Raw genomic sequence first — 53729 nt, 5'->3', positions numbered from 1 at the left:
CCGTGCTGGTAGCGGCCTTGGCGGCGCTGCAGCGGAAGGCGCGCGGGTTCGCAGAATCCTGGGCGCCGATGGGCCGGAACTCGTACGGAAGTCTTCCATCTCTTGAGCCCGGAAGCTGAGTTCGTCGGAGTAGGTCCGAGTTCGACGATCGCCTCGGTCACTACGCTGAGGCCGTACCGGATCAGTTCAGGCGGAAAGTGGTGGAGCAGTGGCCAAGCGCGATGTGTGGGTGCGCGTCGGGGACGAGTTGGTGCGCGGCGACACCATCGTGGGCATCACTGTGGACGGCGGCCAGGTCTACTACCAGTCATACAAGCTCCTGCTGAAGGTCACGGGCCACCGCGACCTCTTGGTAATCGACTCTGGGATCTACGCCCGCGTGGATGAGGCGGACAAGGACGAAGCCCACGAGCAGGCCACCGCTCTCGCTGACGACTTCGTGAACACGATCGCGCGGGGAGCTTCACTGCCCACCGGAGCGCTGATCCGGCTCGCCTCGGATGATGAGGTTGACGACGGCGGTGCGAAGTGGGAGTTGACCACTCTGGGATAGCACCCAGCGCTCGCTATGCGGCCAGCGCCACCAGGTCCGCCGGCGCGCACCGCCGGTGCTGCTGCGGCACCTCGACCAGCACCAGGGCCTCGGGCCCGCCGTATACCTGGCCGAGGTAATCCTGGACCGGCCCCTGCCACGCCCGGCCTGTCAGCGCCCCCATGACGACCGCGCCGACCGGCGGGCACACCACGTCGCCGATCCGCTGGAACGCGCTGGTGCGGGTGCCCTGCCAGGGGTAGGACGGCAGGAAGCCGACCAGCTGCCCGGCCTCGGCCTCGGCCAGCCTGTAGCCGTCCGACTCCCGGTACCAGGTCCGGGCCTTGCCGGTGAGGCACCAGCCGGCCTTGTCCGCGGAGAAGGTGTTCCCGCCCTTGGGCCGTCCGTTCGCGTCCAGTCCGCGCACTCCCCGGGTGTTGACCCGTTCCCCTGCGGCCCACCCGAGGGCGGCGGCCAGGGTCTGCTCGGCGAACGGCATGCCGGGCCGCACGGATCCGGGGATGCGGCCGTAGCGCACCGCCATGAAGAACACCCGGCGCCGGTGGGTGGCCACCCCGTAGTCGGCCGCGTCCAGCTCGACCCACTGCTGCTGGGACCAGCCGGCCAGGGCCAGCTCGAACGAGACCGCCTCCCGCACCTCTTCGGGCAGGTTCGCGGATTGCTCCATGGCGACCCACCGCAGCGTCTTGCCGTGAAGCTGGAGGCCGAGCGCCCAGATCAGCACCTCGGCGACGAGTCCGGCTTCCGGGTCCGGCATGGCGGCCGCCATGGCGCGCACCTCGGCCCACGTCGCCCCGGAGCGCTCGCGGTGCCCGCCGTGCCCGGCCGCCTCCCCGGCGGCGCGCAGCATGGCGGTGAGGACCTGGAGGGACTGCGCGGTGAGTCCGGCTCGCTTGCCCGCGGTCGACCAGGCCGGGCAGGGCGGGGAGATGATGACGCCGACGGTCCAGCGCAGGGCGGGGTGTTCGGGGTCGAGCAGGGTGATGTCGATGACGATGCGGCGGTGCCCGGCACGCTCGGCGGTGGCGCAGGCGTCGCCGGAGAGGTCGAGGCCGACGGCGTCGTACTGGGCGCCGAGGGCGGCGAGTCCTTCGTCCCAGCCGCCGGGGCCGGCGCAGACGCCGACGACGCGCTCGCGGTCGCCTTCGCGGGGGCGCAGGAGCCAGCGGCCCGGCCAGGGCGCGGCGATCTCGTCCAGCTCGGCGAGGACGTCCGCGGGGATGTCGGCGCCGAGGTCGAGCGCGAGGTCGGCGAGGCATGCGGGGCAGGTTCGCTCCTCGAACCAGTCGACGCAGGTGACGTAGCTGTGCCAGTCGGTGAAGCCGCAGCGGGCGGTGGTGTCGCTGTGGTCGGGCAGGAGGTGCACCAGGCCCTGGGCGTCGGTGCCGAACCCGGTGACGCGGATGGGTTCGGCGTTGCGCTCGGCGGTCTGAGCGTCCGTCATGGGCTGCTCCCCTCGGGTCGGCCGGTTCGGCGGCCGCGTGCTGTGCCTTCGGTCGCCGGTCGGGTGCCACTCCCGACCGGCGAGATAACTATACCCACAGCACATCACGATTACTAGTGGGGGGCGCCCGCCTCCTCTCGCGTGTCGCTTCGGCGTCAGGCCGCCAGGGCCAGGGCCAGCCGGCGGAGGTAGTCGGCCGCGGCCTCCTCGCCGACGTGGCGCCGCAGCGCGTCCCCGCGCGCCCAGACCAAAGGGCCCTCCTCCGCCTCGACGCGGGCCGCCTCGGCGACGATTTCGGCGACGCTGAGCTTCTCCCTGAAGCGGTGGCCGATGTGCTCTTCCAGGGCGACGTACCGGGTCGGCAAGTCCAGGCCCAGGGCCCAGCACAGCCGTACGGCGCGCACCAGGACGTCCCGTCCGGCGAGGACGCAGAAGACGCAGGACAGCCGGGGGATGGTCGCGTCGTAGACGGGGTGGTACTCCAGGGCGGCGTCGGCGATCTGCTGCCAAATGTCAGCCTCGGTGAGCTTCAGGATCGGGTGCCAGGTCAGGACCATGCGCTGGCCGTTGCTCGCGCGCATGTCGATGGCGAGCGGCAGCTTCCGGGCCCGGGCGGGGGATTCGGCGGCCCGGATGCCGAGGGCGGAGAGGATCAGGGCTTGCTCGTCCAGGCCGAGGGCGTCGGTGATCTGTTTGAACAGTGGGGCGATCTTGTCGCGCTTCAGGGTCGAGGTGCACAGTCGGCGGGCCGCGTCCGGCCACATGCCGCGCTTCTCGACGAGGCCGAGGAGGCCGCGGTCGGCCTGGACCACGATGAACTCGACGCCCCAGCGCTCGGCCTGGCGCTGGGCGAGCTCGCGGACGCCCGGCCATTCGGACTCCTCCCCCAGGTCCGCGTGGACCATGACCACCTTGTCCAGGCAGCCGGCCTCGGCGGCCAGGGTGACCACGCGCTGCCCGCAGACGAGCGAGTCCTTTCCGGCGCTCGTGGAGACAAGGATTTTGTCGGCGGCCAGGATGAGTTCGCGGGGCGTTTCGGCGAGCTCGCCGAGGAGGCCGGCCGCGACGTCGGACCGGCGCCGGCCGCCGGTTCCGCGGCCGGGGGCGTGCGGGGTGTAGAGCGCCCCTAGGGCGCGGTTGGCCGCTCGGGCCGCGGTGAAGGTCCGGCGGACCTTGGCGCGGGCCTCCTGCTCGCGGCGGACGAGGCCGGCGTGCGCGGCCTGCGCGGCCTCCAGCTCGTCGGCGTCGGCCTGCAGATGCGGGTCGTGGGTGATGCGGGCGTGTGCGGCAGCGGCGGCCTTGGCCGCCCGGGCGCGGGCGCGGTCGGCGGCGGTGTACGCGGCGTCGGCCTGGTGGGCGCGCCGGATTGCCTCCAGCAGCCGACGGCGGGTGCTCATGTCCATGGGGCTCCTCGCGGTTCGGGGTGGTGAGTTCGGCGCCGGGCGGCTGCCACTGCCGCCCGGCCGGGGGTGGATCAGAAGGTGCAGAACCGGCGTGCGACCGGCGGGATGTTGCTGCTGCGGCGCCGGCTGAGCCGTTCGGTCACCTCGCGGGCGCACCGGGCGGCGTCGGCGGCCGCGTCGAGCGGCGTGGGGGAACCGTCGACGAGGGTGGTGAGGTAGGTGCCGTCGGCGGCGTGCAGGTGCGCGGACCAGGGGTCGCGGTGGTCGGCCGCGGGCCGGTCGGCGCGCTCGCCGGCGTACATCAGGACGTGCGGGACGCCGTAGGCGGCGTCCTCGCCGTCCGGGGCGCCCGGGTCGGCGGCCATGATCAGGAAGGTCATGCCGCCCTCCTCCCCGGGGAAGGCGCGGCGGCCCAGGGCCGCCAGTTCGGCGAGCAGCAGGTCGCCTTCTGTGGGTTCATTCCGGATGGTCATCGCGTTCCTTTGCGTCGAGCGGGTGGGGGTGTCTTGCCGTGCGGGCCGTTGTCGTGCGCAGGAGGTGCCTGGCCCCGGGTGCCCGGCCCGAGGTGGGGCCGGGCGCCGGGGCGCGGGGGGCTGTGCGCCCCGCGATGTACTACTGAGCGACGGTCGGCCGGTTGCAGGGGCGGGCGTTGTCCACGGCGACGGCGGCAGCGAGGCGAACCCAGTTCAGGTGGAGCTTGAATGCGGCTTCCAGGTAGAGCGCCGTCGCCTCCGGCCGCTCACCGGCTCCCGTCAGGTGGCGCTCGTGCAGCAGCTGGAGGGCAACGCGCAGGCGGGTCTCCTGTGCAGCGAGCTGGGCGCTGACGGGGTGCAGGAGCCGGGGCAGTTCGAGGGTGCCGAAAACGGCGCTGGTGACCTACTGGCCGAGGCAGTCGGGGAGCCCGGTCGCCCTGTTCTGGACGATGACGTCTTCGGCGATGGAGAGGAGCAGGGAGGCGTCGAAGGGGATCGTGTTGGTGATCACGACACCGTCCAGGACCTGGGGGAGGTCGGTCTCGAAGGCCAGCGCGACGTCGTCGAGGAGTTCGGCGACCGTGGTCAGCGCTTCCTCGGCCGGGTGGTTGAGTACGGTCCTGCGTCGGGCGATACCGGCGATGGCGCGGGCGCGGGCAGCTGCGTGCAGGGCGTTGGGGAGCGGCGTGCGGATGATCATGTCTCTCCGAAGGGTCCGAGGATGTGTGTCCGGTGCGACCGACTGCCACCGTCGACCACAAGACAACTATACTCGCCATTCATCACTCCGCAAGGGTTCGCCGTTGCTTCCCGGCAGAAATCCGCAGACGACACCGGGGGTGCTGTGGGCGGCCCCCCGCCAGCGCGCCGCCTGGGCGCGGCTCCCCGGACGCGCGATGGCGGCGGAGGGGAAGGAGGGCCGCCCGGCTCCGTGGGGCCGGGCGGGGGCCGTCAGCAGGCAACCTCGGGGTCCTCGGCCGCCGGCAGGGGCTCCCACTCCAGGGAGCGCGCGGTCTTGCGGGACCGGCCGTCAACGGCGACGGTCACGCCGTCCCGGTACGCCCGGGCGCCGGCCATCCGTACGTCCGCCGCCTCGACGGTGCCGGTCTGACCGCTGGCCACATGCCGGACCCGCTCGCCGACGGTGCGGACCAGGTCCGCTTCCCGCAGGCGCCGCGCGCCGAGCCGGTGTCCCGCCTGCTGGACCAGGCGGCCGCCGCGGGTGGCCAGGGCGGCCGCGAAGGCGGCGGCGGAGTCGGGAGCCTCGACCCTCAGGAAGGAGCGGCCCTCGGGCAGGCCGGTGTGGGTGATGGTCCAGGTGTCGGTGATCGCGCCCCGGTCCTGCTCGATGGCGGCGCCCTGCGTGGCTGCGGCCTCCAGGGTCGGCACGTGCCAGACGAGCAGGGACGGGTGGTCACCGGGCTCGACGAGCCAGCCTTCGGTGCGCTCGAACAGCTCCTTCGCGACGCACAGCGCGGCCAGGGGCGGCCGCCCGTCGGCGCCGGTGGTCAGCTTGCCGTCCTCGACCCAGCCGACGGTCAGGCGGCCGCTGGTGCCGTCCGGCCGGACCCAGTAGCCGGCCACCTCGCCGAGGTCGTCGGGGCCGGTGACGTCGGCGAGCGGCTGTCCGGACAGGGCGGTCACCGCGGCGGCGGCGGCCGGGTGTTCGGCGTCCTCGGGCAGTACGCCCGTACCGGCGGCCGGGGCGGCCTCGGCCGGGCCGGCGGCGGGCGGCGGGACGTGGACGGCGTTCCAGGAGCCGGGGCCGTACTCGGTGAGCTTGACGAGGCCTGCCGCGTGCAGGCTCCGGACGGCGGTGAGGTTGTGCCCGTATCCGGCGCCGATCGCGCCGTCGCGCTTGACGACGGCGTACACCCGCCGCTGCGGTTGGGTCAGGGCATCCTCGGCGCGCTTGCGGTTCTCCTGGGCGTTCAGGAACTCGGCGCGCTCCTGGGCGCCGGCCTCGGTCTGCCAGTCGCCCGAGACGACCAGGCCGGAGCTGTTGACGACGTCGAAGCCCCCGCCCGCGGCCGGGCGTACGGAGTACAGGGCGAGCGGCGCGCGCTCCTCGGCCGGGGCCGGCCGCGCCTCGGCGGGCGTCCGGGCGGGGGTCGTCTTGCGGGTGCGGACCGGCTTGGCCTGGACGGCGACTTCCTCGACCGCGATGTTCTTCCAGCCCGCGCGCTCGGCGGTCCGGGCCGCCTTGGCGACGTTGGCCGCGGACATCGACCAGGTGTGCACGATGCGGCCCTCGCCCTCGCGGCGGTCGACGGTGACCGCGTGGGTGTAGTGGCGGGTTTCGCTGGTGCGGGTGCAGCCGGTGGAGGCGACGAAGGTGGTTCGGGCCATGACGGGGCTCCTTGGGTGTGGGGTGTGTTGCCGGTGCTGGTCGGCTGCCACGGCCGACCAGGTGGGGGGAGGGCCGGGGGCGGTGGGGCCGCCCCCGGCATCGGGCCTACTGGCCCAGGCGGATCGCGCGCTTGCGAAGGCCCGCCTTCTGGATCCGGTACCGCGCCTTGGAGAACTGGTCGAGGTCCCGCAGCCACCGGTGGAGGCGGATCAGCGTGCGCTCGGACATGTCGTCGACCGTGCCCACCACGGTGGGCTCGCCAACGAACGCGAATCCGAGGGTCCTCGGCGCGAACGAGGGGGCGCCGAGCGTGTAGAACCACACCTTGTATCCAGCCTTCGGGTCGTTCTCGTTCCAGAGGCCGACAACGATGGCCCGGCGCTCGCCGGTGTTCTTGCCCTCGTCGTAGCGGGGGGTACGCACGACCGTGCCCGGCTCCAGAACGGTCTGGACGGTGGAGGCGGTGGCGACGGTCATGTGAACTCCCTTGGAGAGTGGTGGGGATGGCGGCGGGAATCCCCCGCCGACAAGAAAACTATACCCACTATTCATCACTTGCGCAAGGGGAACCCTCGCCCGGCGACGCCGCAGGTGACGGAGGGTCGAGCCGGCCGGGAGCCGGGCCGCCGGCTACGGGCCGACGGACCCGTGTCCGGTGGGGGCGAGGATGCCCGCCACCACCGGACACGAGGGAAGATCAGCGCTCGGTCTGGGCGTAGTTGTGGCAGTCGTCGGTGGCCGCGAACTCGACCAGCTCGGGGCGGTGCGCACCGATCCAGGTGTCGATGGGCCCGGGGTTCTCCTGCTGGCCGGTGAGCCAGCGGTAGACGTCCGGCCGGAGTTCGAAGAGGCGGCAGGCATCGTCTTCGGCGTAGAACTGGGCGTTGCCGCCGAACCCGTAGTCGTCCGCCACCTCCCACACGCAGACCAGGTACGGTCCGCCCGCGTCGTAGATCCGGCCGAAGACGTTGCGGATGTCGGTGGCGCCGTAGCCGTGCTCGAACGCCCCGCGCAGGTCGGCGATCTCGGCCGACAGGTCCGGTCCGGCCTGCTCGGCGTTGGCGGCCTCGGTGCGCGGCGCGGGGTCCTGGCCGTCCTGGTCGTCGTGCTCGCCGCCGTGCTGGATGATCAGGTCGCGGAGCGCGTCGGTGGGCACGTCCAGGAACATCCCGCTCTCATTGCCGAGGGTGCCGCCGGTCAGCCAGTCCTCCCAGGAGTCCTCGGTCTCCCAGGCCTCGCTGTCGGGAGCGGTGAGGCCCGGGGAGAGGAGGACCTCCTCCGCGGCGGGGGCGGCGGGCTGCGTCTTGAGGGTGATCGCGTGTCCGTCGGAGAGGCGGATCCGGGCGAAGCCGTGTCCGGTCCCCTCGGTCACGACGGTGTCGAGTCGGGACGTGCTGAGGGTCTGCGTGCTCATGAAGCGCCTCCGAGTTGCATGGTTCCGGGGGAGGTCGGCCGCCACCGCCGACCCGCAAGATAACTATACACACGAGTCATCACTTTGCAAGGAGTGCGGTCACGCGATCAGGAACACGTCCCCGATGACCTTGGCCCGGTGCAGCGGCGCCGGGCCCCCGGCCGACCGTCGGCGCGGCGCCGGTTTGGGCAGCTCGCGCAGCGGCCGGAAGACCGGCCTGGCGCCGGTGTGCTCCGTCCAGCGCTCCTCGAACCCCGGGCGCTGCTTGTCGGCGACGCCCGCGGGTGCTGCGACGATGAACGCTTCGGCGTGCGGCAGGCCTTCGGAGTCGGGCAGGTAGTGGGCGCGCCGGATCCCGGAGGCTTCCCCGGCGACCAGGCGGGCCCGGTTGGGGTATCGCTCGGCGAACCGGGTGACGAATTCCTCCGCCCGCTCCCGGGGCGCCTCGTAGACCGTGCGCACCGATCGCCAGGTCGGCCCTTTCTGCTGCGCGCCGCGGCACCGCTCGTCGTCGCCGAGGCACTGCGGTGCGACGTCGACCGGCGCGCCGTTCTGGTCGACGACCGTGTGGATGCGGCGGCAGCGGGGCTTGCGCTGCTGGGTGCACCACCACTTCGGCTCCGTGCAGCTCTTGCCGTGCCAGCGCCGGCAGTCCTTCGTGCGGCCGAGGCCGGTGAGGCGGCGCACCTCGTACACCGCGTACGGGGTCTGCTCCAGGTCGGCCTGGAAGGCGTCCAGGACGGGCCGGTTGCGGCCGTCCTCGGCCAGGCGCCGGTGGAGGGATCCGGCGGGCCCGTAGAGCGACATCCGCTCGTTCAGGGCGAGCGAGATGTACTCCATGCGCAGGACCTGCGCGGCCTCGGCCGGGTGGGCGCGCAGCCGCTCCTCGTAAAGGTCGCGGGAGGAACAGACCCCGGTGAACGGGCACATGGTGCAGTGGCTCTTCAAGATCATTTCGGCAAGGTTGTCGAGGACATACTGCTCGACGGCGGCCCTGGCCATGCCTGCCCGGATCAGGGGGTAGTCCGGCTCGCAGATGATCCGGCCAGCGGCGGTGTTCAGCTGGTCCTGGATGGCGGAGTCCTTCAGCGCGCGGCCAGTCTCGTCGGCGTGGTAGCCGATCACTCGGCGGAAGGTCTCGGTGCCGAACTCGTGGGCGGCCCAGGTGTCCAGTACCCAGCCCTTGAACCGAATGCTGCAGCGTCGCTGGCCGGAGGCGAGCATCGGGACGGTGCCGGCGGTCCGCAGTTCGTCGGACAGGCGCCAGGGGCCGGCCGCGTGGATGCGGCGGGGCGCGCGGGAGTCGTCGAGGACCAGGACGCCGTCGGCGTCGCGCGGGCCGCCGCGGCAGACCTGGACCAGGCGGACCCGCCATGCGCGCAGGAGCGGCAGGACCAGGCGGTCGGCGAAGGACAGGGAGTCGCTGAACTCGTCGCCCGTGACGGCGTGCACGATCACGAGGTCGGACAGATCCGGCTCCAGGCCGTGGGCGACCGGGTCGTTGAGGAACATGAGGATTCGGCCGTCGAATCCGCACCCAGACCCCAGGTGAGGACGGTCGGGCGCTTACGTCGGACGGCGGGGCGTGCGAGCCGGGCGGTGTGGACGGCCGTCCGGGTAAGGGCAGGCAGGGGCATGGGTCTCCTCGTGCGGGGTGCGTGGTTCGGGGTGCGCGGCTGCCACTGCCGCGGGGGCGTATCTGATGTGTCTCGTCGGCCGCGTCGGCGCGCGCCGGCGCGGCGCTCCCGGCGGTTCGCCATAGTCGGGTTGGTCCCGCCCCGCGTCACCGGGGCGGGACACGGCCGGGGGTCAGTCCCCCAGGCTCATGCGCGAGGAGGCGCCGCAGGTCGTGCACTCGAAGGCGATGGCCCAGGAGTCGGAGATGTCGCGCTGTTCGCCTCCGTCGGCGGCGCAGACCCTGCGCGGCTGGGGGTTGGTTACGGGGTAGGTCGTGGGGAGGCCGGGAAAGCGGCTGGAGCGGGGGCGCGTGCGGGTGCAGGGAGTTCCCTCGTGCTCGTAGCGCGGCGGGTCGTAGGCGCTGGACGGCGGGAGCTCGCGGAGCGGCTCGGAGCAGCGGTCGCATTCGAGGATCACGCGGGTGATGAGGGTGGTGGTCATTGCACTCTCCTGGTCTCGGGCTGCGCGCGGCAGTCCGCCGGTTTCTGCGCTTTCGGTGCTGGCCGGGTGCCACCCCCAACCAACGAAACAACCATACACGCTATTCATCACTTTCAACAGAGGAGCGCGCCGGAGATCCACAGAACTCGCACGGCTCGCGATGCCAGCGCCGCGGTGAGGGCCAGGGAGGGCCGTGGCCTCGCACCCGTCCCGCCGGCTCGGGCCGCCGGCTCGGGCCGGCGGCCGTACGGGTGCCCGACGGCCGGCGCTGACGGGTGGCGCCCCAAGGGAGCGTCAACGCCCGCCGCTGGAGCCCCCGGGGAGGGCCTGACCACGCGGCGGAGCCCGGGCCCGCACGGGGGCCCGGGCCGGAGGGGTCGCCTACCGGGTGGCGGCGCCAGCCGCGACCCACGCGGCGGCGGGGCTCACGGGGTTGCGCTTGACGATGGAGCGGGCGAGAGCGAAGAAGTGGCGGTAGCCCTTCGGGGCGCGGGTGGCCAGTTCCAGGTTCCTGACCGCCGTTTCGTACTGGAACTGCAGGACCATGCGCAGGGTCTCGGAGCGGTTCATGTCTCGCCGGTAGGCGAGCACGTGGTGAGCCGCCTGGATGGCCTGTTCGCCGATGCCGGTCCAGACGCGGCCGTTGAAGACGTGGTCCCCGGCGGTCCGGTCGGCGACGGCGACGTCGAGGGGCCCGGTGTGGGTGATGGTGAAGTGCTTGGGCCAGGAGGAGCGGGGGCCGAAGGCCAGGGCCGCGTACGTTCCGGCGGCGGCGTCCAGGGCCGCGCCGACGGAGCGGACGGTGAAGCGCGGGAGCGTCCGGTCCTGCTCGGTGTCGGCCTTGAACACGTCCAGGCGCGTGGTCCCGCCGTAGTTGTAGACGTCCACGGTCGTGGCCTCGGGGTACAGGCGGCGGGCGGTGTCGAGGACGGCGTACGCGGCGCGGGAGGTGTTCACGGGCTCTCCTTGGGTGGTGCGGTTTTCGGTGTGCGGCTGCCACAGCCGCCTCGGGACTCGCCGCCCGTTGAGAAAACAATAACCACTTCTCATCACTTGCGCAACCCCCCGCCCCACCATCCTGACTATTCGTCAGATTCCTGGGTCGAGGAGGACTGCGGCCGCCGGCACCGGGCCCGGCCGGAGCCGGCGGCGCCGCCGCCGGCCGGGAGGGTCATCGGGGCGCCTTCTCCTCTTCCCCTCAGTCGCTGCGCGACCGGCGAACGAGCCGGGGCCGGAGAGGCGGGCGACCAACTGGCTGACGTCGCGCGGCCCCGTGGCACGGACCCCGGGCGCACCGCGCCCGTGCGGGTGGACGATGGCGCGCAGGATCTTCCCGGAGCGGGCGCCCACCTCCATCCACCCCCAGGCGCCCTCGGGGCCGGGCGCGGCCAGGGTCACGTGATGGCGCCGGGTTGAGGGTCGCCACACGGGGAGGAGCCCGTGTTCCGTGGCCAGCGCCACGACCGCGCGCGTGTACGCGGTGAGGCCGCGCGGCGCGGCGGGGAGGCCGATGCGCAGCGCTCCGCCGCGCATGGCGAGCACGACCCCGAACGGGAGGTGCGCGCGGATGTCGGCAGGGTCGCGGTACGGGAGGCGGTTGTGCAGGGGGCAGCGGGTGCACAGCAGGATGTCGGCGCGGTCGCTCTCACCGGGCACGAGGAGGGCGGCGGGATCCACGCACTCGGGGCAAGGGGCGGTTCGCCAGTCGTAGGAGTCGGCATCGGGCACGTGGCCTCCAGGGTCGGGAGAGGGTGGATCGCCCCGGGCGGGGCGGGCGGGCGTGGCAAGGGGCGCAGCGGGAGAGCTGCCGGTGTCGGGGGCCGGGCGGGCGGGGCGGTTCCGTCCGCCCGGCGCGGCCAGGGGACTAGAGGGGGATCCGGGGGATTGCGCGTTCAGGCGCGCGGTGAAGCAGTCGGGGCAGAGATCGGCGCTTTCGGCGGTCTCGTTGCCGCACGGCTCGCCCCATCCGGGGCAGTCGGTCGTCTCGGGCTGTGCGCTGCGCTGGGTCATCCTCGGTTCCTTCTGCGAGCGGGTGGCGGGGGGGTGCGGCCCACGGCGGTGGGCGCGGTGGCGGGGGCCCGCCCCGGCGGGGCGGGCCCCCGCTCGCCTATGCGGCGAGCTTCAGCTTGGGCGCCGGGTAGTCGCGCTCCAGCTCCAGGTCAACCAGCTCCTGCGCGGTGAAGACGAAGTGGGCGAGGGGGGCCACGTCCGCCGCGTTCTCCTCCGGGACCGCGAGGACGAAGCGGATGCGGTGGACGGTGTACGCCTTGATCTGCTCCAGGGTGAAGCTGCGCATCTCGCCCCGGGCGCGGCACATCGCGCGGACGATGATGCCGCCCTTGCTGGTGGTGAGGATGTTGTGGATCTCGATGGTGCGCACCGACTCGTCGCCCTTGCTGTCGACGTAGGTGATGGTCGTGGCGCGCTGGCCGTCCATGGCGCGGATCAGGTCGGTCAGGGTGCGGGTGGTGGTCTGACCGGCGGTGATCTTCATGGAGTTCGACACGGGTTTCTCCCTGGAGCTTGTGAGTTCGGGGGGTGTTGGCCGGGTGCCACTCCCGACCAACAGGACAACTATAACTCACACTCATCACTTCCGGGAAGCCGGAACGGTCTTTTTCTCGACCCGGTTTCACATTCACCCGTTCGGCCGCCCATCTCGCGACGCGCGGCAACTCACCTGACATCCCCGCTTGACGGAAGTGATGAGTAGAGATTATGGTTGTCTCAGTTGATCGGCCGTGGCAGCCGGTCAGCGACCGCGAAACACGCACCGCTACAAATCCACAGCGAGGAGCCCCGAGATGGCCCGTACTTTCCACGACCGCCCCGCGCACCTGCAGCTCCAGGAGCGGCCCTGGATCTCCCACCTGAAGGACGGGAGCCGGAAGCCTCACCAGCAGGCGGCACACAAGCGGGACCGCGCGGCGGTCCGGCTGGCGCTGCGCCTCGGCGTCGAGCCGCCGCTCCCCCAGCGCCGCTGCGTCGACTGGGAGATGCACTGAATCAGCTCCACCCGAAGCGGCCTCGCCTCCCGGCGGGGCCGCTTCGGCATGTCCGGACGCAGCCTTCGAGCGGGTGCGCACGCGGTATCCGGGCCGGGGCCGCGCAGCGGGCGGCGCCGGATCCGGAGCGGGGAGCAGGGGAGCTGACCGAGGCACGGACCGGGCCGTGGGGGCCGGTCCGAGCTGGCCTGAGCTGGGCTGGGCTGGACCGTGGTGGTGAAGGCCGGCCCGGCCCTGAGAAGAAGCATGCCTCTTCCTCCGGCTATCGCGGAGAAAGAGGTGTCGTCGTGGCGAGGGGGCTTGCCCACGGGGCCTGACCAGGCACGATGCTCAAGATCGAAAAAGTGGGGGTCCCACTCCCGGTCACACCTTCGGTGCAACTCCTAGTACACCTCTGCAAGCAACCCTCCAGCCCCCTTCCGGTGCAACTGTCGCGGGGGCGCGCCGGCATGGGCTTGCCCACTCCGCAGGCACACCGGACGGGCCGGCTCCTGCCTACCGCTGCGGTGGTAGCGAAGGTCGTGGCGGCCGGGTTCGCAGAACATCATGTCGTAGCAGTCCGGGCAGGAGCGGCCGAGTGAGGCGATCATCCAGCCCCCGATCGCGACGGTCGTCCCGCAGTTCCCGCAGTGGTCGATGTCGGGCGTGGGGCAGGTTGCCGGGAGCGGCGCGGAGGTCCTGGTGCTGGGGTAGGTCGGGAGGTCCGCGTTCCAGCTGTGCTGCTGGTACCCGGTGCGGGCGTCCCCCAGGAGGTAGAACCGGCCGGGGCGTCCGCGAATTCGTCGGCCTGGCGGCCGTACACCTCGATGTCCCAGGCGTGACCGACTGAGCATTGCCCAGGGTCAGGGCCCGTTCCACGATCCGCATGCGGGTAGCCGCCGGGCCGGAGCCGCGCACGCCCTTGTCGTACGGGGTCTGCACGTCCACGGCCGAGGCGACGCCGTGCTCCTCCACGGCCTGCGCGGTGGCGCTGCGGGACATGCGCGTGTCCACCGGGTTCCTCGGCAACGTCGACATGGGGTTCGGCGTACCGCAGGACGTGGCCGGCTGGGCGACGATCCTGCGATCCGCACAGCGCCTGACCGTCCCCCGCCCCCGGGATTCCACTGGATCAGGGTCCGGCGCATGTGTCCGCCGGATCCCCCTCTCTTGGCCGTGGGCAAGCCTCTTGAACTGGCGTGTTGCAGACTGGGCAAGCCTGGCTGCCTCTTGGGCAAGCCTTGGGCGCACCGGTCTGGGCAAGCCTGTGGGCGCTGTGGGCAAGCCAGGTTCGGTGGGCTGGGCAAGCCGGTCGGCTCTGGGGGCGGCGCTGCTGAGAGGGAGCGGGGGCCGGTGAGCATGCTGGCTCGGCGGCCTGGCTGTCCTCGGCGGAGGCGGGGTGGCTGCGCGCAGTGGGCTCAGGGGTCAGTGATGCCGAGCTCTTGGGCGGCGGGGCAGATCGAGCAGGTTTCGACCTGGGGCTGGCGGAGGGCGTCGAGTGCCTGCTCGCGGGTGGTGGGCCGCGTCCGGCCTGAGGCGAGGCGGCAGTCGGCGGTGTGGATGAGCATGCGCCCTCCTCTGCCGATGGGGTGCTCCAGCTTCCATTCGTTCAGCGGGGTGACGGCCGGCCCGTTGCGGGCTGCTTCGGTGACGCGGTCGTGGCGTTCGATCTCGGCGATGCGGCTGCGGATCAGCTCCAGCAGCACCAGGCACCAGCGCTCCAGCGTCCCCAGTCGCTCGACGTCGGGCGGCAGGAGCCAGTCGATGTCGTGTCCGGCGGGCATCGCCTACGCCTCCCTGTGGGGCTGGAGGTGTTCCGCGGGAATGCCGGTCTCCCCCGCCCGGAGCTCCGTGCGGCTCTGGGTGCGTCCGGGGTGGCACGGGCGGGGCAGGGTTCTGTAGATCACCTCAATATCGTATCTCTGTTCGAATCCCTCGTTCCGCTTTCCGGCGTGCCTGTTCGAATAAGTTTTCGATACGGTGGCTGTGGGAGGTGTCGCTGCGGACGAGCAGAGGGAATCGGCGGGCGCCGGCTCCCCGATCCTGCATCTGCGCTGCCCCGTGGACGTGGACCCGGTGATCTACCGGCTGCTCCTCGGCCTGGTGGCGGACGTGACCCCCGTGGTCCAGGCGGTCCCGCCATCGGTGCTCGTGGCGGACGTATCGGGGAGCGTCCGGTTCTTCGACCGGGACCCAGCCGAGCTCGGGCTGATGATCAGGACCCGGGCGATGGCGCTGTACGGGCTGCCGGTGGTGATCGGCGTCGGCCCGACGTGGTCGGTGGCCGCGATGGCCTCCCGCGATGCCGCGCGCTGCGGCCTGGTCGCCGTCGGGGCCGCGCCGGAGCAGGTGACCGCGTTCCTGCACCACCGGCCGGTCGGGGAGCTCTACGGCATCGGGCGCGCCCAGGAGCAGCGCCTGGTCCAGTTCGGGGTGCACACGATCGGTCTGCTGGCGCAGCTGCCGGAGGCGACCGTGCAGCGGGTGCTCGGCGGGCGGGCGGGCCGGCAGCTGCGCGAGGTGGCCCGCGGCATCGACCGCCGGGTGGTGGTGCCGACAGAGCTTCCGCACAGCACGGCCGCGCAGCGGCGGTTCGCCCTCGACACACTCTCCCCCGAGGCGGTCCGCGCCGCGCTGCTGTCGCTGGCGGTCGAGCTCGGCGACCGGCTGCGGACCCGGCGCCAGGCGGCGAGGACGATCACGATGACCGTCACCCTGGCCGACCGGTCCCAGGTCCACCGAAGCCGCCAGCTGCCCGGCGGCCCGAGCGCGCACACCGAGGACCTCCGTGACGCCGCCTACGAGATGTACAGGGCGCTGGGCTTCCAGCGGGCGCGGGTGCGCGGCATCGCGCTGCGCTGTGAGCAGCTGGTCGACGCGGCCGCGGTTGCCGAGCAGCTGTCCTTCGACCAGGGCCGCGAGCGGCGGCTGCGGGCGGAGAAGGCGATCGACCTGCTCAACGCGAAGTTCGGTTCCGGCACGGTGGGGCCGGCGGCCAGCTACCGGCAGGCCGGCTGACGCCTTCGGGGCGGGCGGCTGGAGGTCCGGCCGGGCCCCGCCCCGAGCGGTCAGTCAGCACCTGAAGTCGTCGAGGACCTTGCGCGTCGCGGCGTCCACCGGCCGGAGGGGGTGGGTGCCGCCGTCTTCGGCGGGCCCCAGGCGCAGGGTTGTTCCGTGGCTGGTGGGGGTGACGAGGAGGACGCCGTCTTCGACGCGTGTCTGTACTGCGTCGCTCCGGTAGGGGCTGGCGAACAGGCATCCGTCGGCGAGCTCGCGTTCGTAGCGCTCGTAGGGGCCGGCGAAGAAGTGGTCGGCCACGGGGCCTTGGCCCTGCCACACCACGATCGCGAGGAGTCCGGCGGCGATGCCGGGTGCCGCGGCCTTGAAGCCGGGGGCCTGGATGAGCCGGGGCCCGGTCCGGTGGATGAGCGCGGTCCCCGCGAGCGCGATGGCCCCGGATGCCGCGAACAGCAGGGTGTAGTGGGAGAGGAGGTCGGCCCGGTTGCCGAAGGTCAGCGGAAGGGCCGCGCAGGCCAGCACCAGCAGGCCCAGCCCGGCCAGGGTCACCGCCTGGAAGCCGCCCAGCTTGGCCGGCCACTCCGCCCGGGCCGGGACCAGGTCTTCCTCACGGCCGACCCACTGTCCCGCGCCGCGCAACCGTCCGGCCTGCGGGCGGGTGCCGTCGAGGCGGGCCTCGACGAGCAGGTCCAGGACCGCGTCGCCGAAGGCGAGGGCGCGGTGGTGCACCGCGAACTCGTCGTCCTTCAGCCGGCCTGCCTCCTCGGCGCGGGCCGGCTGGATGCGCAGCCCCGTTCCGCCGGCGAAGTTGAGGTTCACCGGATGTCCGGGGTCGGGGAAGCCCGGCACGGTGGGGGCCGGCGGTTCGCCCCCGTCCGGGCGAACGCCGCCGTCGCGCGCGGGGAAGTACTTCTCGTACATCCTGGGGTGTGTGACCGTGGAGGCTGGCCTGGAGCCCCTCGGCCTGCTCGATCACCGCGTCCAGCAACGGCGATGCCGGGGCGCTGCGCATCTGGTCGACCACTGCGGCTCCGGGAACCGTCTGCCACAGGCCGCCTGTCCGCTCCAGAACCCGGTCCTTCCACAGGTCGCGGACGGACCTGGGCCATACCCGGGCGGCGGGCAGGCGCCGCGGAGGCCGCCCGCCAGCGAGGTGCGCGCGCAGCAGAGCGAGGGCGCTGCACACGTAGTCGGTCTCGGCCGCGTAGTGCACCGCGACCGGAGTGGTCCGCTGCCGTACGTCGGCCCCGGTCTCGTGGACCCGGTCGGCCGAGGCCCGGGCCGCAAGGCCCTGTGGGAACAGCTCAGCAATTGCACGTTCCCAGCTCGCGCTCATCCGTTCCCCCAAGTCGGCATCAGTGTCATCCTGCCGCAGCTGGCCCCGGCAGGCACGGAAAGCTCCGTACGGTCCGTCGACGTCTGCCTCGGCGGTTCACCTACTCAAACGGGTGCGCGGCCCCCACGCGAACTCAAGGTCGTCCAGGAGGACTGCCTCCAGCGCGTTGTCCCACCGGCTGCGCAACAGGAACGGCACGGCCTCCATCCGCTCACAGATGATCAGGCTTTCAGGCTGACCGGCCAGCATGTAGCGGCCGTGCGACGCCGGCGCGCTACCCGGCCCGTACGCGCGCAGCAACGCCTCCAGGCGGGCGCGGTGCTGCTCGACGAACGCCTCCAGGCGCTCCACGTAGCCGGCCCTCTCGTCCTCACGCACGGCGCCGAGCGCCACGGCCAGGATCTCGTCCGACGCCTCGGGGCCGAGGAAGTCGCCCGGGTCGACCAAGGCCCACGTGCACCGTCGGGCCGCGGCCAAGACCACCTTCGTGTCCAGCGTTGGAGCCGGTTCCTGCGCCGGGGTTGGGGCAGGGGAGGCCGACTGCCGAGGGTGCGCGAGCAGGAGGGCGCTGGAGGCGGCGAGTCCGCGCTGGGTGGTGGCGTTGGTGTCGGCGATGCGCAGCAGATAGCTGGCAACGTCGCGGACGCCGGCGAACCATCCGTCTTCGAACTGTGGATCAGACCCGTGCGGAGGGCTGCTCTCGGAGATCCAGGTGTGGGCCCCGGCCACAGCCCCGGCCTCCAGCTTCGACACGATCTCGTCTGCCTGCTCCGAAGCGATCCCGATGGCGGCCAGGGCCTGGAACACGGTGAACCGCGCACCCGTTGCCTCGCTCTGGTGATAGCCGATACGGGCCAGCTCCTGGCCGTACGCGTCGGAGTCGTGCTGCTCGGTGCTCACGTTGTGTCTCCCTCGTCTGCGTGGGTGTGGTCGACAGGCCGGTCCGGATTACGTGCGTGCAGGCGTCGGCGCCTGCGTCTCGATAGCCGGTGCGCGGTTCAGGGCGTGGTGTGAGGGCGCTTGGTGCCCTTGCGGCCGTCGCGCAGGGCGGCGAGGAGCTCCTCGGGCTCGGGACGCAGCCCGCTGCCCAGGTAGCGGATCCCCTCGCCCTCGGGCGGGGTGTCGGTGTCCTTGCCGATGGGGTGCCGGCGACTGGTCGAGGTCCGCCAGCCGTAGCGGGAGTCCCACACCGCGGCGGCGGCCGGCTGGTCGGTGTCGAGCAGTACGGCGGCGGCCACGGCTCCTCCGTCGAGCTGGCGCATCTCCACCTGTGCCTGCTGGGCGATGCCGGCCGCGGCCAGGACGTCGGCGGTGTGCTGCAGGTAGGGCTGGGCACCGCGGGCGCGGAGCTCCCGCTCGGCGAAGGCGACGGCGGCGCGGTGGGTGATGGCGGGGTAGCCCAGCTGGAGAGCGGCGTCCTTCAGGTCGAGGTCGGGCTGCTGCTCGACGAGGTCGGCGATCCTGCGTCCGCGGAGGGTGGCCAGGCCGGACTGCGCGGTGGGGAACTTGGTGATGCCGAGGGTATCGGAGACGGTCTCGACTGTGACGGCGGGGTCGGCGTCCAAGAGTTCGGCGATCCGGGGCAGGATCTCGTCGCGGGGGATCATGTCGCCGCTGCCCTCGCGGCGGCCGCCGCCGGCGCCGCGGCCGGGGCGGCTGTCCTTGTAGGCGAGGACCAGGCGGCGGGGCCAGTGCTCGGTGCCCTTGGGGCCGGCTGGCACGAGAACCGTGCCAGCGGCCAGGGCCGGGTCCCTCTTGTAGGTGTTCCAGGTGACGGGGGCGATGCCGAGGAGTTCGGCGGCCTCGTGGCGGTCGAGGAGGTCCTCGTCGTCGTCGACCTGGGGCAGCTCGGGGATGGGCTCGCCGGCGTAGTAGGCCTTGGTCTGCTCCGCGTCCCAGAGCTGGTTGCGGGCGTCGGGCGAGCTGATCGGCGCCGGGTGGCCCTCGGCCGCGTAGGGCTTCTGGTTTCGGAGCGTGGTGAGCTTCTTGCCGAGGGCGTCGGCCAGGTCGGACATGGTCTGGACGTACTGCAGGCGTCCGGCGCGGATCACGTGCTTCTCCTTCATCACGGGGCGGGGCGCTCGTCGCGCCCCGCCGGCGGGGGGTGTCAGTCGGTCGTGGGGTCGGGCAGGCAGCCCGGGTTGCACGGCTTGCCGGCCTCGGCGCCGCATCCGTCGCAGGGGCGGGCGGCCGCGTCGATGAGCGGGCGAAGGTGGGCGAAGGCGCTGGCGGCGCCGGCGTGCGGGGTGAGGCGGCCGACGGCGATGACGTACAGGGCGTGCGGCGGGTTGCTGGTGGTGCGCACCCGGATGCCGGCGGTGTCGCCCGGGCCGGCGGCGAGGCCGGGGACCGCCAGGACGCCCGCGGCAGGGAGGGCGGTGACACCGGCCTCGGCCAGGAGCTCGGCGAGGTGCGCGAGTTCGGCATCGGCGGCCGCGGCAGTGGCCGGCCAGGCGGATGCGGCGGCCGCGGCCTGCGTCGCACTGCCGGCGGGGTGGGTGAGGGAGAAGGACACGGGGCCTCCAGGGTGTCGGTGTGTAGTCGGTGCCGCAGGCTGCCACAACCTGCAAGCAAGAAAACCTTACCTAGCTTACATCACCGTTGGCAAGTGGAGTGAGTCCGCAACGCCGCGGCGTACGGATACACTCGGAGGCGAGATACGCCTCTCGGGTCTCCCGGAGTGTGTGTTTTCGGTTGGCCGGCGCCCTTGCCACCCGCCTCGGCGGAAGTGGGCGCCGGCCGCTTTCGTTTCCGCCGACCACGGGTTCCCGCGGCACCGGGTGGTCTCCGCATCCTCTTCGCCTTCCGGGTTCCGGTCGTGTACTCCTGCGCTAGCCTCGTTGCAGCATCTACGACTTGGAGGCCGCGATGCGGATCGTCTTCGACCCAGCCGAGCAGGAGGCCCTGCGGGCCGACGCGCGGGAGATGGCTGACGGCGACCCGCAGATCGCCTACGTCCTGGAGCGCCTGGCCGGCGAGGGTGTCGATCTGGACGCCGTCACCTCCTGGGAGGACTTGCGCGAGAACCTCGGGCAGCCCCCGCTCGACGACTCCGCTCCCACCTCGCACGTCGCCTGATGGGCCGCCACGCACCCAAGCGCGCCCGCATCGTCTTCTACGACGTGGCCCAGGACCAGGTCGAGAAGATGACGGAGGCCGAACGCCTCCGGCTCGACCCCGTACTGGTGGCCGTCTCCAGGAATCCCGAGATCGGCGTGCTGTCGAAGCACGGTGCGATCCGTGAGCACCGCGAAGGCGGCGTCCGGATCCTGTACGTGCCGACCGCCCTCGGCACCCTGGTCCTGGTCGCCTACGTCGAGACGGACTGACTCCTTCGAAGGCCATGAACAGCCGGCCACCGCAGAGCCCCGGACGCGAGGTCCGGGGCTCTTGTCTTCGGGCCGGGCCCGGTCGACGATCCCTCAGGTGCCGGTCGGTGTCTGCGCGGTGCCGCGCTCGCGTCCGCCGTGGCCGAAGCGCTGCTGCGCGGCGTCCAGGATCTCGACCAGCTGCCGTCCGGAGCCGGACGTCGGCTCGCCGAGCTCGGCGAGCAGTTCGGCGATCTCCACTTCGTCGAACTCGACGTGGATGCGGCGCTCACCGCTGCGGTTGTTGAGGTACACGCGTTCCATCAGGGATTCCTCCTCGGGTGGCTGGCTGTGGTGCGGTGGGATCAGCGGCTGCTCGTGACAGCGCGAGGGCGGCGGCGACCGTGTCGGTCAGGGCGGTGCACACCGGCACGCCGTAGCGGCGGGCCACGTAGATCAGGTACCTGTTGCGCTCGGGGTTGGGGCAGTCGGGCGGGAAGCCCAGCACCGCCCGCCCCGTCGAAACGTCCAGGCCAAACTCCACGTTGGTGGTCGCGGTCGGCATCGCGTAGGCGAACTGGCTCAGCTGCGGGGCGACGGGATCACGCACCCTCGGGCAACTGTGGGAACTCGGGGGCGAAGACAGGCGTGCCGCCCATGTGGGTGATGGCGTGCGCCTGCCCCAGCAGAGCGTTGAAGCGGTTGTGAAGCTGCCGCGCTTCGGACAGCCGGCCCTCCCGGGCGTAATGCCGTTCCATGCAGATGATCGCGTCCGCGAGCCACTTGATCTCGTGACGGTAGAGGGGGATACGGGCGCGCTGCGGGTCTGCCTGGTGGACCACAGACGCGGCGCCGGCGCGCTGGTACAACATCGCCATCACGTCGTGAACGGTGAGCAATACCTGGCCAAAGCGCGGGGGGCCGTCCATCCAGTGGCGGCGCAGCCGGTCCGCTTCGAGTAAGGCCCGTTCCAGTGCCGCAAGTTCGTCCAAGTTGATGGCGATGGCTTCCGGCTGTTCGGGCGCACTCGGGGTCGGCGTCGGGGTGGTCTGGTTCCTGCGGAACACGGGTCCTCCGTTGTTGAGTAGTCGCGGTGATCAGGCTTGAGGAAGAAGTACGGGCCGGGCGACCCGACCGTGCCGCAGGCCGACAAGGTCGGGTCGGTCGGACCAGCCGTCGCACTCGGCGGGCGGGCTGTCCTCGTGGCCGGTGACGCTCACGACGCCTCCAGTGCGGTGAGGGCCGTGCGGGCCCGCTCCAGGCGCTGGCCGGCGGAGTCCTGGACGTACGCGGCGGCCTCGTCGATGACCTCGGTGATGTCCTCGCCGCCCTGCTCTTCGATCCGGACGCCGATGTCGGTCAGCAGGTCGGAGAGCATCCCGAGCACGCTGCCGGACTGGTTGCGGTCGTCGTAGAGGGACTGGAGGACGGCGGCCTGGTCCTCGTGGTCGGCGGTGTCGCCGAGCGCGTTCTCGCGCAGCGCGTGCAGACCGAGGCGGATGGCGGCGACGGCGGTCGGGTTGTCGGCGCTCACCGGTGGGACGCCTGCACCGTGGCGACGAGCGCGGCCAGGGTCTCCCAGGAGTGGTGCCAGCTCTGGTCTGTTGACTGCACCAAGTTGGTGATCCGCTGGTGTTCCGGCTGGCGGGTACCGAGGATCTCGGCATGTCCTCGTTTCATGGAATGTCCTCCGTACATCGGGATCTGATGGATGGCTGCGGCCGGTTACCGTCGGTCGGTGCGGTGGTGAAGGGGTCGAGACCTTCGCTGCCGTGGTTCGTGGTCGACGCCGCCGGCCGGGAGGTCGAGCCGGTGAGCCGATACCTGCGGGATCTGGCGCTCGGCGACGCGAGCGCGCTGACCGGCCGCAGCTACGGGTACGACCTGCTGCGCTGGTTCCGGGTGCTGTGGGCGGTGGATGTCGGCTGGGAGCAGGCGACCGAGGCGGAGACGACCGCGATGGTCGGCTGGCTGCGGACGGCGCCGAATCCGCAGCGGCGTCGCTCGCGGCCGAACTCGATGCCCGCGGGCGTGGTCAATCCGAAGACGGGCAAGGCCACGCTGCTGGATGGGTACGCGCCGCGGACGATCGCGCACGCGTTGACCGTGGTGCACGGCTTCTACGCCTTCCACCAGCACTTCGGCCGGGGGCCGGTGGTCAACCCGGTGCCCGAGAGCCGGGATCGCCGAGCCAGGCTGGCTCACCGCTCCCCGCTGGAGACGCCGGCTCCCACCAGGCGGGCCCGGCTGCGGCCGAAGGTGCGGGAGCGCCAGCCCCGGGCGATTCCGGATCGGCTGTGGGACGAGCTGTTCGCGCAGATGAGATGCGATCGGGACCGTGCCCTGCTGGCCTGCTACGTCAGCTCCGGTGCCCGCGCCAGCGAACTGCTCGGGGTGCGTCTGGAGGACGTGGACTGGTCGGCCGGACGCTTGTGGGTGATCACCAAGGGCACAGGGCAGCGAGATCCGGTGCCCGCGTCCCCGCAGGCGTTCGCCTACACGGCGGCCTACCTGGACCAGGCCGGTCTGCCCGAGCCGGGCGGGCCGCTCTGGCGGACCCGCCGGGGTGATCCCCGACAGCTGACCTACTGGGCGATGCGTCGCGTGCTCCAGCGGGCGAACGCTGTGCTCGGCACGAACTACACGCTGCACGACACCCGGCACACGGCGGCCACGCGGATGGCGCGCGATCCCTCGCTGACGCTGGTGGAGGTGCAGACGATCCTGCGGCACGCGCATCTCAGCACCACCGCCCGCTACACCGCGGTCGGCCTGGAGGACCTGATGGACAAGCTCGCCGAGCATTACCAGCGACCCCGCCAGGAAATCCGCTGGTCGCAGACCTACGATCCGGCCGACGTCGAGGCGGTGTTCGGTGCCCGGTAGTACCGCTGGCTACAACGCACGGGCGATGGGCCCGACGACCGGACGCATCCAGCGCAACCCCCTGCGGGAGGCGCCGGCGGACCGGGTGAACACCAAGGTCATCCAGCCCACGCCGCCGCCCGAGCCGGAGAACCCGCCCCGGCCGGCCGGTGATCTCTCCCGGGCCTCGCTGGCCAAGGTGGCCGACACGGCCGTTGCAGCCTGGGATGACGAGGGCCTTGAGCGGCGCCGGCTGCGTCGCCTCAGTACGGTGACGATCCTCGAACACCTCCAGCGGGTCCCGGGCAAGACCTGGCAGCAGCGATGGGTGGCGGCCGGGCTGGACGAGTACGGCACGAATCCCGGCGACTTGGGCGGCGATGACAAGAAGCTGCGCAAGCTGTTCATCTCGGGCACCCGGCAGTTGTTCTGCCTGCGGGTGATCCGTCCGAGCCTGGACGCCTTCCGCGGGCACACCTACCCAAACTACGCCTTCGACTTCCGCCTGGTGGCCAAGGACCCGCTGCTGGACAAGTTCCACGCCGCGGTCGAAGCCTCCGACGCGACCCCGGCGGCCCGGCGCACCGCGCTGTTCGACGTCGCCTGCGCCCTGACGGTGTTCGGGATCTCCCTGGCCGACCTGACACCGGAGGTGCTGCTGCACTACTCGTTGGAGTCGCGGCGCAAGCAGCTCACCCGCGGGGCCACCAAGCGCGGCCAGGAGTACAACTACGCGGCGATCGCGGCCTGGCACATCCTCTACGAGTCGGGACACTTCCCGCCGTCGGCTCCGCACGTGCTGCGGGCCGCCCTCGTCGGCGGCCAGAAGAGCGTCGAGGAACTCGTCGACCGCCAGCAGCTGCGCAACACCAACGTGCGCAACCTGCTGGTGGACTACCTTCGCCGCCGCGCCGCCGACCTGGACCACTCCTCGCTGCGGCAGCTGGCCCGAATCCTGCCCGGCACGTTCTGGAGCAACGTCGAGAAGGTCAACCCCGACCAGGCCGACCTGCGGCTGAGCGAGGAGACCTACCAGCAGTGGAAGGAGACCATCTCCGTCCTGCCCGGCGGCCGCCCCCGGCTCGACATGGACGGCGTCCTGCTCAAGGTCCGCACCTTCTACCTGGACTTGCAGAGCTGGGCGGTCGCCGAACCCGAGCGCTGGGCAGCGTGGTCGGTGCCCTGCCCCGTCCGGGATGCCGAACTGCGCTGGTTCAACGTCCGCCGCCGCGAGATCCATGCACGGATGGCCGAACGCACCCGCGTCCGCCAGCCCCTGCTTCCCCTGCTGGTCGACCACGTCACCAGCCAGTGGATGCGGCTGCGCGAGATTCTCACTGCCGCCCAGGCCGTCGAACCCGGTGAGCGGTTCACCGCCGCCGGCGCACAGTGGCAGCGCACCGCCAGCGAGTACGACCTCAAGCGGGCCAAGACCGAGAAGTCCTTTCCCGTCCGGGCGGTCAACCGGGACACCGGCGAGCTGGTCGCCGTCACCCGGGACGAGACCGCGGCCTTCTGGGACTGGGCCGTCGTCGAAGTGCTCCGGCACGCCGGCCTGCGGATCGAGGAGCTGACCGAACTGACCCACCTGAGCGTCCGTAACTACCAGCGCCCCAACGGCGAGGTTGTCGCGCTCCTGGTCGTCACTCCCTCCAAGACGGACCGCGAGCGGGTGATCCCGATGTCCGCCGAACTGTTCCACGTCATCGCTCAGGTCATCCGCCGGCACCGCGCCACCTACGGCACAGTGCCGATCGCGACCCGGTACGACGTCCACGAGAAGGTGTGGTGCCCGCCCCTGCCCTACCTCTTCCAGACCCAGACCGGCCTGGAGCGGCAGGCGATGAGCACCAGCACGATCTGGCGCCGCCTGCGCAAGTGCTGCACCGAACTGGCCAAGACCCACCCCGAGTTCGTCGGGACGACATTCTCCGCCCACGACTTCCGCAGGATCTTCGCCACCGACCTGGTCAACTCCGGGCTGCCCATCCACATCGGTGCCGCGTTGCTCGGCCACCTGAACATCCAGACCACTCGTGGCTACGTCGCGGTCTTCGACGACGACATCGTGCGGCACTACCAGCAGTTCCTCGACCAGCGTCGCCAGCTGCGGCCCGAGGAGGAGTACCGGGACCCCACATCGGAGGAGTGGTCGGAGTTCCAGGATCACTTCGACAAGCGGAAGGTCGAGCTGGGCTCCTGCGGGCGCCCCTATGGCACCCCTTGCGCGCATGAGCACGCCTGCATCAGATGCCCGATGCTCTCGGTCAACCCGACGATGCTGCCCCGGCTGGACGAGCTGGAGGACGACCTGATCGCCCGCCGCCAGCACGCGATCGCCCAGGGCTGGAAGGGCGAGGTCGAAGGCATCGAGCTGACCCTGACGTTCCTGCGCTCCAAACGGGCCCAGGTCCACCGCTCGCAGCAGCTTCCTCCGGTGAACCTTGGCATCCCCTCTGTCCCTCACAGCCGACCCACAACCGAATGATCAGCAGCGCGGACCAGAAGCGCGCTGTCTCCACAGGAAGAACTACGAACGCGAGATCCAAGCAGTCCAACAGCCACCTCAAGGTCATTCCCGTTCGCCCCAGGTCGCGGCACGCTAGAGTGCCCGTCGCACCACGGGAGGGGAACATGACGGAGCAGAGTTGGCAGCTCAGACAGGGTGAGCGACTGGCAGGAACCTTGGTCCTCGAAAGCGGCGACATGTTCTGGTCTGACTGTCGCTTTGAACCAGGGCCGGCGTGGGAAGAGCTTGCTCCGCTCTTCGCCGCGTCCCGTGACGCCTGGCGCCGTGGTGACGAGGATGCCGCCTTGGCCGCAGACGAGACGATCTATGCCCAAGACCTGGTCCTCATTCCGGACAGCGGCGGAGCCCCGATCACGGAGTTCCTGATTCGAATCGAGGGAGAAGTCGCCCGATTCCGGCGCTGATCCGACGTGTCACGCTCCCTCGTACTTCTCATGCCGGCGTTGGTGCAGAGAAGGTCGAGGCAGTACCGGCCGTTCATGCCGAAGTCGGCCAGGTTGAAGAAGTTCTTCTTGCCGGTGGCCTCGGCGAGCCGCTGGAGGAGGCCGTGGGGAACCCTGCGGTCCGCGGCGAAGTGGGTGGCTCCCGAGATCGCGAGGGCGGCGGCGAGGGCGGCCGGGTGCAGGCGGATTCCGAGGGCGCGGGTGCCTGCGACGAGGACCAGGCCCTGGGTGGCGGTGTACTGGAGCACGTGGTGGAGGCAGGCGCGGCGGCCGCCGTCGGTGCCGACGGTGGTGACCGTGCCGTCCTCGTGCTCGTACCTCACCTGGGCGGCGTCGGTGGCGCCCTTGGCCTGGGAGTCGAAGTCGGATTGGCCCCAGTGGTCCGCGTGATCGGCCGCTGCGCGCAGTAAGGCGTAGGCGGCGGCGAAGGTGGCGGCGCGGTGGTTCATGATGAGTGTTCTCCTCGGTTCTGCTCTGGACGGGGAGCCCTGGGGGCGGCCGTACCTCTTGGCCGATGCTGCGGCCGCCCCTGGGATCTGCTGCGCCGGCCTACTGGTCGGCGGTGTAGCGGTTGACCTGGTTGCGGACGTGCTCGCGGCTGAAGTCGAGGTGGTCGGCCACCGCCTTCTGCGTGAGGGTCTTGGCGTCCATCTCGGCCTTGACCGCGGCCCAGTAGGCGCGGTTGGCGGCTTCGATGGCCTTGTTGCGCACCTCGGCGGCCTTGTCGAGGCGGGCCTTGGCGGCTGTGGCCTCGGGGGTGTCGGGTCTGGTGGGGGTCATGGTGATCGGCTCCGTGACGGTTGAGGGACGATGTATCTGCCCCCTGCTCCGGTTGAGAGCGGGCTGGGCTGGCCCGGGGCGGGCGGCTTGGTTGGTAGCCGGTGACGCCGCCCGTCCCCGGGGGTCAGAGCGCCTTGACCTTGGACTTGCAGGCGTGCGTGAGGGCGACGTCGAGGATGGGTCCGATGCGGTCGGGGTAGTCGGTGATCTTCATCGAGAGCCCGCACTTGTGGCACTTGAACGTTGCGGTCTTCATCGGGGTGGTCAGGCGGGTGAGGGCCTGGCGGATCAGTTCGGCGAGCATGTCTCTCTCCTTCGGTCGGTCAGACGGCGAGGGCGATGATCCCGGCGAGGACCAGCAGGGCAACGGCACCGGCGGTGATGTCGATGGCGAGCCGGAGCGCGCGGAACTTCCGAGCCGCGATCCGGGAGAGGACCACGATCCGCTCGGCGCTGCGGTCGGTGGCGATGTCGGCGGCGGCCTGCTCGGGCGTGCAGGTCGCCCAGTGGAGGTAGGAGCCGCTGACATCGCCACCGAGGCGGGGGCGGACGATCAGCAGGACCAGGAGCATCGCGGCGGCCAGGGCGGCCGCGCCGACCCCGGCGGCGACGGTGGCGGCGACGGGGAGGTCATGCCCGGGGACGGTGGCGATCAGGACGGCGAGGGGGAGGCCGAGAACGGTCAGGAGCGCGGACGCCTTGGCGTCGGTCCTGCCCATCTCGGCGATCACCTCGGTGCGGGCCTGGGCCAGGCGCGCCTCGGTGGGGACGGCCTGCGATAATTGCTGGTTCTGCTCCACGATTCGTTGCCTCCGGTCGTCGGTGCGGGGCCCTTGCCCACACCCCGATATTGCCAAGTCTGAGTTGGCATGTCAATGCAGACTTGGCCAACTTGTAATTGCCATCTGGGAGAGCCGTCGACTACTCGTCAGCGGGGTCGGCGTGCAGGTAGTCGTATGCGGAGCAGGCCCTCCCCCACAGGTTGCTCGCATACTCGGGCGGCTCCTGGGCGCAGAGGCGGGTGTAGAGGTCGGGGAAGTTACGCCCGGTGCCGTCGCCTCCGGAGTCGTTGTCCATGGCCTCGGCCAGCGCGTACGGGTCCTTCGGGACCTGCGGGTCGAGGTGGTCGAGGTCGGGGCGGAACGTGCCGGTGGTAATAACGGTGCCCTCCACGTGCGCGGTGTGGTGCAGCTGACTGCGCAGGCCGGCGGCGATCTCCTCGGCTCGGCTCTCGTGTTCGTACGGGCCGATCCGTACCGGGTCCAGGCCGGGCCGGTGGAGGATGACGGCGTGGCCGACCGGGTCGGTGTAGCGGACGGGCCGGCCGAGCCGGTGGGCGTAGGCGATCTCGGCGCGGGTGGAGTCGCCGATGTAGCCGCCGGTGTTGACGACCAGGACCTCGTCGCAGGCCCGGATCTTCCAGCGGTGCAGCGCGTCGAGGGCGGCCTTGAGCCCTTCGGCGGCCGCGGGCTCCTCCCACAGCGGATGAGCCTTCTTCATGTCGCAGCCGGGGGCCAGAACCACGTGGCCGGCGACGGTCTCGCGGAAGTTGGCCTCACCGAGCTCGCGCCAGAACCTGGTGGAGCCGCAGAGGGTGACGACCTTGGGCCGGCCGGCGGAGGTGTCGGACGGGTTGAGCAGCTGCTCGGTCGTGGCGGGGGCGGCGGCCGCGATGAGGGCGGCGGCCTGGAGGTCGCGGTTGCGGTGCTCGGTCATCGACAGGTCCTTCGTTCTCTCGGGATGGGCGGGTGCGGCCGGCGCCAAGCGAACTCGGCGCCGGGGGACGTGCTGGGCGCCGTAGGTGCAAGTGCGCGGGACACCACGGTGCAGGGTTCGGCGCTTTCGGTAAGCGCCTGGGCGTGACACCAGGCCTTGGCCAGGTGCAGCACGGCCTTCTCGTACGTCGGGTAATCGGTGGTCTCGGCGGCGTCGTTGGCTTCGGCGAGCGCGTGGAGGGCGGCGGCCTCGGGAACCGTGAGGTCGTCGAGGATGGCGAGCTCGGAGCTGCGGAAGGGGTCGATGCGCAGCCGGCCGTACTCGTCCTTGATGCGGTCGTGGTCCTGCTGGATCACCTGCCAGCACACGGCGCTGGGGCTGGAATCCGAGGCCGGGCGGCCGGGTCGGGGGCGGAGCATGTCGGTCAGCGTCGCAACGAAGTGCGGCGCTTTGAAGGTGAAGACGATGAAAGCGACGACGCCTCCGCCGCAGAGCAGGACCACCTGCAGCCAGCAGATCCACTGCTGGGCGGCGTCCACCATCGTCATCGGCCCGTGGCGCGCAGCTCGTGCGCGTGGCACAGGACAGGGGCGATGAAGATACTGATCTTGTTCACCGTCCACCGGCCCCCGGTGAGCTCGCCGGGCGGTACCTCATCGACGATCCTGCCCTTCTTACCCCTGGCCCGGGGGTCGTCCTCACAGGCGAGGATCTCTACCTCGTCGCCGGCCTTGAATATCTGCTTCTCCTCGCGTGGTTGGCGTAGGGGTGGTGTGTCCGAACGTGGGGCGGCGGTCGGCGCCGCGGGCCGGGGCGGCCGGCCTGCGCGGTGGCCGCCCCGGGGTGCTGATCAACCGGACTGGCTGATCGGCATGATCAGGTAGCGCAGCGCGGTGGGGTCCTCGTCGGTGGGGATGAGGAGCGCCGGCTTGACCGGGTGGACGATCTGCAGGCGGATCCGGTCCGTCTTCAGTGCGGTGATGCCGTCGAGGAGGTACCCGGGGTTGAAGGCGATGGTGACGGGGGCGCCGGTGAGCAAGTCGGTGGTGGCGGTGACCTGGTCGCGGGCAGAGGCGTCGTCGGCGGTGCCGGCGCTCAGGGCCAGGGTGCCGTCAGTGAGGTGGAGCTTGACGGGGTGGCCGCGTTCGGCGACGAGGGCCATGCGCTTGACGGCGGCGGCGAGTTCGGTGGCGTCTAGGTCGGCAGTGGCGGTGAAGTCGGTGGGCCACAGGCCCTTGTGGTCGGGGAGCTGGCCGTCCATGGCGCGCAGGGTGAGGGTGCGCGTGCGGCCGGCCAGGCCGAGGACCCCGCGGGCGGCAGGAAGGGTGAGGTGGACCTGTTCGTCGGTGGCGAGGATTTTGGCGGCCTCGGCGAGGGACTGGGCCGGGATGGTGGTCTGGGTGGTGGCGCCGGTGGCCGTGGCGGGGGTCCAGGCGATGGGGCGGAGCGCGAAGCGGTAGCGGTCGGTGGCGGCGAAGGTGATCGTGTCGTCGGTGATCTCGGCCTGGATGCCGGTCAGGATCGGGAGGGCGTCGTCGCGGCCGGCGGCCGTGGCGACCTGGTGGATCGCCTCGGCGAGGGCGGGCCCGGCCACGGTGCCGCTGGCCTCGCCGGGGCTGGGCAGGCGGGGGTACTCCTCCAGCGGGAGGGTGTGCAGGGTGTAGCGGGTGCGGCCGGAGGTCAGGACCAGGCGGACGCCGTCGAGTTCGAGGTCGACCGGATGGCTGCCCTTGATCGTGCGGGTGATGTCGGCGAGGAGGCGGCCGGAGACCAGGACGGTGCCGGGGGTGGTGACCTCGGCGTCCACGGTGGCCTGGGCGCTGGTCTCGTAGTCGAAGGCGGCGACGGTCAGGGCGCCGGTGGCGGCCTCCAGCCGGATCGCGGCGAGGACGGGGACGGGGGGCCTGGCGGGCAGGGCCCGGGCGGCGTCGGTGACGGCGGCCGCGAGCGGGGCGAGGTCCGTACGGAGCTTCATCGGTGCTCCCTTCCAAGCGTGCGGGCAGCTGTCCGGCCTGGGCCGGGGTGCGCCCGGGTGTGCGGGTGAGGTCGGGGGCCGTCCGTCCGGTACGTAGAGGCCTGTACCGGACGGACGGGCGCGGGGGTGGTGGCCGTCAGGCCGTGGTGTCGGCGCGCAGGCGGCGGCGGTCGCTGAGGGTGGTGCCGGCCCAGATCGCGGATCCGGCGCGGGTCGGGTGGTCCAGGGCCCAGGCCAGGCACTGCTTGCGGGTGGCCTCGGGGCATTTGCTGAGGCAGGCCAGCTGGCCGTTCACGCGCTGCTTCGGGGTCCCGGTCCAGTCCTCGGGGTCGGCGTCAGGCGCCCGGCACGGTTCGTTGCCGGTCAGCCGCGGCCAGGGGGCGGGTTCGCTGGTGGTCACTCCCCCACCCCCGTGGTGCCGGCGGCCGGGACGGCGGCGGTGGGCAGCAGGTGCTCGAAGGGCTCCCAGGCCGCGAGTTCGAACGACATGTCCAGAAGGTCGAAGGGGTACTCGACGCCCTGGGAGTGGTCGTTCTGGGCGATCCACTGCGGCTGGAGGTTGGCGCGGTCGCCGTCGTCGGTGTCGTCGGAGGCCTTGTCGAGGTCGATGTACGCGACGACGACGTGGGTGGCGGTGCGCTCTAGGACGTACAGGCTGCGGACCGGCATCTCGTCGGGTTCGACGTCGTGACGGCGGACCCAGGTCTGGCGGGTGGCGGCGATGGCCCAGGCCTCGCTCGCGTCGGCGGCGTCGGTGACCTTGGCGCAGGCCTGCGCGTACTCGGTGCCGGCCTCGACAAGTTCGTTGACGCGGGCGGTGATGTGGTCGCTGAGGGCCTGGGTGCCGATCAGCCAGGTCAGGGAGGCCAGCCCGGTCACGACGCCGCTCCCGTCGGGACGAGGTTGCGGGAGATCTTGGTGGGGGCCAGGAGGTGGTGGAGCGCCGAGCCGTAGTCGTGGGAGGAGAAGCTGGCGGGGAGGCCGCAGCTCCAGCAGTCGGCCTCGTCGCCCTGCCAGGCGACGGCGCAGCGGCTGCACACGAACGCCCGGTCGGCGAGGAGGGGATTGGCCTTGGCCAGGGACTTCAGGAACCGGCCGGCGGTGCTCAGCCGGCGGGCGGTGGAGGTGTGGTGCTGCTTGCGACGGGTGGCGTGCATGATGGTGGTCTCTCTCTCGTCTTGGCGGGTGAGGGGCCCGGGGCGGCCGGCGGTTTCTCAGGCCTTGACGGCCGTCCCGGGGCGGAGCTAGCGGTCGATGCCCTTGTGCGTGGCCTGGTCCCAGCGCAGGTCCCAGCCGGGGCGCAGTCCGCGGGCGGACCAGTCGGTGCGGTGGGCGGCGGCGGGGACGTCCTGGCCGGCCAGGGTGTGGAGGAGGGCCGTCTCCCAGGCGCGCCGCGCGGCCTGGCGGGCCTCGCGGCCGCTCTCGGCGAGGCCGGTGAAGACATGCACGCCCCGCTCGCTGGTGCCGACGCGCTCTATCGGGACGTCGACCTCCCACATGACCCGGTACACCGTCAGCCCTCGGCTTCCGGGTCGTAGCCTACGAGGACGGGCAGCACGGTGGTCCGGATGCTGGTGACGGACTCGTCATCCGGGCCGGGGCCGAACGTCATCAGGTCCTCGGGGGCGTGCTCGTCGCCGTTGTCCGGTGCCCAGGTGGTGTGGACGCCCTCCGGGAGGGGGCAGCGTTTCAGGCACGCCTCGCCCTTGGCGCGGGCCGCCTCCCGGGTGGCGTAGGTGCCCAGGGAGAGGCCGTGGCGCGTGACGGTGTAGACGGCCAGGGCGGCCGGCTTGTCGTCGGTGAGGCGGGTGATGCCGGGGAATACGGCCTCGGCGGCAGCCAGACGGGCCTCGGTCTGCGCGGCGGTGCCGAGCAGCTGGAGGATGCCGGTGGTCAGCGGCAGCGCGCTGGCGGCGGCGCGGCGCAGGATGTCGGTGAGGACGGCGTCGAAGTCGGTGTCGGAGGGCGGGACGGTGGTGGTGGTCATCGAGTTCTCCGTCTCGTGGCGGGCCGGCTGTTCCGGTCCTCGGCGGTGCCCGGTCCTCGGGAGGTGGGGCCGGGCACCGCGGGGGGGCCGTCAGCGGCCGGCCGTGCTCGGCAGGCGAAGGGCTTCGTCCAGGACGGTCCAGAGGAAGTCGTTGGGCTCGAAGGCGGTGTCGGCGATGGTGAGCTGGGCGGCGCGGGCCAGGGTGTCGAAGGCGGTGTCGCCGACGAGGCGGCTGTGCCAGGAGTGCCGGAGCTCGGTGCGGCTGAGGGTTCGGCCGTACCGGGTGTAGTCCAGGCCGTTGACGCGGGAGACGACCATGCCGGGGTGGAACTCGTCGCCCTGGAACCGGACGAGCCGGTCGAGGCCGGCCTGCTCGGCGAAGTCGACGAGGCGGGTGAGAATCTCGGCGTCGGCGACGAATCCGGTGACGGCGGCGCGCTGCTCCCACAGGTTGCCGGAGTAGTCGGCGGCGTCGTGGCCGGGCTGGGAGTCGTCGGTGAGGAATCCGGCGCGGTTCACGGCGGCCAGGCAGGGGATGAGGGGCAGGGTCTCTTCGTCGGGCCCGTAGTTCGGCATGTTCCCGGCGCAGGAGCGGATGTCGCCTTCGAGCCAGCGGGCGGTCAGCTCGGCGAGGTCGGAGAAGGTGGTGGCGGCGCGCCAGAGGCGGCGGTCCGCGCGGCTCGGCCAGGGAAGTCGGATCTTCATGGCGGTCCTCCTGTCGGGTTCAGAGCTGGGCGGCCAGGTCCTCGGCGCCGTAGGCCTCGGCCTCGCGCTGCTCGATCAGCAGCTCGTAGGCGCTGAGGGTGTTGGCCTTCATGGGCTGCCGGCCCCAGACGTGCTTGAGGTACTTGAGGTGGAGCTCGCGGGCGGAGCGGTCGCCGAGCTGGTGGGCGTGGACGAGCTCGTGCACGAGGGTTTCGCGGACGTCGCGCTCGTGCCGCATGTTGGGGATCTGCAGGACGATCAGCACACCGTCGCGGTCGATGGACGTCTGGCCGAAGGCCCGGCGGGAGTGGCGGTCGGAGCGGCTGACGGCATTGACCTGCGTGGGGTTGATGCCGGTCAGGAGCTGGGCCTCCGCGGTGTTCACCAGGTGGTCCATCTGGCTGGTGTCCCCGTTGAGGACCAGGTGGACGGCCGGCAGGGAGCCGAACTTGTCGCGGACGAGCTTCTCGGCGTCGGGGGCGATGGCCTTGGCGTACTTGCTGTAGCGGCCTGCCCCGAAGAGGAAGCGCTGGGTGGAGATGCGCAGCATGGCGGTCCTTCCGGGTTGAGTTCGGGGGTCAGGCGGAAAGAGTGCCCGAACCCCCACAAGAAAACTATACCTATAATTCATCACTTCATCTAGGGGGTTTCCCTGCTGTCAGTCCCCGGCGCGCTCGGCGAGCTCGGCGGCCCGCTGCAGGAGGTCGAGGACGGCGCCGACGGTCGGGACCGCGATGTTGTTGTTCACGGCGATGTCGAACTGGCGGCTCAGGGCCCGCGGGTCGCGGCCCTCGCTGCGCCACTGCGCCTCCATTCGGGCCCGGTAGGCAGCCGTGGGCTGGGCGTACGCGGCCGGTTCGGCCATTGCGGAGCGGATGTAGATGTGGGAGCGGTTGGTGGTGTCGGCGTCGGCCGGGGCGGCCATGAGGGCGCCGAGGATGCAGTGGCGACCGGTGGCGTCGCGGAGTTCCCCGCGGCACCACCCGCCGGTGGCCAGCACGGCCGCAGCGCGACGGATGTGCAGGCTCGCGCGGGTGGCCGGCCGCTGGTGGCGGCGGGTGATCCGGTCGAGCAGGGAGGGGCGGGCGGCGGCCTGGGCGGCGGCGGTAGCTCGTTCGCTGCGCTCGACCTCGGCGAGGCCGGCGGCCACCAGGGCGGCGATGTCGAATCCGGCCGCAGGAGCGGGCGAGGCGGGAGCCGGGGCCGGCGCGGTGGCCGGGGTGATCTTCTTGAGCCAGGCTTCGACCTCGTCGGCCAGGAGGCGGGTGCTTGCGTCGGGAGCCGGGGTGCCGAAGGCGGTGGGTGCTGCAAATACGGGCATGGCGAAGCCTTCCTGCCTGCTGCGGGACGGTGGAGTCAGGAGCTCCGGGGGCGGCCGGTTGAGTGGTTGGCGACCTGGCGGCCGGCCCCGAGTGCAGTGCGGATCAGGCGTCCGTGTACTTCCGGACGTTCTTGTAGACGGCGTCGCGCTCGACGTTCAGTGCGGCGGCGACGTCCTTCTGAGCGCCGCGGTAGCTCTTGCTGAGCTCGCCCATCCGCTGCCAGAACTTCTTCTCGGCTTCGGATACGGCGGTGTCACGCGCGGTCTTGGCGGCCAGGACCGCGGCCGTGATGTCGTCGGCGGTGCCGGCCTGGGTCTCGGGTCGGGGGGTCATTTGGGCTCCTCGCGGTGGTGAGGGACGATGGTTCCGGCCCCCTGCTCCGGTTGGAGCGGGTTGGGAGACCCGGGGACGGCGGGTTGAGTTTGGCGACCTGGCCGCCGTCCCCGGGGCGCCTCTACTGAAGATCCTTGCGGGCGTCGTCGGCCGGCCCGTCACCGGCGTGCCCGTGCCCGAACTTGTCGGCCGCGCTGTGCAGGTGGAAGGTGGCCGCGTACATGTGCTGGGCCTCGTCCTCCTTGCCGCGCGCGGCGAAGGCCACGGCGAGCCTGCGCGAGAGCGCGCCGGCCGTCAGCAGCAGTTCGCTGGTGTGCAGGCTGTGGCGGATCTCCTCCGGGTCGGCTCCGGAGTCGACATCGGCGCAGATGTTGCCGAGTTCTTCCGCCAGGGCGTAGGTGGTGTCGCCGTCCCAGCGGTCCGGGTTGATCCAGTCGATGAGCCCGATGGCGAAGGCGTCGATGACGTAGAGGGCGCCGATGAGGGCGAGCGCGGCGACAACGGCTCCCGGGGTGCTCAGCTTCGCGAGCGGGCCGTCGTGGTTGACGATCGCGTGGAATCCGACGGTGGCGGTGCCGGCGGCGAGCACGATGCCGTCGTAGCGGATCACGGCGGACAGGACCTTGACGCCGGCGCGCCGGGCGCGCGCGGCCCGGACCGGGCGGTTCTTCAGGGACTGCGGGCGGGCGGTGTCGGCGGGGTGGACCAAGGTGTGGGTCACGAGGGGCTCCTTCGGCTGCGTACTGGCGGGGTGAGAGACCCCGGGGCGGGCGGCTGAGTTGGCGACCTGGCGGCCGCCCCGGGAGGAGGAGATGCGGGAGGGTCAGGCCGGGCTGCGGTCACCGGAGATGGCGGCAACTGTGCGCAGGTGCTCGCGCTGCGCGTCGATCCGCTGCTGGACCTCGCGGGCGAGCAGCCCACCCCGGAAGGACTGGTAGTCGTAGAAGCTGCCGATGACCCATTCGCTCGGGTCGACCGAGGCGGCCTTGTACACATCGGTGTGGGAGAGGTCGCTGTAGAAGTGGCCCTCGTGCACGGTGGCGATCTCCAGCCCCTTGCGGTCCCAGCTGATCGCGGCATCGAGCGCCTTGTTCTGGGCGTTGACCAGCTGGGACACAGTGGCCCGCCAGTGCGTGTCGGGCGTGCTGTCCAGGGACGTGAACAGCTGGTCCATGGCAGCGCGGGCCCGGCTGTAGTTGTCCCACAGGAAGGCGGCGCCATCAGTGGCCTGCTTCAGGGCTGCGGTGTAGGCGGCCTCGCGCCAGAGGCGGGACGCCTCGTCGTACTCGGCGTCGATGAACGCGCGGGCCTGGGGCGTGAGGCTCTCGTCCTTCCATGCTTCGAGCGGCCGCGCGGGCTCCTGCTCGGCGCCGGTGAAGGGCCGGAAGGTGAAGACGATCCGGTTGAACCGGTCGGTGGAGGCTCCGGTGAAGTGCGGGTGGTGGTAGGCGCGGGCCTCCGTGGTGACCTTGTCGAGGTCTCCGGCGCTGGTCGTGGGCATGGTCTCTCCGTCGTGTCGGGCCGGGTGTTCCCGGCCGGGTACGTGCATGGAGGAGCGGGGCTTGCTCGCTGGCCCGGGGGCCTTGCGATGACTCAAGTATGCATCTTCGACAAATGCATTTCAAGAGAATGCATTCAGGGATTTGTGGGGCTCTCCACCTACGCGTCGGCGCTGGGCACGTCGCCGCCGGGGCGAGGGCCGCCCGCCGCAGGCGCTCCGGCGCCGGCGGCCGCCTCCTCGCGGCGCGGCCGGGCCTTCGAGCCCGCGGGGGTGCGGCCGCCGGCGCGGGCGCGGGCCGCCGAGGCCGGGCCCTCGCACTCGGTGCACGTGATGTCCAGGCCCGGCGCGACGATCCGCCCCTTGTCCTCGCAGACCAGGCACGCCGGCCCCTTGACCGGCGCAGGCATGCCGTACGCGGCGCGGTACTTGGCGACGGAGGGGATCTTCGGCCCCGGGTCCTGCTTGCCCTTCTTCTCCGCCGGGTCGGGCGTTTCCTGCGGGATACCGGCCTGCATGGCCCATGCGGTGCGGATGAGGGCCGCGACCGGGGAGTAGGCGACGTTGAGGGCCTTCTTCTTCACCTTGCGGACGCGGCGGCGTACTTGGCGGCGGACGCGTTTCTTCGCCTCGCGGACGAGGATCTTGGTGACGATCCGTGCGGCCTTGGGAACCTCTTCGACCAGGTCGATGGGCGGGGGCGGCTCCTCGCCGAACCCGGCCTCCAGGATCCAGTACATGTCCCAGTTCGGGGTGGTCCAGCGCATGTCGGCCCAGGCGGTGAAGTGGGCGGGGTCGATGAGGTGCTCGGACCACTCGTGCCGGGCCGGGCAGAGCACCTCTACCACGGGCTGCGCACTGCGTTCGAGGACGAGGGTCAGGCCGGTGTCGGCGCCGCACATGGGGCAGGTGACGGGCAGGGCCTGCCACACGACGCGAATGGTGTGGTCGGGGTCGAGCTGGAGGTAGTTGAAGCGACGCTCGGCGGTGATTCGGTAGTAGCCGGCGTCCGGGTCGTGGGTGCGGGACGGGTCGATCATTACGGACTCCTAGGGATCTTTCGGGCGGGGAACAGCCGGGAACAGGGAGGAACGTGCAGGTCAGGGGGCCGGAACACGGCGGGAACAGGCGCGGGGAGGGGAACACCGCCACCGGTCCCGTGAGGTGTTCCGTCCCTGTTCTCAGCCTGTTCCGGCGCGCTGACCTGCGTGTTCCTGAGGTGTTCCTGCCCTCAGGAGGCGCTTGCGTCCTCGCCGGTGATCTTCTTGAGGTGGCGCAGGCAGTAGCCCTTGACCGTGCTCTTCTCGCCCGGGCGCCGGTAGCTGTCGGTCGTCCAGGACTTGCCGCCGGGGGCGAGCACCGCCTTGATCGCCGCCTTCAGCGCGACGGCGCGGGCGGCCTCCTGGTCCGCGGTGTCCTCCCCGTCGAACGCCTCCAGGTCCCAGCGGTCGGCGTCGTGCTGGGCGAGGCCGGCCGCGATCTCCTCCAACTGGAGGCCGCTCGGGTCCCCGGCCGCCCGGAAGACCTCGCGGATCGAGGCGATCAGCTGGGGGACGGCGCCCTGCTCCTGGTCCCCGGCGGCGTAGTTCCGGGCGCTGGTCTCCATCAGGCTCCGCAGTGAGATGCGGCTGAGCTTCGCGGACTCGGGGTCGATGTCGACCAGCCCGTCCTGGGCCCGGGTCCGGCCGCGGCGCAGCAGCTCGTCGGGGTCGGCGTAGCAGCCGCGGTACGGGATGGGCTCGCAGTAGGCGCTGCCGGCCATCACGTACACCACGGAGGCGTCGTTGATCTGGGCACCCATCGCGGGCACCAGCCGGTCGGCGCGCCACCCCTGGGCGAGCATGCCGTCGCCGAGGACCTGGATGACGTCGTCCTTGTCGCAGGCGGCCAGCACCTGGACGGGCAGTTCCACTACCCAGGTGTTGTCCTTGATCTTCTCCTTCGTGACGCCCTGTCCGGCGATGATCTCGGTGGCGTCACTCTTGGCGCAGGTGATCGAAATCTCGGCTAGCATGCCGTCGAGGTCCCAGGAGACCTGCCGCTTGAGGTCCTCGTTGTAGTAGCCCTTGCGGCTCTCGCGGACCAGCGCGGGGAACTCGTCCACGACGACCTTGATGCCGGGCCGTTCCCGGGAGGTGACCCAGTTCTCGCCCATGCCGAGGCGGTCGAAGAGCCCGGGCCTGCCCTTGCCGATGTCCAGCACCCACTGGAGAGCCTCCCTCGCCTCCGCCGGGGTGGTGGCCACCACGTGCATGGCGTGCCGCAGACCGCCGAAGCCGCTGCCGGCGCCGCCCAGATCGATGCCGATGATGATCTGGTCCTCGGTCGCGGTGAGCACGTCCAGGATGGCCCGCAGGATCGTGGACTTCCCCGACCGGCTCTTGCCGACGACGTTCACATTGGTGCGGCACATCGGCAGGGCCAAGGGCCGCCCTGCCATGTCGCCGCCGATCTGCTCCTTGTGGAGGTCGGCAGTGGAAACGGACTTCGGTTCCCGGACCGGCAGTTCGGGAACGGCCTGCCAGGGATTGCTGCCCGGTACGCGGATCACACAGTAATTGCGGGATTCCGCGGACTGCTGGAGCAGCACGCTGCCGGTGCGCACGCCGTGAAGGCATGCCTCCAGCGTGTCCAGCCCGTTGGAGATCTTCTCCGGGGTCATCCGCTCCAGCCACACGTGGATCTCGAACCCCCAGGCGTGGGGGTCGACCCGCAGCGCCGAGAGGGTCAGCTTGAGGTCCTCGGTGAGGGCCTGGCGCATCATCTGCTCGAACATGCGCGGCGTCATGCCCACGCTGACCTGCTGCGGGGCTCCGGCCTCGATCCGCTCCAGCCGCTCCAGCTCCTCCTCGCTGACCTCGACGTCGCGGCCCAGCATGGAGATACCGGCGAGGTTGAGCACCAGGGCGCCGAGGAAGCCCCATACGTCGGCGAAGCCGTAGGCGGCCGCGTCGGCCAGGACCAGCGGGCCATAGGTGGCTCCCGCGCGGAACGCGACGGCCCGCTTCGCGCTCTTGCGGGCGCTCTGTGCGACGGCCAGCTGCTTGCCGGCCTCCAGCTGGAGTTTGGCCGCCTGGGCCTGCTTCTGTTCGCGCTTCAGGAGTGCGAGCTGCGCGCGGCGGGCGCTGCGCTTGGCCGTTTCGACGGCGGCGAGCGCCAGGCGCTCGTCGGCCGCGGCCTTGTAGCCCTCCATGCCGATGACCCAGGAGCGCATCCGGCGCTCTCCGCGCAGGGCCCGGGGGACGATCCCGTGGGTGGTGAGCTGGCGGGCGGCGGCCTTCCGTACCCGGCGGCGGGCCTGCCGGCGCAGGTAGGCGTAGCGGGCCTTGCGGCCGTCCTTGGTGCGCAGCTGCGGGTTGATCCAGGGGCGGTCGCCCTCCGGGTCCTCGCGCAGCTTCCACTCCTCGGGGGTGTAGACGGTGCCCTCCACCGGCCGGCTGTGCTCCGGCGCCGGCTCGCCGTCCGCGTCCTCGTCTTCGTCGTCCGGGAGGTCCTCCGGCTGGGCCGGGATGGCGGCCGGCGCCTCGCGGTCCGTGTGCAGCAGCGCCGTGAAGGCAGTGCCGCCGTCGCCGTAGAGGGTCTCGAAGACGGGCTCCAGGTCCTCGACGAGCTTGATCTTCACCTCGCGTGCCATGGACCCCTGCTCGGGGCCGACGACGCCGAGGGCCTCCAGCGCGTCCATCATCCGGCCCGTCAGTTCCCAGCCGATGCGCAGCTTGCGCTGGAGCATGGACCGGGAGCCGAACTGGGTGGAGACGATCAGCTCGGCGGCCTCCCAGAGCACCTTGCGGTCCATGGCCTGGCCGACCTTGGCCCACAGCTGCGGGTCGTCGACTTTCGGGTTGGTGTCGATCTCGGTCATGCTGTTCACGCCTCCTGTTCGGGGGTGAGCGCGGGGCGGGGAAGCCGGGCATCGCTTTGGTCGGTTGAGACCGGCGGGCCCCGCCCTGCGCTCGTTCGGGGGGAAGGTGTTCGGGTCAGGCGGTGTTCGCGCCGCCGGGGCAGTCGTTGCAGACCCCGTAGCGCTTGGGGATCTCGTAGTCCTTTTCGGTGTTGCACTCGGGGCAGAACCTGCGGGCTGCCACCGCCTTGCGGATCGAGGCCCATCGCGCCTCCGTCATCGGCCGCTTCGGCTTGGCCAGCTCGACCAGGTAGAGGGCGGCGAACATCGGTTCGCCCTGGCGGGTCCACCCGAGCTGGCCGGCCACAGGCTGGCCGCCCGGGCGCAGCCCGCGGGCCCGCAGCTGTCGGTAGGTGGCCATGACCTCGGGGTCGGGGCCGAGCTTCCAGGGCCAGGTCGGTATGCCGAACTCCTCGCCCTTCGGGTCGTCGTAGCGGGGGCTGGTGCGCGGCATCACCGGCTCCCGGGGCCGGCCGGGTTGCTGCGGGCCGCCTTGGCCTTGGCGAGGCGGTCGTAGACCCAGGACTTGCCCGGCTCGATGACCTTGCTCCCGTGGACTTCCGCACGGCGCCGCTTGGTCTCCGCGGTGACCCCCTTGGCGGTGGGGATCCGGCCGTTGCGGATCTCGCTGCGGATCCACTCCTCGATCGCGGCGTTCTCGGTCGCGTCGTAGTTCCGCGCGGTTTCCGCAGCGGCCCGCCGGGCGGCCGGCGAGAGCCTCCGCACGGAGGCCGTCACGGACTGCCGCTTCGAGCCCTCAGCAGCGGCCTCGCGCTTCCGCGCGGGTGTCCGCGTGGACGGGGGGACGGACGTGTTGACGTGCGAAGATCCATTCCACCGGAAAGCGTTCGCCGGGCCCTCTACGAGCCCTTCACGGGTTCCGGCAAATACCCGCGTAGGGAGGGTTGCAGGCTCCTCCGCGACCGCCTTCACGGGCTCGTCAGAGACGCTCTCAGCCGCCACTGCGGACACCTTCGCGGAAGCCGTGAGGCGCATGCGGCGTGCGTCCGCGAGCTCCTCCAGGACCTCCGCGAGACGGCCTTCCGCGTCCACACGCAGCCCGAGCATCTCTGCCGACAGGTGCCGCAGCAGTTCCTCGGGCAGGTCAGCTCCGGTGCCTTCGTGGACGCCGTACGCGGCGTGCCAGGCCTCGTCCTCGGAGAGGAGTTCGTGCCCGGCGATTGCGCGCAGCGTCTTCGCCGTTGCCCACACGTTCGGCAGCAGGTCTTCGCGCTGCTTGCGGGTGGCCTTCATGTCCTTGCGCCGGGCTCGCTCGGCCTTCAGCCACGCCCGGGCTTCCTGGTGCCGGCCGAGCTGGACCAGCTGCCAGACGGCGATCGGGATGATCGAGGACGCGGCCAGGACGGCGCCCAGGATGGTCCCGTACTTGTCGCCGCCGACCTGCTGGCCGTGCAGCCAGTTGATCCAGGCTGCCAGGCCCGCGAAGGTGTAGATCGCGATCCGGTACGGCCACGGCGAGCGGCCCTGCTGCATGGCCTTGGCCTCGCCGGCCGTGGCGGCCCAGGCGGAGCACTCCAGCATCACCGGGAGCAGGGTGACCAGGAGGTAGCCCACCCAGCCCATTTCGGTGAGGATGCCCGTGCCGGTCAGTGAGGCGGCCTGTGAGATGAGGGCCGGCACGATGCTGCAGGCCATGACGGCAAGCGCGGCGGCCAGGTCGAGGTGTTCGGCCAGCCACGCCGGGGCGGCGTTGAGCCGGGCGGCGAACCGCTCGCGGGCTTCCTTGCGGCGCCGGGCCTTCTCCCGCCGCTTCTCCTTGTCGGCCGCCGCCTTCGCCGCCTGGTCGGCCTTCTCCTTCGCGAGCTTCGCGGCGGCGTCGGCCTCCTTGGCCTCGCGGATGCGCTTGGCCTCGCGGTCCCTGGCCTCCTGCTCATCGGCGGCGCGAGCCCGTTCCTGCTCGAAGGCCTGCTGCTGGGCCTGCAGGTCGAGACGGGCCCGGAGTTCTGCGGCCAGGCGGGCCTGCTCGGCCTCGGCGGCGTTGTCCTCGCGGCGGGCGGTACGGAAGTCGGTGAGGCTCACGGGGTACCTCCGGCGGTCGGGGTGGCCGCGTGCGGGGCGTAGCGGTACAGGGCGGCGACGAGGGCGATGACCAGGCCGATGCCGATGCGATCGGCGACGCCGGGGGTGAGGCCGAGGAGCCAGGCTCCGCCGGCCACGGCCAGGGGGAGCTGGATCGCGCCGAGTTCGGCGAGGAGCCGGGTCAGTCGCGCCCGGATCTCGACGATGGGCGTGTGGCCGCGGCTGTCGAGGTAGGCGAGGCCGGCGACCGGGAGCGCGAGCAGTACGCGCTGCCACCAGGTCGCCTCCAGGCCCAGGAGCCAGCCGGCGCCGAAGAGGATGAAGGCGGTGATGGACCACGTCGTCACCAGGGCCTGGACCTTCAAGGGCAGGCCGCGCGGGGTGCTGGTGCTCATGCGACCTGCACCTCCCGCGCGGTGAAGACGGCCGCCGGTACCGACTTGCCCTTCCGGACGGAGGACACGAGCGCGACGGTGAACGGGAAGGGGATGGAGCCGAGGCGGTTCGGGCGGGAGTCCGCGGGGACCGGGCCGAATACGCGGTCGGTCTGCTTCGCCTCGGGCTCGCCCGTCAGCCGGCGGATCAGCTCGGCGACGTGGGCGGCGGTCTTCGGGTCGTGCTCGGCGATGCCGAGGATCACGTCGGCCTGGAACTCCAGGCGCTCCGCCTGCTGTTCGGCCGACTCGTTCAGCGGGGCCAGCCAGTCGACCGGCCTCACGCCGGTCATCAGCTGGAGCTGGCGCAGGATCGCGACCTGTTCCAGACCCTGCGGGTGGGTCGTGCGACTGCTGGCTGCGAAGATGGTGTTCACGGGTCGTTCTCCTCAGACGTGGACGGCCTGTGCGCGGCTCTCCGGGTCTCTGCCAAGACCACCCGGAGGGCCGTTTTTGGCATGGCGGTGCCGTCGTTGTACGCACGGGTAGCCAAACCATGGGTAGCCCTTCCGGTACCCCCGGTTAGAGCTATCGGTAATGATGAGACCACCCCGACATGCCGCGCGTCAAGACTGACGCGCCATTAGAGATAGCTATATAGTGGTGGCGTTGGATGCTGAGAAAGGCGGCCTGAATGCCCGTTTCGTACCGCGAGATCGCTGCTGCGCTCCGGCAGCAGATCTCCGATGGGCGGTATCAGCCGGGAGACAAGCTGCCCATGCTGACCGAGCTTCAGGAGCAGTACGGGGCTGGCTATCAGACCGTCCGCAGCGCCATCCAGCTGCTGGAGCAGGAAGGCCTGGTCGTCGCTGTCCGGCGGAGAGGGACGATCGTGCGTGAGCGTCCGGAGAAGCGTCGAATCACGAGGTCGCGGCAGGTCTACCGGGACGAGATCGGGTACTACTTCGATCCCGCCGCCCAGTCCTGGGTGGCGCTGGAAACGCCCACCGTGAGGTGGGGCGTGGTCCCTGTGGACCTTGCCGCCACCATGGGGCTCAGCGTCGGCTCGGAGGTCCTCATCCGGGACCGAATCATGGGCGACCCGGACACCCGGGCCGCGATGCAGCTGGCGACCAGCTACCTGCCGGCTGACCTCGCCCGCGGTACACAGCTGGCCGAGAGCGACACGGGCCCGGGCGGCATCTACGACCGGCTCGAAGAGATGGGGTACGCCCCGCTCGGATGGAAGGAAGCGGTGTCCGCCCGGATGCCGTCCCCGGAGGAGGCCGAGTCGTTGGGCCTCCCGGCCGACGTCGGCGTTCCGCTGCTGCGCATCGTCCGCGTTACCCGGTCCTCGACGGGCCAAGTGGTAGAGATCAACGACACCCGGATGTCGGCCGAGCTCTTCGAGATCGGCTACGACATCGAGCGCGACGGCAGTGCCCGCACCGGCGCGGAATCCGCCCCCGCCTCCGGCCTAGACCCTAAGGAGAACTCAAGATGAGCCGTTCACTGTAGAAAAAAAGAGGACGGCCGCCCTGGTTGCACAGGACGGCCGTCAAGCGACTCCCCAGCCGGCAAGCATCCGGAGTCGTGGTTCAGCGCGGTGACCGCGCTGGGTGCCTGGACCATCAGGCCCGTCGGTCACCTACCCAACAGCATAGACAACGACTCCCGGGCAAGCCCAGACCGGCTTGCCCAGTGGCCTGAGTCACACGGTTGATCAGCTGATCCACGGCTCCCTTAATCAAGGGACCGTATGTGTCACACCTGAACAAGGCCGCCGCGGCGGCTGTACCCCGCCCATCCCACCGATCCCCCGGCCTGTCCGCGCCCGTTCCCGCGCACCCTGGCTTGCCCAATGCCGGCCTGCCCGCGTGGCGCGAGAGTGGGCAAGCCCGTCACCTGGGCCTTCCGGGCAGCGGGCAAGCCTTCGGGCAAGCCCCCATGTGGAGAGTTCACGGCACAACATCCACTAGGAGGTGTGCCGTGCACGTACCTGTGCACCCCGGGTCCGTAGCGATCCGTCCCACCGCCCTCATCCCGGGAGGAGCGGTATGCGCCACGATCTGATCCCCCGGGTCGTCAGCGCGGCCGCCATCGACTGGATCAAGTTCGACGCCCTGCTCGCACGCGACGGCAGTGTCGAACCTGTCGACAAGGCGCTCTATGCGGCCATCGCCTCCTTCGCCGACCAGGGCACTCGTGAGACCGACGATGCCCCGGACGCCGACGACATCCCCACCCGCAAGGTGCTCGCCCGCTGCATCGGGCGGTCGGTCGACACCGTGGACCGGTCCACGAAGCGGCTGGAGGACAAGGGGCTGCTTGAGGTCGAGCGGCGCCCGGACCCCAGCAACCCTCGCGTGAACATCCCCAGCCTGTACCGGCTGCTCGACCACGAGCGGTGGGATGAGCGCGCCGCCGCCCGGGCCCAGAAGCGGCAGGCCGAGCGGGAGGCGAGGGCTGCCCGAAAGGCGAAGCAGCAGGCCAGCAGCCCCCAGGGGGGTGGCCGCATGGATGCGGCTACCCCTGCTGAGGGGGTGGCCGCACGGGTGCGGCCAGGGGGGCCGCATGGACGCGGCCAGGGTGGCCGCACCAGTGCCGCGGTTCCTTCTTCTCTTAAAGAATCTCTCTCTCAAGAGGGGGGTGCGCTTGATGCGGCACCCGTTGAGGGTGGTGCTGCCGTGACGGAGAGAGACCTCGGCTGCGCCGGAAACCCCTGGGGTGGTTCCCGCCCAGCGGACGGCGGCCGGCGAGGCGGACCAGGTCGTCGCCGCCTACCGGAAGGCGCTCCGCCGGCCGATCACCAGCAAGGCCCTCGGTACGATCCGCTCCGCGGCCGTCGACCTGCTGGCCGACGGCTTCCCCGCCTGGTGGCTGTGCGACCGGGTCCAGGAGATGGCCCCGCGCGGATGGACCGACCTGCACAAGCACGCCGATCGCTCCACCGCGCCGACCGACCTGAGGGCCGCTGCTGTCGAGTGGTGCGGCGACTGCGGCCAGCACGACCGCAAGCGCTTCAACGACCAGTACGAATACGTGGACTGCTGGACGTGCAGCCCGATCGCCCTCGCCGGAGTAGCCCAGTGAAAGAACTCGAACTCCCCGAGCAGCGGGGCGGCCTCGATGGTGCCGCCCCGCCGCACGACCTCAACGCCGAGATGGCGGTCCTCGGCGCGATGCTGATGTCCAAGGAAGCCATTGCCGAGGCCGTCGAAGTCCTGAAGCCGGAGCACTTCTACAAGCCGGCCCACGCGACGATCTTCGAGGCCACGGTCGGGATGTACCTGCGCGGAGAGGCCGCCGACCCCATCACCCTCTCTGCCCTGCTCACGCAGCGGGGCGAGAGCGCCCGGGTCGGCGGCAGCGCCTATCTCTTCACCCTGACCGGCTTCATGTTCGGAGTCGGCTCCGTCAGGTTCTACGCGGAGATCATCCGCGAGACGTGGTCCGTGCGGCAGGTCATCATCGCCACCCGCACCACCCTGAACACGGCACTGCGCGGCGAAGGCACGGCCAGCGAGCTCGTCGCCAAACAGCAGCAGGCCCTGCTCGCCGCAGTGGACGAAGACGAAGACGACAGTCTGGGCCTGCTCGGCCCGGCGCTGGAGGACTTCCACGACGACTACGAGGAACGGGCCGCCAACGCCGGCAAGCTCAGCGGAGTCAGCACCGGGTTCGCCGACCTCGACTCCCTCACCGGTGGCTTTCAGCCCGGGCAGCTCATCGTCGTTGCGGGCCGCCCGGCGATGGGCAAGTCGACCCTCGCCATGGACTTCGTCCGTGCCTGCTCCCTCCGGGACAGGCAGCCTTCGGTGTTCTTCTCCTTGGAGATGGGGCGCCGGGAGATCACCCGGCGCGTGATCTCGGCCCAGGCGCGGGTGCCGCTGCACCACATCACCCACGCGATCCTGCCGGACGAGCTGCGGGCCAAGGTCGACCGAACGACGGCGGAGCTGATGGACGCTCCGATGTGGATCGACGACTCAGCCGGACTGAACCTGGTCACCATCACGGCCAAGTCCAGAAAGCTCCGCGAGCGCCACGGGCTGAAGCTCGGAGTCATCGACTACCTGCAGCTGATGCAGTCCGGCGCCGGGCGGCGACCGGAAAGTCGGCAACAGGAGGTCTCCGACATCTCCCGAGGCCTCAAACTGCTGGGCAAGGAGCTGGGGATCCCCATCGTCGCCCTCTCCCAGCTCAACCGCGGACCCGAGAACCGCACGGACAAGAAGCCGATGATCTCGGACCTGCGGGAGTCCGGCGCGATCGAGCAGGACGCGGACATGGTGATCCTCCTGCACCGCGAGGACGCCTACGAGAAGGAATCGCCGCGCGCGGGCGAAGCCGACCTCATCGTTGCCAAGCACCGCAACGGCCCGACCGCCACGATTACGACCGCATTCCAGGGCCACTATTCGCGCTTCGTCGACATGGCCAGCACCTGAGGGGGACCACCACATGAACAGCAAGGAATTCTCCACCGGCCTCGCCGAGCTGCGGGCCGTACGCGACGAACTCAAGCCGCTGGAGCGCGAGCTGGCCCAGCTCCAGGCCAAGGTCGGCAAGCTGCGCGAGCGCCGGGCCGAGAAGATCCGGCAGCTCGGCGGGTACGCGAAGGCCACCTCGGACCGGATTGCGACGGCCGCCGGCCTCGGTGTGATCGACATCGTGGCCCTGGTGCCCTCTCTGGCCCCTCAGGGCGCCCCTGAGGCGCCCGCAGAGCCTCCCGCGGCCGAAACCGTCACCGGTGATCAGTTGGTCGCTCAGGGGCCCGCAGAGCCGATCAAGGAAATGACCTCGGCGCCGAAGCCGGATGCGCCGCGGACCGTCGAGCTGTCTGGAACCGTCGCTCGCCTCGGTGCCACGCCCGCCGACGGCACCTCCGACCTGGAGGTGCTCGCCGAACCCGAGCAGGCCGCAGCCGCTCCGGCGCCCGTTGCTGCTGGGACGGGAGAGGCCGAGCGTGTTCTGCCCTCGATTCCCGCGGGCGCCGAGGGCGACGCCTGGTTCCGCGCCGAGCCCAACCTCGCGTCGAAGCGGCCGAACTTCAAGCAGGCGGCGAGGGGGATGGCGTTCTTGGACGCCTCGACCGGCGTCCTGGTGTGGCAGGGCGGCACCGTCCGCCTGGACCTCGGCCGGGCCTCGGTGGCGGAGATTCTCACCGCCGTCTACGCGGTGGCTCCGGCGTCGGTGGAACGGATCTACGTCACTGCGGGCGACCCGTGGCACCAGGGCGCGGAGCGGCACGAGTTCCTGAAGGACGCCGTCGCCGCCTGGCTGAACGGACCGCTCCCCGAGGGCTGGACGGTGGAGGCTTCGCGCGGCCGGGACCGGCAGGCCGGCCACCTGGTCCACCCCCGCAATCCCGTGGGCCGCTGGCAGAGGGGCAAGGACCAGCACACCGAAATCCGGTCCGTCGGTGAGTGGTTCGACCCCGAGGGCGCGGACCCGGCGACCGTGCGCGCCGCGTTCGTCGAGCTCTGGCGGGCGCTGCGCCCGCACTTCGAGGACGTCGTCCTCATGGGCTCGCCGTCGCAGACCGGCCGGGACCTGTGGTCGAGGACGATCCCGACCAAGGCCGGCGCGAAGTGGGCGGACGGCTTCCCCGTCATGTCGCAGGAGATCCGCGGCCTGCTGCACGCCACCGCCGGTCAGGGCCGGACCGAGCTGATCGCGCCGCCGCGCGTGCCGGAGCGGGTGCCCGGTTGGTACGAGGTCGACAGGACGTTCGCGTACGCCAAGCACACCTGGGCGTCCGGTGTCGGCGTGCCGAGGCGGATCACCGCCGCGACCTTCGCGGCCATGAGCGAGAAGGAGCAGACGAACGCGCTGTTCGCGCCGTCGCACTGGCAGGTGCGGGTGACGATCCCCAAGGACTGGACCCACGTTGGGCTACTCCCGGCCCCGGCGCCCGGGGAACGGTCCTGGCACTACCCATACGAGGGCGGCCGGAGCTTCACCACCTGGGCGGGCGGCGCCGAGGTCAACCTCGCGCTGCGCAACCCCCTGATGCCGTGGCGGATCGAGATCCTCGACGGCCTGCTGTGGGAGTCCGGCGACCCGCTCAAGAGCTGGAGCAATAAGCTGCGCGACGCCTGGCAGTCCTTGCGGGCCACCGCCGAGATCCACGGCGACGAGCAGCAGAAGCAGGCCTGCGGCCTGGCCTCCCGAGCGGTGCGCAGCATTCTGCTGTACGGCATCGGCACGTTCGCGCAGCGGCCGCGGATCACGCCCGGGTCGCTGGAGCTGGGCGCCGGCGGCGAGGTTCCGGAGCTGCCGGACGGTGCGCGGCTGACGGGCATCACGGACGCCCACGTCACCTGGGAGCGCAACGCCGGGTTCGCGCAGGACCAGTACGCCCACCCGGAGTGGGCGGCCGGGGTGTGGTCGGCGGCCCGGGCGGCCCTGCTGTCGGTGAGCACCAGCTCGAAGGACCCGGCGACCGGCAAGCCGCTGAAGGCCGGCGCTTTGCACCTCCCCCCGGGAAGCATCCTGGCGTTCCGGACCGACGCCATCTACACCTCGGCCTCGGCGGCGGCGGATTGGCCGTACGGCGGTGAGCCGGGCGACTACCTGCTCAAGGGCCGCATGGCGTGGGAGCAGACCACTCCCCGCACGGACGAGGACTTCTACGTCCTGCAGACGTTGGGCCGGCAGGCCTACGAATCGGAGGGCATGTGAGCAGCGCCGATGTGGTCTGGGGCGGGCAGTGGGAGCACCCGGCCTGTGGTGCCTCGGGCGAGGCCCAGTGGGAGGACGGAGACACCGTCGACTCTGGGCACGACTGCGACCGTGCGGGCGTGGTGGTCTGGAGCGCGGAGTGGCACTGCCACGGCTGCGGCGACGAAGGCGATGGCCTGTTCGAGGACGACAGCCCCGTGTACTCCGACCACGAGTGTGACGACGAGGACGAGGAGGCAGCCGCGTGACGCCGCGCAGGAGGAGGTCCGCGGGCGGCCGGGGCGCACAGCGCAACGAGGCTGCCCGGCTCACCTCGGAGCTGGAGCGTGCCGGGTTCAGCAGGAAGCAGGTCGGAGAGATCCTCGGCCGCAACCCTTCGCTGGTCAGCCAGTTTTTCACCAAGAACAAGGGTGCGTCGATGGTGGAGGCGCTGAGGGCCGTGGTTCAGGAGGTGCAGGCCGGCGGTCCTCGGGACCTCGCGAGCCTGAAGGCTCTCGCAGCCGGGCACGTCCATCCGCGGCTCAACCGCGAGGGCTACAAGGCCCGCGTACGCGGCAAGACGCGGGTGCGAGCCGAGCGGACGGTCAAGGACCGGAAGGGCAAGCCGGTCATCGGCGCCGACGGCAAGCCGGTCAAGGCCTGGTCCTCGTCCCTGGCCAAGGCCGGCAAGCAGCACATCGCCTCCGGCGCCAGTCGGCTGCGGCCCGTGGTGGACGACGCGGCCGCCAATGGCGGGAAGATCGCCTTCACCGTCCGGGCCCGCAAGGGCGCCTTCAAGCACGACGCCGGCCGCCGGGCCGACTCCCCCGGTGTCCGCCGCTACGTGGTCCAGCGCCGTGACGGAACCGAGGAACGGGCCTACGCCGACAACCGCGGCGGCCCGGGCTCGGGCGAGGAGGGGTTCGACGGCGCCGAATTCAAGGCCCTGGTCGACGCGGCCGGCGGCGACGTCGCGGCCGCCGTGCAGAAGTGGCTCGTCGACACCGACAAGATCGAGCCCGGCACAACGATTGTCGGCCTGGAGATCCGAGCCTGGAAGCCCCAGGACTGAAGGCCGCCCGGCCCTGGGGCAGTTCGCCCGGGGCCGGCTTCATCCCAGGAATGCATTCTATTGAAATGCATTCCATGAAGATGCATACTGGTCTCGGAGCGCATGGCCCACGGCGGCGCCTGCACCTGCGACGCCGTCCGGCTCGCTCGGAACACCAACCACTGACCTGCACACCTCTCTGTGTCGAAGGAGACCACCGTGCTGAAAAAGCTCATCGCAGCCCTGACCAGCACTCGCTCTGAGCCCCTCCCCCCGCCCGCCGGACCGGCCCGCCGCACAGCCCCCGCTGCTGCGGCACCCGTTCCGGCTCCGGTGTCACGGTCCACCAGTCCCCGGCCCATGGCGTCGTACGAGCTCACCTCGTGGGCCTGCCCGACCTGCGAGCAAACCGCATCGGAAGGCACTCACGCCTGGGACGACCGCGGCCCGTATCAGCGCCTTAGCGTCCACAACCTGCGGTGCCCGGCCGGGCACCGCTGGAACAACAGCAGCGACGGCAGCTGACAGGGGTGCGGCGCCTCGCAACGGGGCGCCGCACCCCTGCCCCTGCCGTGTAGCCGCACGCCACCGAACCCCGCCCCACGCCTTGGACGACCCGACATCGAGGTGAGCACATGACAGATACAACCCTGCTTCCACCGCTACGCGCCCATCAGACCGACGCGGTCACCAGCACGGTGCGCGAGCTCACGCCACTCCCCCACACTCCGCTGCCGCCCGCCGGTCTGCGCGCTCAGGTCATCATGGCCACGGGCAGCGGCAAGACTCTCGTGGCCGTGCACACTGCCGACCAGGTCGGCGGCGACCGCGTCCTGGTCCTGGTTCCCTCCCTGGACCTCCTGGACCAGACCGCCCGCGCCTGGCGGGACGGTGGCCGCACCGGAGCCTTCGTCGGGGTCTCCTCCCTCGACTCCTACGAGACCGGCTTCCCGCACACCACCGATCCGCACGCTCTGGTGCAGCTCACCGCGCACGGCCGCGTCACCGTCTTCGCAACGTACGCCTCCCTCGGCAACGGGATCCTGGAGGTCGCGCACGACGCGGGCCTGCCCCCGTGGGGCCTGATCGTGTTGGACGAGGCTCACCGCACCAGCGGACGGGCAGGCAAGCCCTGGGCGGTCGTCCACGACAACTCGCGGATCCCGGCCGCCGCGCGCCTCTACATGACCGCCACCCCCCGCATCTGGGCCGCGGGCGACGGCGATGAGGAGGACGGCGAGCTCGTCGCCTCCATGACCGACGACCCCGACGGCCTCTTCGGCCGCGTCGCCTATCGCCTGCCGCTGGAGACCGCGATCGAGCAGGGCATCGTCGCGCCGTACCAGGTCGTGGTCGTGGACGTTCAGGACCACGAGCTCAACGCGGCGATGCTGGCTGCCGACGAGGGCTCCGACGTGGTCCGCGGCCTGCGGCTCGGCGCGCTCCAGGCGGCCACCCTCAAGGCCGCCGAGCAGGAGGGCCTGCGCAGGGTGCTCTCCTTCCACCAGCGGGTGTCCGAGGCGGAGGCCTTCGCCGCCGGCCTGCCCGACAAGGCCCGCGACCTCGACCAGGGCGGCGACCCGGTGCCCTCCGGCGACGCTGCCGTGTGGGCGCGGTGGCTGCACGGCGAGCACAAGCCGGCCTACCGGCGCCGCGTCCTGACCCAGTTCGCGGCCGGTCTCACCGACAGCGGGCAGGACGCGCGGCTCTCGCTCATCGCCAGCGTGAAGGTCCTCGGTGAAGGCGTCGACACCCGGGCCTGCGACGGCGTGATTTTCTGCGACGTCCGCGGCTCGATGCCCGACCTGGTCCAGGCGGTCGGCCGCGCGCTGCGCATGCACCCCGGCGAAGGCAAGATCGCCACCCTCGTAGTGCCGGCCTTCCTCGGCACCGGCGAGACCCCCGAGACCATGCTGACCTCCCCCGCATACGCAGGTCTCGCCAAGCTCCTCGCCGCGCTGCGGGCCCACGACACACGGATCGAGCAGCTGGCCAGCCCGGGGACAACAGCCCCCGCTCGCCCCGGCGACCCCAGCCTCGCGCCCGGCGGGCAGGACGGCTCCCCGGACGAGGAGCAGACCAGCGAAAGCGTGCCCGCCCGCGAAATCCTGCGGTTCTCCCGGCCGCGCGACGCGAACCAGCTAGCCAGCTTCGTCCAGCTGCGAGTTCTCAACCCCGAGCGAGTGCAGTGGCGTCGCGGCATCCAGGCCGCCCAGCGCTACCTCGCCGAGCACGACGACCTCCGCGTCCCGTACGGCTTCCGGACCCCCGACGACTGGTCCCCCGCCGACTTCCCGCTCGGAGTCTGGATCGCCGACTGCCGCCGCCACTACAAGGCCGGCGCCCTCGACGGCGACCGGATCGTGCAGCTGGAGAAGCTCGGCATGCTCTGGAACCTCTTCGACGCCCGCTTCGACGAGGGGCTTGCCGCGGCCGCCGCCTGGGCCGCCGAGTCCGGCGTCGGCCTGGCCGCACCCGTGGACGTCGACCTCGACGGGTACCCCATCGGCCGCTGGCTCAAGAACCAGCGCGCGGCCGCCCGAAGGATGAAGGCGCCGCTCTCCCCCGAGCGCCGCACGGCCCTCGCGGAGATCGACCCGGACTGGTGCCCCGAGTGGAGCATCGACTGGCAGCGGGCCTTCCGCCTCGCCCACCGACACGTGAGCGCCGGCGGTGCGCTCCCGAACGGTCCCGGCATCCTCGTCAGGGACGGCGAGGACCTCGGCCGCTGGGCCGCCGCGCAGCGCCAGGGATTCGGGAAGCTGTCAAGGGAGCAACAGGCGATGCTCGCCACGGTCGGCATCACGCAGGCCGCCGCGCCCGCCAAGCGGACCCGCGGGGAGATGTGGGCGCACAACCTGCGAGCGGCTGCCCAGTACCGCGCCCGCGTCGGGAACCTCGACGTAGCGCGCAGCCACACCGAGGAGGTCGACGGCGAGGCCGTGCGGCTCGGGGCATGGATCAGCCAGCAGCGTGTCAAGGCCGGCAAGTTGTCGGTCCAGCGGGTCGAGGAACTGTCGGCCCTGGGCATGCGCTGGTCGTAGAGCAGAGCAGCGTCCGGCCGTCACGCGCGGCCGTAGAGAGTGGGCGGGGGGGCCCCGCGGGGGGGCCGCCCCCACACGGGGTTGGCGCCCCAAAACAG

60 protein-coding genes and 2 pseudogenes (1 of these 62 running past the window's edge) are annotated in these 53729 nt (G+C 71.6%); 14 read left to right on the top strand and 48 right to left on the bottom strand.

Annotated elements, in window-relative coordinates:
* On the bottom strand, positions 1-70 hold the 5' end (the start) of the coding sequence (locus ABZX75_RS28610) for a DUF6884 domain-containing protein (RefSeq protein ID WP_355415524.1). 395 nt of this gene lie to the left of the window's left edge; only the first 70 of its 465 coding nucleotides appear in the window; it begins with the start codon at positions 68-70; its stop codon lies off the left edge, out of view.
* 138 nt (positions 71-208) lie between these two features.
* Between ABZX75_RS28610 and ABZX75_RS28605 the strand changes: the two genes are divergently transcribed.
* Positions 209-553, top strand: coding sequence for a hypothetical protein (locus ABZX75_RS28605; RefSeq protein ID WP_355415504.1), 345 nt, complete (start codon positions 209-211; stop codon positions 551-553).
* Positions 554-566: 13 nt separating this feature from the next.
* On the opposite strand, the gene ABZX75_RS28600 is transcribed toward ABZX75_RS28605, so the two are convergent.
* From ABZX75_RS28600 to ABZX75_RS28545, 12 genes are all read right to left on the bottom strand, one after another.
* Positions 567-1997 (bottom strand): hypothetical protein, encoded by a 1431-nt coding sequence (locus tag ABZX75_RS28600; protein ID WP_355415502.1) that lies wholly within the window; start codon positions 1995-1997, stop codon positions 567-569.
* 155 nt (positions 1998-2152) lie between these two features.
* A complete protein-coding gene (locus ABZX75_RS28595; protein ID WP_355415500.1) occupies positions 2153-3394 on the bottom strand; it encodes a phosphoadenosine phosphosulfate reductase family protein in 1242 nt (413 codons plus the stop codon).
* Between the two features lie 77 nt (positions 3395-3471).
* Positions 3472-3873 (bottom strand): hypothetical protein, encoded by a 402-nt coding sequence (locus ABZX75_RS28590; RefSeq protein ID WP_355415498.1) that lies wholly within the window; start codon positions 3871-3873, stop codon positions 3472-3474.
* 403 nt (positions 3874-4276) lie between these two features.
* On the bottom strand, positions 4277-4573 hold the full coding sequence (locus ABZX75_RS28585; protein ID WP_355415496.1) for a hypothetical protein: 297 nt from the start codon (positions 4571-4573) through the stop codon (positions 4277-4279).
* Between the two features lie 251 nt (positions 4574-4824).
* Positions 4825-6222 (bottom strand): hypothetical protein, encoded by a 1398-nt coding sequence (locus tag ABZX75_RS28580; protein WP_355415494.1) that lies wholly within the window; start codon positions 6220-6222, stop codon positions 4825-4827.
* Between the two features lie 106 nt (positions 6223-6328).
* Positions 6329-6700: a DUF6409 family protein gene (locus tag ABZX75_RS28575; protein WP_319732723.1), complete on the bottom strand. Its 372-nt coding sequence runs from the start codon at positions 6698-6700 to the stop codon at positions 6329-6331.
* Between the two features lie 220 nt (positions 6701-6920).
* On the bottom strand, positions 6921-7637 hold the full coding sequence (locus tag ABZX75_RS28570; RefSeq protein WP_355415492.1) for a hypothetical protein: 717 nt from the start codon (positions 7635-7637) through the stop codon (positions 6921-6923).
* A gap of 99 nt (positions 7638-7736) precedes the next feature.
* Positions 7737-9149: a hypothetical protein gene (locus tag ABZX75_RS28565; protein ID WP_355415490.1), complete on the bottom strand. Its 1413-nt coding sequence runs from the start codon at positions 9147-9149 to the stop codon at positions 7737-7739.
* Positions 9150-9446: 297 nt separating this feature from the next.
* Complete coding sequence (locus tag ABZX75_RS28560; RefSeq protein ID WP_355415488.1) at positions 9447-9755, bottom strand: hypothetical protein; 309 nt, start codon at positions 9753-9755, stop codon at positions 9447-9449.
* 381 nt (positions 9756-10136) lie between these two features.
* Positions 10137-10712 carry a hypothetical protein gene (locus tag ABZX75_RS28555; RefSeq protein WP_355415486.1) on the bottom strand — a complete coding sequence of 192 codons (576 nt, stop codon included), beginning with the start codon at positions 10710-10712 and terminating at the stop codon, positions 10137-10139.
* Positions 10713-10844: 132 nt separating this feature from the next.
* Positions 10845-11483, bottom strand: a complete 639-nt coding sequence (locus ABZX75_RS28550) for a hypothetical protein (RefSeq protein ID WP_355415484.1) — start codon at positions 11481-11483, stop codon at positions 10845-10847.
* A 379-nt stretch (positions 11484-11862) separates the two neighbouring features.
* Complete coding sequence (locus ABZX75_RS28545; RefSeq protein WP_319733077.1) at positions 11863-12261, bottom strand: WYL domain-containing protein; 399 nt, start codon at positions 12259-12261, stop codon at positions 11863-11865.
* 298 nt (positions 12262-12559) lie between these two features.
* On the opposite strand from ABZX75_RS28545, the gene ABZX75_RS28540 reads away from it, so the two are divergent.
* Positions 12560-12760 carry a hypothetical protein gene (locus ABZX75_RS28540; RefSeq protein ID WP_073919197.1) on the top strand — a complete coding sequence of 67 codons (201 nt, stop codon included), beginning with the start codon at positions 12560-12562 and terminating at the stop codon, positions 12758-12760.
* Positions 12761-14157: 1397 nt separating this feature from the next.
* On the opposite strand, the gene ABZX75_RS28535 is transcribed toward ABZX75_RS28540, so the two are convergent.
* Entirely contained in the window at positions 14158-14523 is a 366-nt protein-coding gene (locus ABZX75_RS28535) for a DUF6233 domain-containing protein (protein WP_355415481.1), read from the bottom strand.
* 202 nt (positions 14524-14725) lie between these two features.
* On the opposite strand from ABZX75_RS28535, the gene ABZX75_RS28530 reads away from it, so the two are divergent.
* Entirely contained in the window at positions 14726-15757 is a 1032-nt protein-coding gene (locus ABZX75_RS28530; protein WP_355415479.1) for a hypothetical protein, read from the top strand.
* Between the two features lie 54 nt (positions 15758-15811).
* Here the strand turns inward: ABZX75_RS28530 and ABZX75_RS28525 are convergent, their stop codons facing one another.
* From ABZX75_RS28525 to ABZX75_RS28510, 4 genes are all read right to left on the bottom strand, one after another.
* A complete protein-coding gene (locus ABZX75_RS28525; RefSeq protein WP_355415477.1) occupies positions 15812-16678 on the bottom strand; it encodes a hypothetical protein in 867 nt (288 codons plus the stop codon).
* A 511-nt stretch (positions 16679-17189) separates the two neighbouring features.
* Positions 17190-17993 carry a hypothetical protein gene (locus ABZX75_RS28520; RefSeq protein ID WP_355415475.1) on the bottom strand — a complete coding sequence of 268 codons (804 nt, stop codon included), beginning with the start codon at positions 17991-17993 and terminating at the stop codon, positions 17190-17192.
* 98 nt (positions 17994-18091) lie between these two features.
* A complete protein-coding gene (locus tag ABZX75_RS28515) occupies positions 18092-19144 on the bottom strand; it encodes a hypothetical protein (protein WP_355415473.1) in 1053 nt (350 codons plus the stop codon).
* Between the two features lie 56 nt (positions 19145-19200).
* Positions 19201-19608 carry a hypothetical protein gene (locus ABZX75_RS28510; RefSeq protein ID WP_355415471.1) on the bottom strand — a complete coding sequence of 136 codons (408 nt, stop codon included), beginning with the start codon at positions 19606-19608 and terminating at the stop codon, positions 19201-19203.
* A gap of 341 nt (positions 19609-19949) precedes the next feature.
* Between ABZX75_RS28510 and ABZX75_RS28505 the strand changes: the two genes are divergently transcribed.
* A complete protein-coding gene (locus ABZX75_RS28505) occupies positions 19950-20171 on the top strand; it encodes a hypothetical protein (protein WP_158754914.1) in 222 nt (73 codons plus the stop codon).
* Complete coding sequence (locus tag ABZX75_RS28500; RefSeq protein WP_136227664.1) at positions 20171-20422, top strand: hypothetical protein; 252 nt, start codon at positions 20171-20173, stop codon at positions 20420-20422. Before ABZX75_RS28505 ends, ABZX75_RS28500 begins: the two co-directional genes overlap by 1 nt.
* Before the next feature lie 93 nt (positions 20423-20515).
* Here ABZX75_RS28500 and ABZX75_RS28495 read toward each other — a convergent pair whose 3' ends face one another.
* The 5 genes and pseudogenes from ABZX75_RS28495 to ABZX75_RS28475 all read right to left on the bottom strand — a co-directional run bounded on the left by ABZX75_RS28495 (position 20516) and on the right by ABZX75_RS28475 (position 22081).
* Complete coding sequence (locus tag ABZX75_RS28495) at positions 20516-20725, bottom strand: hypothetical protein (protein WP_355415469.1); 210 nt, start codon at positions 20723-20725, stop codon at positions 20516-20518.
* Positions 20691-20966, bottom strand: a pseudogene (locus tag ABZX75_RS28490) (hypothetical protein); the annotation flags it as partial. The gene ABZX75_RS28495 and the pseudogene ABZX75_RS28490, both read right to left, overlap by 35 nt.
* 37 nt (positions 20967-21003) lie before the next feature.
* Complete coding sequence (locus ABZX75_RS28485; RefSeq protein ID WP_355415467.1) at positions 21004-21468, bottom strand: hypothetical protein; 465 nt, start codon at positions 21466-21468, stop codon at positions 21004-21006.
* A gap of 149 nt (positions 21469-21617) precedes the next feature.
* Positions 21618-21935, bottom strand: a complete 318-nt coding sequence (locus ABZX75_RS28480; RefSeq protein ID WP_355415465.1) for a hypothetical protein — start codon at positions 21933-21935, stop codon at positions 21618-21620.
* Entirely contained in the window at positions 21932-22081 is a 150-nt protein-coding gene (locus tag ABZX75_RS28475; RefSeq protein WP_355415463.1) for a hypothetical protein, read from the bottom strand. Before ABZX75_RS28475 ends, ABZX75_RS28480 begins: the two co-directional genes overlap by 4 nt.
* A 66-nt stretch (positions 22082-22147) precedes the next feature.
* Here ABZX75_RS28475 and ABZX75_RS28470 point away from each other — a divergent pair, with 66 nt between their 5' ends.
* Positions 22148-23287 (top strand): tyrosine-type recombinase/integrase, encoded by a 1140-nt coding sequence (locus ABZX75_RS28470; RefSeq protein ID WP_355415461.1) that lies wholly within the window; start codon positions 22148-22150, stop codon positions 23285-23287.
* Complete coding sequence (locus ABZX75_RS28465) at positions 23277-25754, top strand: site-specific integrase (protein WP_355415459.1); 2478 nt, start codon at positions 23277-23279, stop codon at positions 25752-25754. Before ABZX75_RS28470 ends, ABZX75_RS28465 begins: the two co-directional genes overlap by 11 nt.
* A 346-nt stretch (positions 25755-26100) precedes the next feature.
* Here ABZX75_RS28465 and ABZX75_RS28460 read toward each other — a convergent pair whose 3' ends face one another.
* The 24 genes and pseudogenes from ABZX75_RS28460 to ABZX75_RS28345 form a co-directional block, all read right to left on the bottom strand.
* The gene (locus ABZX75_RS28460) at positions 26101-26688 is read right to left on the bottom strand and encodes a hypothetical protein (protein ID WP_355415457.1); all 588 of its coding nucleotides are present in this window, start codon (positions 26686-26688) and stop codon (positions 26101-26103) included.
* A gap of 100 nt (positions 26689-26788) precedes the next feature.
* On the bottom strand, positions 26789-27019 hold the full coding sequence (locus tag ABZX75_RS28455) for a hypothetical protein (protein ID WP_355415455.1): 231 nt from the start codon (positions 27017-27019) through the stop codon (positions 26789-26791).
* Between the two features lie 124 nt (positions 27020-27143).
* Complete coding sequence (locus tag ABZX75_RS28450) at positions 27144-27323, bottom strand: hypothetical protein (protein WP_355415453.1); 180 nt, start codon at positions 27321-27323, stop codon at positions 27144-27146.
* Positions 27324-27342: 19 nt separating this feature from the next.
* Positions 27343-27819: a Pycsar system effector family protein gene (locus ABZX75_RS28445; RefSeq protein ID WP_355415451.1), complete on the bottom strand. Its 477-nt coding sequence runs from the start codon at positions 27817-27819 to the stop codon at positions 27343-27345.
* Positions 27820-28318: 499 nt separating this feature from the next.
* Positions 28319-28660, bottom strand: a pseudogene (locus tag ABZX75_RS28440) (hypothetical protein); the annotation flags it as partial.
* Between the two features lie 71 nt (positions 28661-28731).
* The gene (locus ABZX75_RS28435; protein WP_355415449.1) at positions 28732-29283 is read right to left on the bottom strand and encodes a hypothetical protein; all 552 of its coding nucleotides are present in this window, start codon (positions 29281-29283) and stop codon (positions 28732-28734) included.
* A gap of 302 nt (positions 29284-29585) precedes the next feature.
* The gene (gene dnaN, locus ABZX75_RS28430; RefSeq protein WP_355415447.1) at positions 29586-30710 is read right to left on the bottom strand and encodes a DNA polymerase III subunit beta; all 1125 of its coding nucleotides are present in this window, start codon (positions 30708-30710) and stop codon (positions 29586-29588) included.
* A 136-nt stretch (positions 30711-30846) separates the two neighbouring features.
* Positions 30847-31110: a WhiB family transcriptional regulator gene (locus ABZX75_RS28425; RefSeq protein ID WP_355415445.1), complete on the bottom strand. Its 264-nt coding sequence runs from the start codon at positions 31108-31110 to the stop codon at positions 30847-30849.
* Entirely contained in the window at positions 31107-31589 is a 483-nt protein-coding gene (locus ABZX75_RS28420) for a hypothetical protein (RefSeq protein ID WP_355415443.1), read from the bottom strand. Before ABZX75_RS28420 ends, ABZX75_RS28425 begins: the two co-directional genes overlap by 4 nt.
* A complete protein-coding gene (locus ABZX75_RS28415) occupies positions 31586-31867 on the bottom strand; it encodes a hypothetical protein (protein ID WP_355415441.1) in 282 nt (93 codons plus the stop codon). Before ABZX75_RS28415 ends, ABZX75_RS28420 begins: the two co-directional genes overlap by 4 nt.
* A gap of 87 nt (positions 31868-31954) precedes the next feature.
* Positions 31955-32209, bottom strand: a complete 255-nt coding sequence (locus tag ABZX75_RS28410; RefSeq protein ID WP_355415439.1) for a hypothetical protein — start codon at positions 32207-32209, stop codon at positions 31955-31957.
* A gap of 14 nt (positions 32210-32223) precedes the next feature.
* Positions 32224-32697: a hypothetical protein gene (locus tag ABZX75_RS28405; protein WP_355415437.1), complete on the bottom strand. Its 474-nt coding sequence runs from the start codon at positions 32695-32697 to the stop codon at positions 32224-32226.
* A 90-nt stretch (positions 32698-32787) separates the two neighbouring features.
* Positions 32788-33402 carry a hypothetical protein gene (locus ABZX75_RS28400; protein WP_355415435.1) on the bottom strand — a complete coding sequence of 205 codons (615 nt, stop codon included), beginning with the start codon at positions 33400-33402 and terminating at the stop codon, positions 32788-32790.
* Positions 33403-33421: 19 nt separating this feature from the next.
* A complete protein-coding gene (locus ABZX75_RS28395; RefSeq protein WP_355415433.1) occupies positions 33422-33952 on the bottom strand; it encodes a hypothetical protein in 531 nt (176 codons plus the stop codon).
* Positions 33953-34060: 108 nt separating this feature from the next.
* The gene (locus ABZX75_RS28390) at positions 34061-34723 is read right to left on the bottom strand and encodes a hypothetical protein (protein ID WP_355415431.1); all 663 of its coding nucleotides are present in this window, start codon (positions 34721-34723) and stop codon (positions 34061-34063) included.
* A 103-nt stretch (positions 34724-34826) separates the two neighbouring features.
* Positions 34827-35057, bottom strand: a complete 231-nt coding sequence (locus ABZX75_RS28385; protein WP_355415429.1) for a hypothetical protein — start codon at positions 35055-35057, stop codon at positions 34827-34829.
* Between the two features lie 121 nt (positions 35058-35178).
* Entirely contained in the window at positions 35179-35778 is a 600-nt protein-coding gene (locus ABZX75_RS28380) for a hypothetical protein (RefSeq protein ID WP_355415427.1), read from the bottom strand.
* Positions 35779-35880: 102 nt separating this feature from the next.
* Positions 35881-36558, bottom strand: coding sequence for a hypothetical protein (locus ABZX75_RS28375; protein WP_355415425.1), 678 nt, complete (start codon positions 36556-36558; stop codon positions 35881-35883).
* 158 nt (positions 36559-36716) lie between these two features.
* The gene (locus ABZX75_RS28370) at positions 36717-37595 is read right to left on the bottom strand and encodes a hypothetical protein (RefSeq protein ID WP_355415423.1); all 879 of its coding nucleotides are present in this window, start codon (positions 37593-37595) and stop codon (positions 36717-36719) included.
* A 191-nt stretch (positions 37596-37786) separates the two neighbouring features.
* Positions 37787-40417, bottom strand: a complete 2631-nt coding sequence (locus ABZX75_RS28365; RefSeq protein WP_355415421.1) for a DNA translocase FtsK — start codon at positions 40415-40417, stop codon at positions 37787-37789.
* A 115-nt stretch (positions 40418-40532) separates the two neighbouring features.
* Positions 40533-40910: an RRQRL motif-containing zinc-binding protein gene (locus tag ABZX75_RS28360; RefSeq protein WP_355415419.1), complete on the bottom strand. Its 378-nt coding sequence runs from the start codon at positions 40908-40910 to the stop codon at positions 40533-40535.
* Positions 40910-42496: a hypothetical protein gene (locus ABZX75_RS28355; RefSeq protein WP_355415417.1), complete on the bottom strand. Its 1587-nt coding sequence runs from the start codon at positions 42494-42496 to the stop codon at positions 40910-40912. Before ABZX75_RS28355 ends, ABZX75_RS28360 begins: the two co-directional genes overlap by 1 nt.
* Entirely contained in the window at positions 42493-42891 is a 399-nt protein-coding gene (locus ABZX75_RS28350) for a hypothetical protein (protein WP_355415415.1), read from the bottom strand. Before ABZX75_RS28350 ends, ABZX75_RS28355 begins: the two co-directional genes overlap by 4 nt.
* Positions 42888-43307 carry a hypothetical protein gene (locus ABZX75_RS28345; RefSeq protein WP_355415413.1) on the bottom strand — a complete coding sequence of 140 codons (420 nt, stop codon included), beginning with the start codon at positions 43305-43307 and terminating at the stop codon, positions 42888-42890. The genes ABZX75_RS28350 and ABZX75_RS28345 overlap by 4 nt, the downstream gene beginning before the upstream one ends.
* A 257-nt stretch (positions 43308-43564) precedes the next feature.
* On the opposite strand from ABZX75_RS28345, the gene ABZX75_RS28340 reads away from it, so the two are divergent.
* Positions 43565-44374, top strand: coding sequence for a GntR family transcriptional regulator (locus ABZX75_RS28340; RefSeq protein WP_355415411.1), 810 nt, complete (start codon positions 43565-43567; stop codon positions 44372-44374).
* Positions 44375-44828: 454 nt separating this feature from the next.
* Here the strand turns inward: ABZX75_RS28340 and ABZX75_RS28335 are convergent, their stop codons facing one another.
* Positions 44829-45272 carry a hypothetical protein gene (locus tag ABZX75_RS28335; protein WP_355415409.1) on the bottom strand — a complete coding sequence of 148 codons (444 nt, stop codon included), beginning with the start codon at positions 45270-45272 and terminating at the stop codon, positions 44829-44831.
* A gap of 325 nt (positions 45273-45597) precedes the next feature.
* On the opposite strand from ABZX75_RS28335, the gene ABZX75_RS28330 reads away from it, so the two are divergent.
* From ABZX75_RS28330 to ABZX75_RS28305, 6 genes are all read left to right on the top strand, one after another.
* Entirely contained in the window at positions 45598-45963 is a 366-nt protein-coding gene (locus tag ABZX75_RS28330; RefSeq protein ID WP_355415407.1) for a hypothetical protein, read from the top strand.
* Positions 45960-47321: a replicative DNA helicase gene (gene dnaB, locus ABZX75_RS28325; protein ID WP_355415405.1), complete on the top strand. Its 1362-nt coding sequence runs from the start codon at positions 45960-45962 to the stop codon at positions 47319-47321. The genes ABZX75_RS28330 and dnaB overlap by 4 nt, the downstream gene beginning before the upstream one ends.
* A 13-nt stretch (positions 47322-47334) precedes the next feature.
* Entirely contained in the window at positions 47335-49557 is a 2223-nt protein-coding gene (locus tag ABZX75_RS28320) for a Mucin-19 (protein WP_355415403.1), read from the top strand.
* Positions 49554-49805, top strand: a complete 252-nt coding sequence (locus ABZX75_RS28315) for a hypothetical protein (protein ID WP_355415401.1) — start codon at positions 49554-49556, stop codon at positions 49803-49805. The genes ABZX75_RS28320 and ABZX75_RS28315 overlap by 4 nt, the downstream gene beginning before the upstream one ends.
* Positions 49802-50608 carry a hypothetical protein gene (locus ABZX75_RS28310; RefSeq protein ID WP_355415399.1) on the top strand — a complete coding sequence of 269 codons (807 nt, stop codon included), beginning with the start codon at positions 49802-49804 and terminating at the stop codon, positions 50606-50608. The genes ABZX75_RS28315 and ABZX75_RS28310 overlap by 4 nt, the downstream gene beginning before the upstream one ends.
* 614 nt (positions 50609-51222) lie before the next feature.
* Complete coding sequence (locus ABZX75_RS28305; protein ID WP_355415397.1) at positions 51223-53631, top strand: Helicase associated domain protein; 2409 nt, start codon at positions 51223-51225, stop codon at positions 53629-53631.
* The last annotated feature ends 98 nt before the right edge of the window (positions 53632-53729 follow it).

Origin of the sequence: Streptomyces sp. NPDC003038 (assembly GCF_040611115.1) — a bacterium.
Classification (GTDB): domain Bacteria; phylum Actinomycetota; class Actinomycetes; order Streptomycetales; family Streptomycetaceae; genus Streptomyces.
The sequence above is the reverse complement of the archived record's forward strand: the minus strand, read 5'-3'. Positions and strand labels throughout refer to the sequence as shown.

What these genes read in the sequence shown, in the direction of transcription:
- ABZX75_RS28600 (WP_355415502.1), bottom strand. Translation starts at nt 1,997, where the DNA reads ATGACGGACGCTCAGACCGCCGAGCGCAACGCCGAACCCATCCGCGTC.
- ABZX75_RS28595 (WP_355415500.1), bottom strand. Translation starts at nt 3,394, where the DNA reads ATGAGCACCCGCCGTCGGCTGCTGGAGGCAATCCGGCGCGCCCACCAG.
- ABZX75_RS28590 (WP_355415498.1), bottom strand. Translation starts at nt 3,873, where the DNA reads ATGACCATCCGGAATGAACCCACAGAAGGCGACCTGCTGCTCGCCGAA.
- ABZX75_RS28585 (WP_355415496.1), bottom strand. Translation starts at nt 4,573, where the DNA reads ATGATCATCCGCACGCCGCTCCCCAACGCCCTGCACGCAGCTGCCCGC.
- ABZX75_RS28580 (WP_355415494.1), bottom strand. Translation starts at nt 6,222, where the DNA reads ATGGCCCGAACCACCTTCGTCGCCTCCACCGGCTGCACCCGCACCAGC.
- ABZX75_RS28575 (WP_319732723.1), bottom strand. Translation starts at nt 6,700, where the DNA reads ATGACCGTCGCCACCGCCTCCACCGTCCAGACCGTTCTGGAGCCGGGC.
- ABZX75_RS28570 (WP_355415492.1), bottom strand. Translation starts at nt 7,637, where the DNA reads ATGAGCACGCAGACCCTCAGCACGTCCCGACTCGACACCGTCGTGACC.
- ABZX75_RS28565 (WP_355415490.1), bottom strand. Translation starts at nt 9,149, where the DNA reads ATGTTCCTCAACGACCCGGTCGCCCACGGCCTGGAGCCGGATCTGTCC.
- ABZX75_RS28560 (WP_355415488.1), bottom strand. Translation starts at nt 9,755, where the DNA reads ATGACCACCACCCTCATCACCCGCGTGATCCTCGAATGCGACCGCTGC.
- ABZX75_RS28540 (WP_073919197.1), top strand. Translation starts at nt 12,560, where the DNA reads ATGGCCCGTACTTTCCACGACCGCCCCGCGCACCTGCAGCTCCAGGAG.
- ABZX75_RS28535 (WP_355415481.1), bottom strand. Translation starts at nt 14,523, where the DNA reads ATGCCCGCCGGACACGACATCGACTGGCTCCTGCCGCCCGACGTCGAG.
- ABZX75_RS28525 (WP_355415477.1), bottom strand. Translation starts at nt 16,678, where the DNA reads ATGTACGAGAAGTACTTCCCCGCGCGCGACGGCGGCGTTCGCCCGGAC.
- ABZX75_RS28500 (WP_136227664.1), top strand. Translation starts at nt 20,171, where the DNA reads ATGGGCCGCCACGCACCCAAGCGCGCCCGCATCGTCTTCTACGACGTG.
- ABZX75_RS28495 (WP_355415469.1), bottom strand. Translation starts at nt 20,725, where the DNA reads ATGGAACGCGTGTACCTCAACAACCGCAGCGGTGAGCGCCGCATCCAC.
- ABZX75_RS28475 (WP_355415463.1), bottom strand. Translation starts at nt 22,081, where the DNA reads ATGAAACGAGGACATGCCGAGATCCTCGGTACCCGCCAGCCGGAACAC.
- ABZX75_RS28460 (WP_355415457.1), bottom strand. Translation starts at nt 26,688, where the DNA reads ATGAACCACCGCGCCGCCACCTTCGCCGCCGCCTACGCCTTACTGCGC.
- ABZX75_RS28455 (WP_355415455.1), bottom strand. Translation starts at nt 27,019, where the DNA reads ATGACCCCCACCAGACCCGACACCCCCGAGGCCACAGCCGCCAAGGCC.
- ABZX75_RS28450 (WP_355415453.1), bottom strand. Translation starts at nt 27,323, where the DNA reads ATGCTCGCCGAACTGATCCGCCAGGCCCTCACCCGCCTGACCACCCCG.
- ABZX75_RS28435 (WP_355415449.1), bottom strand. Translation starts at nt 29,283, where the DNA reads ATGACGATGGTGGACGCCGCCCAGCAGTGGATCTGCTGGCTGCAGGTG.
- dnaN (WP_355415447.1), bottom strand. Translation starts at nt 30,710, where the DNA reads ATGAAGCTCCGTACGGACCTCGCCCCGCTCGCGGCCGCCGTCACCGAC.
- ABZX75_RS28415 (WP_355415441.1), bottom strand. Translation starts at nt 31,867, where the DNA reads ATGCACGCCACCCGTCGCAAGCAGCACCACACCTCCACCGCCCGCCGG.
- ABZX75_RS28410 (WP_355415439.1), bottom strand. Translation starts at nt 32,209, where the DNA reads ATGTGGGAGGTCGACGTCCCGATAGAGCGCGTCGGCACCAGCGAGCGG.
- ABZX75_RS28405 (WP_355415437.1), bottom strand. Translation starts at nt 32,697, where the DNA reads ATGACCACCACCACCGTCCCGCCCTCCGACACCGACTTCGACGCCGTC.
- ABZX75_RS28400 (WP_355415435.1), bottom strand. Translation starts at nt 33,402, where the DNA reads ATGAAGATCCGACTTCCCTGGCCGAGCCGCGCGGACCGCCGCCTCTGG.
- ABZX75_RS28395 (WP_355415433.1), bottom strand. Translation starts at nt 33,952, where the DNA reads ATGCTGCGCATCTCCACCCAGCGCTTCCTCTTCGGGGCAGGCCGCTAC.
- ABZX75_RS28390 (WP_355415431.1), bottom strand. Translation starts at nt 34,723, where the DNA reads ATGCCCGTATTTGCAGCACCCACCGCCTTCGGCACCCCGGCTCCCGAC.
- ABZX75_RS28385 (WP_355415429.1), bottom strand. Translation starts at nt 35,057, where the DNA reads ATGACCCCCCGACCCGAGACCCAGGCCGGCACCGCCGACGACATCACG.
- ABZX75_RS28375 (WP_355415425.1), bottom strand. Translation starts at nt 36,558, where the DNA reads ATGCCCACGACCAGCGCCGGAGACCTCGACAAGGTCACCACGGAGGCC.
- ABZX75_RS28370 (WP_355415423.1), bottom strand. Translation starts at nt 37,595, where the DNA reads ATGATCGACCCGTCCCGCACCCACGACCCGGACGCCGGCTACTACCGA.
- ABZX75_RS28365 (WP_355415421.1), bottom strand. Translation starts at nt 40,417, where the DNA reads ATGACCGAGATCGACACCAACCCGAAAGTCGACGACCCGCAGCTGTGG.
- ABZX75_RS28360 (WP_355415419.1), bottom strand. Translation starts at nt 40,910, where the DNA reads ATGCCGCGCACCAGCCCCCGCTACGACGACCCGAAGGGCGAGGAGTTC.
- ABZX75_RS28350 (WP_355415415.1), bottom strand. Translation starts at nt 42,891, where the DNA reads ATGAGCACCAGCACCCCGCGCGGCCTGCCCTTGAAGGTCCAGGCCCTG.
- ABZX75_RS28340 (WP_355415411.1), top strand. Translation starts at nt 43,565, where the DNA reads ATGCCCGTTTCGTACCGCGAGATCGCTGCTGCGCTCCGGCAGCAGATC.
- ABZX75_RS28320 (WP_355415403.1), top strand. Translation starts at nt 47,335, where the DNA reads ATGAACAGCAAGGAATTCTCCACCGGCCTCGCCGAGCTGCGGGCCGTA.
- ABZX75_RS28305 (WP_355415397.1), top strand. Translation starts at nt 51,223, where the DNA reads ATGACAGATACAACCCTGCTTCCACCGCTACGCGCCCATCAGACCGAC.